The sequence below is a fragment of the Apibacter mensalis genome, from assembly GCF_001418685.1.
Classification (GTDB): domain Bacteria; phylum Bacteroidota; class Bacteroidia; order Flavobacteriales; family Weeksellaceae; genus Apibacter; species Apibacter mensalis.
The window spans coordinates 1-57,671 of the sequence record NZ_LIVM01000012.1 but is presented as its reverse complement, the minus strand read 5'-3'; the positions used below and the strand labels follow the sequence as shown (position 1 = coordinate 57,671).

General features: G+C 30.6%; 52 protein-coding genes (1 of these 52 running past the window's edge). 40 read left to right on the top strand and 12 right to left on the bottom strand.

Features of this window, described 5'->3' with window-relative positions:
* Together ASC36_RS08660 and ASC36_RS08655 are read left to right on the top strand one after the other, a co-directional pair.
* Positions 1–367, top strand: the end of a protein-coding gene (locus ASC36_RS08660; protein WP_055426104.1) for a (Fe-S)-binding protein. The gene continues 413 nt to the left of window position 1, outside the view; the window shows 367 of its 780 coding nt (coding positions 414–780); the start codon falls outside the window, past its left edge; the stop codon is at positions 365–367.
* Between the two features lie 311 nt (positions 368–678).
* On the top strand, positions 679–2,451 hold the full coding sequence (locus ASC36_RS08655; RefSeq protein WP_055426103.1) for a mechanosensitive ion channel family protein: 1,773 nt from the start codon (positions 679–681) through the stop codon (positions 2,449–2,451).
* A 49-nt stretch (positions 2,452–2,500) separates the two neighbouring features.
* Here ASC36_RS08655 and ASC36_RS08650 read toward each other — a convergent pair whose 3' ends face one another.
* The 3 genes from ASC36_RS08650 to fmt all read right to left on the bottom strand — a co-directional run bounded on the left by ASC36_RS08650 (position 2,501) and on the right by fmt (position 5,204).
* A complete protein-coding gene (locus ASC36_RS08650; RefSeq protein WP_055426102.1) occupies positions 2,501–3,217 on the bottom strand; it encodes a hypothetical protein in 717 nt (238 codons plus the stop codon).
* A gap of 206 nt (positions 3,218–3,423) precedes the next feature.
* Positions 3,424–4,233 carry an HAD family hydrolase gene (locus tag ASC36_RS08645; RefSeq protein WP_055426101.1) on the bottom strand — a complete coding sequence of 270 codons (810 nt, stop codon included), beginning with the start codon at positions 4,231–4,233 and terminating at the stop codon, positions 3,424–3,426.
* An 8-nt stretch (positions 4,234–4,241) separates the two neighbouring features.
* Entirely contained in the window at positions 4,242–5,204 is a 963-nt protein-coding gene (gene fmt, locus ASC36_RS08640; protein ID WP_055426100.1) for a methionyl-tRNA formyltransferase, read from the bottom strand.
* A 157-nt stretch (positions 5,205–5,361) separates the two neighbouring features.
* On the opposite strand from fmt, the gene rplU reads away from it, so the two are divergent.
* Both rplU and rpmA read left to right on the top strand, forming a co-directional pair.
* Positions 5,362–5,751: a 50S ribosomal protein L21 gene (gene rplU, locus ASC36_RS08635; protein ID WP_055426099.1), complete on the top strand. Its 390-nt coding sequence runs from the start codon at positions 5,362–5,364 to the stop codon at positions 5,749–5,751.
* A gap of 20 nt (positions 5,752–5,771) precedes the next feature.
* Positions 5,772–6,041: a 50S ribosomal protein L27 gene (rpmA, locus tag ASC36_RS08630; protein WP_055426098.1), complete on the top strand. Its 270-nt coding sequence runs from the start codon at positions 5,772–5,774 to the stop codon at positions 6,039–6,041.
* Positions 6,042–6,214: 173 nt separating this feature from the next.
* Here rpmA and ASC36_RS08625 read toward each other — a convergent pair whose 3' ends face one another.
* Genes ASC36_RS08625 through ASC36_RS08610 form a run of 4 tightly spaced genes read right to left on the bottom strand, consistent with a single transcriptional unit; the run spans position 6,215 to position 9,990 of the window.
* A complete protein-coding gene (locus ASC36_RS08625) occupies positions 6,215–7,174 on the bottom strand; it encodes an acyltransferase family protein (RefSeq protein WP_141656244.1) in 960 nt (319 codons plus the stop codon).
* A gap of 50 nt (positions 7,175–7,224) precedes the next feature.
* Entirely contained in the window at positions 7,225–7,995 is a 771-nt protein-coding gene (locus ASC36_RS08620) for a TatD family hydrolase (protein WP_055426096.1), read from the bottom strand.
* Between the two features lie 22 nt (positions 7,996–8,017).
* Complete coding sequence (locus tag ASC36_RS08615; RefSeq protein ID WP_073961257.1) at positions 8,018–9,013, bottom strand: GSCFA domain-containing protein; 996 nt, start codon at positions 9,011–9,013, stop codon at positions 8,018–8,020.
* A 5-nt stretch (positions 9,014–9,018) separates the two neighbouring features.
* Positions 9,019–9,990 carry a polyprenyl synthetase family protein gene (locus ASC36_RS08610; protein WP_055426094.1) on the bottom strand — a complete coding sequence of 324 codons (972 nt, stop codon included), beginning with the start codon at positions 9,988–9,990 and terminating at the stop codon, positions 9,019–9,021.
* A gap of 158 nt (positions 9,991–10,148) precedes the next feature.
* Between ASC36_RS08610 and ASC36_RS08605 the strand changes: the two genes are divergently transcribed.
* The 19 genes from ASC36_RS08605 (at position 10,149) to ribB (ending at position 35,712) form a co-directional block, all read left to right on the top strand.
* The gene (locus ASC36_RS08605; protein WP_055426093.1) at positions 10,149–11,591 is read left to right on the top strand and encodes an ATP-binding cassette domain-containing protein; all 1,443 of its coding nucleotides are present in this window, start codon (positions 10,149–10,151) and stop codon (positions 11,589–11,591) included.
* 743 nt (positions 11,592–12,334) lie between these two features.
* Positions 12,335–13,825, top strand: coding sequence for a 2-isopropylmalate synthase (locus ASC36_RS08600; RefSeq protein ID WP_055426092.1), 1,491 nt, complete (start codon positions 12,335–12,337; stop codon positions 13,823–13,825).
* Positions 13,826–13,859: 34 nt separating this feature from the next.
* Complete coding sequence (gene leuC / locus ASC36_RS08595) at positions 13,860–15,254, top strand: 3-isopropylmalate dehydratase large subunit (protein ID WP_055426111.1); 1,395 nt, start codon at positions 13,860–13,862, stop codon at positions 15,252–15,254.
* Between the two features lie 17 nt (positions 15,255–15,271).
* Positions 15,272–15,868, top strand: a complete 597-nt coding sequence (leuD, locus tag ASC36_RS08590) for a 3-isopropylmalate dehydratase small subunit (protein ID WP_055426091.1) — start codon at positions 15,272–15,274, stop codon at positions 15,866–15,868.
* A gap of 75 nt (positions 15,869–15,943) precedes the next feature.
* Positions 15,944–17,455 (top strand): alpha-isopropylmalate synthase regulatory domain-containing protein, encoded by a 1,512-nt coding sequence (locus ASC36_RS08585; protein WP_055426090.1) that lies wholly within the window; start codon positions 15,944–15,946, stop codon positions 17,453–17,455.
* 222 nt (positions 17,456–17,677) lie between these two features.
* Positions 17,678–18,748, top strand: coding sequence for a 3-isopropylmalate dehydrogenase (gene leuB / locus ASC36_RS08580; protein ID WP_055426089.1), 1,071 nt, complete (start codon positions 17,678–17,680; stop codon positions 18,746–18,748).
* 571 nt (positions 18,749–19,319) lie between these two features.
* A complete protein-coding gene (ilvD, locus tag ASC36_RS08575; protein ID WP_055426088.1) occupies positions 19,320–21,146 on the top strand; it encodes a dihydroxy-acid dehydratase in 1,827 nt (608 codons plus the stop codon).
* A gap of 29 nt (positions 21,147–21,175) precedes the next feature.
* On the top strand, positions 21,176–22,882 hold the full coding sequence (gene ilvB, locus ASC36_RS08570) for a biosynthetic-type acetolactate synthase large subunit (protein ID WP_055426087.1): 1,707 nt from the start codon (positions 21,176–21,178) through the stop codon (positions 22,880–22,882).
* A gap of 10 nt (positions 22,883–22,892) precedes the next feature.
* Positions 22,893–23,564, top strand: coding sequence for a class I SAM-dependent methyltransferase (locus ASC36_RS08565; protein WP_055426086.1), 672 nt, complete (start codon positions 22,893–22,895; stop codon positions 23,562–23,564).
* 8 nt (positions 23,565–23,572) lie between these two features.
* Positions 23,573–24,127 carry an acetolactate synthase small subunit gene (gene ilvN, locus ASC36_RS08560; RefSeq protein WP_055426085.1) on the top strand — a complete coding sequence of 185 codons (555 nt, stop codon included), beginning with the start codon at positions 23,573–23,575 and terminating at the stop codon, positions 24,125–24,127.
* A 13-nt stretch (positions 24,128–24,140) separates the two neighbouring features.
* Positions 24,141–25,187, top strand: a complete 1,047-nt coding sequence (gene ilvC, locus ASC36_RS08555; protein ID WP_055426084.1) for a ketol-acid reductoisomerase — start codon at positions 24,141–24,143, stop codon at positions 25,185–25,187.
* Positions 25,188–25,365: 178 nt separating this feature from the next.
* A complete protein-coding gene (locus tag ASC36_RS08550; RefSeq protein WP_141656243.1) occupies positions 25,366–26,991 on the top strand; it encodes a hypothetical protein in 1,626 nt (541 codons plus the stop codon).
* Positions 26,992–27,058: 67 nt separating this feature from the next.
* Positions 27,059–28,567: a glutamate--tRNA ligase gene (gltX, locus tag ASC36_RS08545; protein WP_055426082.1), complete on the top strand. Its 1,509-nt coding sequence runs from the start codon at positions 27,059–27,061 to the stop codon at positions 28,565–28,567.
* A gap of 11 nt (positions 28,568–28,578) precedes the next feature.
* Entirely contained in the window at positions 28,579–29,010 is a 432-nt protein-coding gene (rpiB, locus tag ASC36_RS08540) for a ribose 5-phosphate isomerase B (RefSeq protein ID WP_055426081.1), read from the top strand.
* Positions 29,011–29,119: 109 nt separating this feature from the next.
* Positions 29,120–29,851, top strand: a complete 732-nt coding sequence (locus ASC36_RS08535; RefSeq protein WP_055426080.1) for a Bax inhibitor-1/YccA family protein — start codon at positions 29,120–29,122, stop codon at positions 29,849–29,851.
* A gap of 151 nt (positions 29,852–30,002) precedes the next feature.
* Complete coding sequence (locus ASC36_RS08530) at positions 30,003–32,477, top strand: FtsK/SpoIIIE family DNA translocase (protein WP_055426079.1); 2,475 nt, start codon at positions 30,003–30,005, stop codon at positions 32,475–32,477.
* A gap of 17 nt (positions 32,478–32,494) precedes the next feature.
* Positions 32,495–33,118 (top strand): LolA family protein, encoded by a 624-nt coding sequence (locus tag ASC36_RS08525; RefSeq protein ID WP_055426078.1) that lies wholly within the window; start codon positions 32,495–32,497, stop codon positions 33,116–33,118.
* Between the two features lie 3 nt (positions 33,119–33,121).
* Positions 33,122–34,585 (top strand): LptF/LptG family permease, encoded by a 1,464-nt coding sequence (locus ASC36_RS08520; RefSeq protein ID WP_073961256.1) that lies wholly within the window; start codon positions 33,122–33,124, stop codon positions 34,583–34,585.
* Between the two features lie 2 nt (positions 34,586–34,587).
* Positions 34,588–35,712 carry a 3,4-dihydroxy-2-butanone-4-phosphate synthase gene (gene ribB / locus ASC36_RS08515; protein ID WP_055426110.1) on the top strand — a complete coding sequence of 375 codons (1,125 nt, stop codon included), beginning with the start codon at positions 34,588–34,590 and terminating at the stop codon, positions 35,710–35,712.
* A gap of 51 nt (positions 35,713–35,763) precedes the next feature.
* Here ribB and ASC36_RS08510 read toward each other — a convergent pair whose 3' ends face one another.
* Entirely contained in the window at positions 35,764–36,828 is a 1,065-nt protein-coding gene (locus ASC36_RS08510) for a helix-hairpin-helix domain-containing protein (protein ID WP_141656242.1), read from the bottom strand.
* A 239-nt stretch (positions 36,829–37,067) separates the two neighbouring features.
* Entirely contained in the window at positions 37,068–37,775 is a 708-nt protein-coding gene (locus ASC36_RS08505) for a histidine phosphatase family protein (protein WP_055426075.1), read from the bottom strand.
* 433 nt (positions 37,776–38,208) lie between these two features.
* On the opposite strand from ASC36_RS08505, the gene ASC36_RS08500 reads away from it, so the two are divergent.
* The 9 genes from ASC36_RS08500 (at position 38,209) to argH (ending at position 47,512) form a co-directional block, all read left to right on the top strand.
* Entirely contained in the window at positions 38,209–38,871 is a 663-nt protein-coding gene (locus ASC36_RS08500) for a GNAT family N-acetyltransferase (protein ID WP_055426074.1), read from the top strand.
* Positions 38,872–38,884: 13 nt separating this feature from the next.
* Positions 38,885–40,072: an argininosuccinate synthase gene (gene argG, locus ASC36_RS08495; protein ID WP_055426073.1), complete on the top strand. Its 1,188-nt coding sequence runs from the start codon at positions 38,885–38,887 to the stop codon at positions 40,070–40,072.
* A gap of 64 nt (positions 40,073–40,136) precedes the next feature.
* Entirely contained in the window at positions 40,137–41,117 is a 981-nt protein-coding gene (gene argC, locus ASC36_RS08490; RefSeq protein ID WP_055426072.1) for an N-acetyl-gamma-glutamyl-phosphate reductase, read from the top strand.
* Between the two features lie 193 nt (positions 41,118–41,310).
* On the top strand, positions 41,311–42,105 hold the full coding sequence (gene proC, locus ASC36_RS08485) for a pyrroline-5-carboxylate reductase (RefSeq protein WP_055426071.1): 795 nt from the start codon (positions 41,311–41,313) through the stop codon (positions 42,103–42,105).
* Positions 42,106–42,171: 66 nt separating this feature from the next.
* The gene (locus ASC36_RS08480; protein WP_055426070.1) at positions 42,172–43,299 is read left to right on the top strand and encodes an aspartate aminotransferase family protein; all 1,128 of its coding nucleotides are present in this window, start codon (positions 42,172–42,174) and stop codon (positions 43,297–43,299) included.
* Positions 43,300–43,318: 19 nt separating this feature from the next.
* Positions 43,319–44,269 (top strand): N-acetylornithine carbamoyltransferase, encoded by a 951-nt coding sequence (locus ASC36_RS08475; RefSeq protein ID WP_055426069.1) that lies wholly within the window; start codon positions 43,319–43,321, stop codon positions 44,267–44,269.
* Positions 44,270–44,334: 65 nt separating this feature from the next.
* A complete protein-coding gene (gene argB / locus ASC36_RS08470) occupies positions 44,335–45,117 on the top strand; it encodes an acetylglutamate kinase (protein WP_055426068.1) in 783 nt (260 codons plus the stop codon).
* A 7-nt stretch (positions 45,118–45,124) separates the two neighbouring features.
* On the top strand, positions 45,125–46,201 hold the full coding sequence (locus tag ASC36_RS08465; RefSeq protein ID WP_055426067.1) for a M20 family metallo-hydrolase: 1,077 nt from the start codon (positions 45,125–45,127) through the stop codon (positions 46,199–46,201).
* Positions 46,202–46,225: 24 nt separating this feature from the next.
* Positions 46,226–47,512, top strand: coding sequence for an argininosuccinate lyase (gene argH, locus ASC36_RS08460; RefSeq protein ID WP_055426066.1), 1,287 nt, complete (start codon positions 46,226–46,228; stop codon positions 47,510–47,512).
* Here the strand turns inward: argH and ASC36_RS08455 are convergent.
* Together ASC36_RS08455 and ASC36_RS08450 are read right to left on the bottom strand one after the other, a co-directional pair.
* Positions 47,509–48,498, bottom strand: coding sequence for a YeiH family protein (locus ASC36_RS08455; protein WP_055426065.1), 990 nt, complete (start codon positions 48,496–48,498; stop codon positions 47,509–47,511). The two genes, argH and ASC36_RS08455, sit on opposite strands and share 4 nt — an antisense overlap.
* Positions 48,499–48,551: 53 nt before the next feature.
* The gene (locus tag ASC36_RS08450) at positions 48,552–49,451 is read right to left on the bottom strand and encodes a LysR family transcriptional regulator (RefSeq protein ID WP_055426064.1); all 900 of its coding nucleotides are present in this window, start codon (positions 49,449–49,451) and stop codon (positions 48,552–48,554) included.
* Positions 49,452–49,645: 194 nt separating this feature from the next.
* On the opposite strand from ASC36_RS08450, the gene ASC36_RS08445 reads away from it, so the two are divergent.
* The 6 genes from ASC36_RS08445 (at position 49,646) to ASC36_RS08420 (ending at position 55,693) form a co-directional block, all read left to right on the top strand.
* Positions 49,646–50,125, top strand: a complete 480-nt coding sequence (locus ASC36_RS08445) for a BON domain-containing protein (RefSeq protein ID WP_055426063.1) — start codon at positions 49,646–49,648, stop codon at positions 50,123–50,125.
* A gap of 4 nt (positions 50,126–50,129) precedes the next feature.
* Complete coding sequence (locus ASC36_RS08440; RefSeq protein WP_055426062.1) at positions 50,130–50,549, top strand: SH3 domain-containing protein; 420 nt, start codon at positions 50,130–50,132, stop codon at positions 50,547–50,549.
* Between the two features lie 419 nt (positions 50,550–50,968).
* On the top strand, positions 50,969–52,120 hold the full coding sequence (locus tag ASC36_RS08435; RefSeq protein ID WP_055426061.1) for an ABC transporter ATP-binding protein: 1,152 nt from the start codon (positions 50,969–50,971) through the stop codon (positions 52,118–52,120).
* Positions 52,121–52,142: 22 nt separating this feature from the next.
* A complete protein-coding gene (locus tag ASC36_RS08430; RefSeq protein ID WP_055426060.1) occupies positions 52,143–53,540 on the top strand; it encodes a hypothetical protein in 1,398 nt (465 codons plus the stop codon).
* A 70-nt stretch (positions 53,541–53,610) separates the two neighbouring features.
* On the top strand, positions 53,611–55,005 hold the full coding sequence (locus tag ASC36_RS08425; protein WP_167336878.1) for a sensor histidine kinase: 1,395 nt from the start codon (positions 53,611–53,613) through the stop codon (positions 55,003–55,005).
* Complete coding sequence (locus tag ASC36_RS08420; RefSeq protein ID WP_055426058.1) at positions 54,998–55,693, top strand: tRNA1(Val) (adenine(37)-N6)-methyltransferase; 696 nt, start codon at positions 54,998–55,000, stop codon at positions 55,691–55,693. The genes ASC36_RS08425 and ASC36_RS08420 overlap by 8 nt, the downstream gene beginning before the upstream one ends.
* Here ASC36_RS08420 and ASC36_RS08415 read toward each other — a convergent pair.
* Entirely contained in the window at positions 55,688–56,050 is a 363-nt protein-coding gene (locus ASC36_RS08415) for a YraN family protein (RefSeq protein WP_055426057.1), read from the bottom strand. The two genes, ASC36_RS08420 and ASC36_RS08415, sit on opposite strands and share 6 nt — an antisense overlap.
* A gap of 77 nt (positions 56,051–56,127) precedes the next feature.
* On the opposite strand from ASC36_RS08415, the gene ASC36_RS08410 reads away from it, so the two are divergent.
* Positions 56,128–56,907 carry a hypothetical protein gene (locus tag ASC36_RS08410; RefSeq protein WP_141656241.1) on the top strand — a complete coding sequence of 260 codons (780 nt, stop codon included), beginning with the start codon at positions 56,128–56,130 and terminating at the stop codon, positions 56,905–56,907.
* Between the two features lie 404 nt (positions 56,908–57,311).
* On the top strand, positions 57,312–57,671 hold a 360-nt coding region (locus ASC36_RS08405), incomplete at its 3' end, for a hypothetical protein (RefSeq protein ID WP_141656240.1).

The following is a 57,671-nucleotide window of genomic DNA, read 5'->3' as shown; positions in this document are numbered from 1 at the left end:
TGGTATTTTTAGAGGTAAAAAAATAACTTTCCATGATCCATGCTATTTAGGAAGAGCTAATGATGAATACGAAGCACCTCGAGAATTATTAGCCCAATTGGAAGCTAATTTACTTGAAATGAAGCGCTGTAAACAAAATGGTTTATGTTGTGGTGCAGGTGGATCACAAATGTTTAAGGAAGCCGAACCCGGTAATAAAGATATATATATTGAGCGCACTGATGAAGCTTTACAGCTTAACCCCGATATAATAGCAACAGGATGTCCTTTCTGCAATACTATGCTCACAGATGGTATTCAATCAAAAAATAAAAGCTCACAAATATATGTTAAAGATTTAGCTGAGTTGTTGAACGAAAATTTATAAAATAAATTTATTCCCATCTCCTATTTATAAAATAATAGCTAAAAATTTGTATATAAACTAGTTGGATATACAACTATCTTACTTAAATAATTATTTTTTATTTTGAAATTTTATTAGTTTATTTGCTTTAAAATAAAATATTTATTTTAATAATAACTATTTATATCAAAAACCACCTGTTTTAACAACGTATTATATTGTAATATAATTATAGTCTTTAGAAATTAACTTTAGTTGATCAAATCCTTTAAATTTATCATAAATCAGTTAAAAATTAATTACGTACACATACATCCAATAAAAACCACTCAATGAGCAAAACTAACCGAAAAATATATATTGTTATAATTATATATATATATACAGCTATAAGTGCATATGCACAAAATAATAATGAATGGAATAGCATATATAAAGATACTCTTTTATCCAAAGAAAAGAAAGATTCACTAAAGATACAGGAGCTAAAAATGCAAGTTCAAGAATTAAAGTTAAGTCAAATTGCTCTTCTCAATGAAAAGAAAAATATAGGAAAAACCGATTCTTTAAAAAAAGTTTTCCAAAAAAAACAAATAGATTCCTTACGGGCTATCACTAAAGGATATCCTATAATTATTGATAAAGATACTTTATTTTATTTATATGCGCGAAGAGGCGGAGTAATGCCCGCAGACCGAGCAAGTAAGGTAAAGGAAATGATATTGGCAGAAGGAAAAAAACTAAGGCTTAAACCTGATTCCATATACATGTATGAAACCGAATATGTTACAGATATTATGTCCGGAGATAAGGTTATAATTACCTTATCAGACCAAGATGGCTTATGGCAAAATTCTACCCGACAAGAACTTGCCAAAAAATATACATCAATTATATCTAAAAAAATATCTGAATTGCACTCTAAATATGGGCTTCAACAAAAAATTAAGTCATTCTTAATATTATTTTTAGTTATTATTACTCAAACAATTGCTATCTATTTTACTCATAAATTATTTAAAAAAATCAAAAATCGTTTAAAGAAAATAATTAATGAAAAGTTCGAAGCAAATAAGTTTCTTACCAATGAACGACAGGAAGTTTTATTAGTTTCTATAATAAAAATTTTTAAATATTCGTTTATCATTATCCAATTAATCATATCTATTTTTATTATATTTTCTATTTTCCCTGAAACAGAAAGATATGTGTATCACATTTTTACTTTTATGGGAAATCTGGCTAAAGATATGGGAAATACGATCATTCATTATATTCCCAATCTAGTTAAAATAATTTTTATATACTTAATTTTCAAATACCTAATAAAAATTCTAAAATATTTTTCTGGAGAAATATCTGAAGAAAGAATTAAAATCAAAGGCTTTTATTCAGATTGGGCTCATTCAACTTTCAACATCCTAAGATTCTTACTTTATTCTTTTATGTTCATTATGATCTGGCCCTTGCTCCCTAATTCAAATTCTCCAGCTTTTCAAGGAATTTCAGTGTTCATCGGTCTAATTATATCTTTAGGTTCTACTACAGTAATAGGAAACTTAATGTCCGGATTAGTTATTACTTATATGCGCGCATTTAAAATCGGTGATCAGATTAAGCTCAACGAGACCACTGGAAATGTTATTGAAAAAACACCATTTGTAACACGGATTCGAACTTCAAAAAATGAATTGATTACCATTCCTAATTCTTTTATTCTTTCTTCTCAGACAGTTAATTATAGTGCTTCTGCAAGAAAATATGGGATTATTATATATTCAGATATTACGGTGGGTTACGATATTCCTCGAAAACAAGTTGAAGATTTACTTATTGAAGCTGCTACTAATACTGAAGGCGTATTAAAAAATCCTACTCCGTTTGTATTAGTTAAAGAATTGGAAGATTTTTATTGCTGCTATCAGATCAATGCTTATACCGATCGCGATTTAACCATGCCTAAAGTGTATTCATGTCTTCACAAAAATATTATGGATAAGTTTCATGAAGAAGGAATTGAAATTTTATCGCCTCATTTCTATGCAGAACGCGAAGGTAATGAAATTGTAATGCCTCCTCAATATAAGAATAAACCAAATGTTTAAATTATTGAATAAAATAAAAAGGCCACGTTCAGGCCTTTTATTAATGTTTTTAAAGTTTGAACTGCGAATCGTCCAATTTAGGATTTATTTCATATTTAGTAATAGTTTGAACTGCTGTCTGACCGGTTACTTGAGTTTTTATTTTAGTAGATAGCTTATATCCTTCAAAATCTTTATAATCAGCATATTCCTTTATCAATACTTCAGTACCCTTCAAAGTTTCTTCTTTAACCTTTAATCCTGTTTTTACATCAAAGTAAAAAATAGTTTTTATATTATCCTCTATAACTGTAACTTTATAAACTTCTTTACCATCTAAGTTTTTCTTTCCTTCCAGCACAGCATTATCTTGGGTAACATATAATTCAGAAAATATGCCTTTTTTCATTTTCATTTCTTTTAATTCATCTTCATTGTTTACCGGTACATTAGAAAATAACTTTTGTCCATCAAAGCCTTTTATTATAGTTTGTCCCATAATTGAGATTTTAGATATATATTTATTAGGTGCTTTATATTTAATTTCTATGTCGGCGCTCTCCGATAATTGAGGAAAAGTTATTTGTCCTTCTGAAATTAGAGAAGTAATTTGTTGTAATTTTTCCTTGCTACCGGCTACAGCGACATAATAATGATTTAAAACTGATTCCAGCGTTGGTTCTTTTTCAACAACATGGGATAAAACAGTAAAATATTTACTAGTTAAAATATCCGCTTTAGCAATAAAAGAAACGATCAGTAACAAGATAAATATTTTTCTTTTCATTTTATTTAATTATTTAAAAAATTAATAAGTGTTTATAAAATCTATGATTTACGATTTATATAATTTTATAAGGTATTTATCTGCTAATTCTAACATTGTATTAAACTTGTTCTTTATTTAAGTTCTATTTTAGAGTTTTTTTTCAATTTATAAACTAAGTCAAATCTAATTTAAAATCCATTAGGGTGGTAAACCTTTACGTTTATTTATCTCTCCCTTTGTGCTATTACTTCTTTTAAAATCTTTAATACACCATCTTCATCATTGGAATCGGTTTTGAATTTAGAAATTTCATATAATTTAGGATGAGCATTTTTCATAGCATAACTAAAATTACATTCATTCATCATTCCTATATCATTTAAGAAATCTCCAAAAGCCATAGTTTCTTCTTTAGATATCTTTAATATTTCTTGAACTTCTTTTAATGCAAATCCTTTATCAGCATTTTTAACAGAAATATCCAGCCAAAATTTACCAGATACTACTACTTGAAAATTTTCACTTAGATGTTCCACACAGGGCAAAATATTTTCTTCAGAACCAACCGTGTTGTATATAGCTATCTTTACAATCTGATCATTTATAGATTCTTGAAAGCTCGGAATAATTTTCCTCTTAGGATAGTAGGGAGCGATTTGTTTTTCGAATTCAGAAAATCCTTCTTCAATATATGCACTTTTTATACCGCATAAAAGCATCTGTGTATTGGGTAGGGGACGTATCAATTGTACTACCTCATTGATCACATGTTGATCTAATTCATGAACAAATATATGCTTTCCTTGGTATACCACATTACCTCCATTTTCAGCGATAAAATAGATTTCATCTTTAATGCTTTCAAAAACACCTAAGAGACTTTCATATTGTCTTCCACTTGCCACGACAAACTTTATATCAAGCTTTTTCAGCTTTTCATATATTGTAAAAAATTCTTTATTTAATGTATAATCTGAATGAAGCAGCGTTCCATCCATATCTGTCACAATCAGTTTAATCTTGCTATAGTCCATATATTATTTTAGTTAGCTTGTAAATTATGTTTTATTGTTAATCCATTTATAAAATCTGAAATTTCCATCCTTTTCTTTCCTTCTAATTGTATTTCACTTAAAAAATAAAATCCATCTGCTGCTGCAATTTTAAATGTTTTTTTACCTTCAATAATTACAGTTCCAACATTTAAAATATGTTTTTCAATCTTATAATGTCCCTTATATATTTTCAAAATTTTAGATTCTCCATTAATCAACAGATGTGTAAAAGCTGTAGGATAAGGACTTAAACCACGTATTAAGTTATGTATCTTTTCTAAAGGTGCATCCCACCGTATTTGGCAATCCTCTTTAAATAATTTAGGCGCATATTTATATTCTACTCCCTTTTTCAAAACTTGTTTTTGAGGTTTTAAGGTACCTTGCGACAGCCCTTCTAAAGTTTTTATTACTAACTGCTTTCCTATGGCTTTTAATTTATCATGTAAAATTCCTGCATCATCGGAATCTTTTATTTCAGTTTTAGCCTGTAGCAAAATTTCACCGGTATCAATTTTATCATCAATAAAAAATGTAGTAACACCGGATTCTTTATCTCCATTCATTATTGCAAAATTAATAGGTGAAGCACCTCTGTATTGAGGCAATAAGGAGGCATGCAAATTAAAAGTCCCCAATTTAGGTATAGACCAAATCTCTTTAGGCAGCAAACGAAAAGCAACTATAACTATTACATCCGGATTCAACTTTTGAAGCTGACTTATAAATTCAGGATCTTTCATTTTTATAGGTTGGAACAATGTCAGACATTTACTTAGAGCATATTTTTTAACGGCAGATTCAGCCATTTTTTGTCCCCTACCTGCAGGTTTATCCGGAGTGGTTACTACTCCGACTACCTCATACCCTGATTTTATAATTTCTTCTAAAGGAGCTACTGCAAATTCCGGAGTGCCCATGTAGACAATTCTTAGTGCTTTTTTATTCATGTAAAATATGCGTGTAAATTTTGTATAATACAAATGTAAACATTGTATTTTTTCTATTATACATGTTTCTCATTTTTTAACTTTTTTATATTTATATAATTAACATTTTAATTCTAAAAAAATTATTATATTTGCAAATCAAAAAAACGGAAATTTTATGTATGCAATTGTAGAGATAGCAGGGCTTCAATACAAAGTTGAGCAAGACCAAAAATTGTTCGTAAATCGTTTAAAAGCTAATATTGATGACGAAGTTACTTTTGACAAAGTATTGCTTACCGATAACGGTTCTGTAACAGTTGGCGCCCCGGTTATTAATGGAGTGACAGTAGTCGCTAAAGTTTTAGGGCATGTAAAAGGAGACAAGGTAATTGTTTTCAAAAAGAAAAGAAGAAAAGGTTACAAAGTAAAAAACGGTCACAGGCAACAATTTACTCAAATCCAAATTGTTTCAATAGGTGGTGGTGCAGAAGCTCCTAAAAAGACTACAAAGAAAGCAACTCCTAAAAAAGAAGTGGAAGTTAAAGAAGTAAAAGCAGAAGATTAATTTAATAAAGAAATTAAAGCATGGCACATAAGAAAGGAGTTGGTAGCTCCAAAAACGGTAGAGAATCACATTCCAAAAGATTAGGAGTAAAGATTTTCGGTGGTCAAGACGCCAAAGCAGGTAACATCTTGGTTAGACAAAGAGGAACAACTCATCACCCAGGCGATAATGTTGGAATGGGAAAAGATCATACTTTGTTCGCTCTTACAGATGGTGTAGTAGTTTTTAGAAAAAAACAAAATAATCGTTCCTATGTATCAATACAACCTGGAACTGAAGTTCAAGCATAGAATTTAAACGATTATGTTAAAATATGAAAATCCGGTTATACCGGATTTTTTATTTATTTTATATGACACATCCCAATATTTTTAAAATTTAATTAACAAGATCATATAAATTAATATATTAATTGAAAAACATTTAAAGAATTTCTATTCTTTTAAATACAAAGAAGTTATTACTAAATTTTTATATTCATTTTCTCTAATAATGGTAAAGGAGACATAATGTATTTTATTATCTTAAACTTATTTAAATATATACATACAATAATTATTACGGCTGAAATACCTAAATCTAATAATAAACTTGAATGAAAATTTAACAAAGGAAATATTCCAAAATAAATAACACATAATATCACATGATGTAGTAAATATATTTCTAATGTCTGTGACCCATATTTCCCAATCGTATCAGGCATTAAATTAATTACTCCAATGGATACTACTATTGCTAAAACATATGCTAAAACCCTATAAATAAATCCATAAATTCTTGTAGAACTATTTGTTATGTATGAACCTTCTCCAAAAAGAGTAACTGTAAATTCCTGGTTAATAAAGAAATAAATGAGGACAAAAGTAATGATTAGAAGACTTATTGTATAATATTTTTTTATTTCTCTAATTTTCAATATCATAAATTCCTGGCAATAGGCTCCTAACAAAAAGTAAGGAAAGAAAGTAAATATTCTAAACATTAATATATTAAATTCTAAAAAACCGACACAAAGGGGAAATATAAAAGAAACAGATAAAAGTACTGGTTTAGAGATACAGTCTTTGGTTATAAGAAATAAAAAACGCCATATCAATAATCCCAAAATGTACCACCCTTTGGGTATAATAAAAAAAGTGAACCATTCCTTTAATCCCACAAAAAGTAGAGGAACGGAATAAATAAATTGAAATATAGAAAATGTAATAATTAATGATATAAATGATCTTTTATATTTCTTCCAAGTAATATTTTTTGAGAAATATCCAGATATAAAGATAAATAAAGGCATATGAAATATATATATAAATCCAAAGATTGTATCTTTCATATGACCAACATTAAATTGTATGCAATGCCCATATACCATTAAACATATTAATCCAAATTTCAATGAATCAAAAAGCATATTTCTCTGCATAAACTTTATATTTTAATTTACCAATAATTAATCACCGTTCTATTTTATTCTTATAATTTAAAAATTTTTCTTGCATTTTCTGAAGTAATAATACCTATTTTTTCAGGCATCATCTCATAAATATCTGAAAGCTTATCTACAATAATCTTTAAGTATGAAGATTCATTCCTTTTTCCACGAAAAGGAGAGGGTGCCAGATAAGGAGCATCAGTTTCTAAAACAATATTTTCTAAAGGTATTTCTTTTAAAAATTGATCAATTTTTCCATTTTTAAAGGTAACTACTCCTCCTATTCCCAAATAAAAACCTAAATTTATGAATTCTTTTGCTTGTTCTAAATTTCCGGTAAAGCAATGAAGTATACCATATAAATCCGCATCTTTTTCGTTTCTTATAATTTCCAATACCTGATCAAATGCTTCTCTAACATGTATTACTACCGGCAACTTATATTGTTTAGCCAATTGTATTTGTTTTATAAAAGCATACTTTTGAATTTCTAAGGTAGAAGTATCCCAGAATAAATCCAATCCTATTTCCCCTACTGCTGCATATGGTTCTTCGGAAAGTTTATTTTCAACGAACGCTAACTCTTTTTCATACGAATCTAGTTTTACATCGCAAGGATGAAGCCCCATCATTAAAAATATGTTTTCAGGATATTTATTTTTTAATTCTTCCATCTTAGGATAGTATGAGGAATTTATAGAAGGAAGGTAAAACCGCTTCACTCCATTATCCATGGCTCTTTGGATTACTTCTTTCCTGTCTTGATCAAACTGTTCAGAATATATATGGGTATGACTATCTACTAATAGCATTGTTTATTTATATAATTAAATTTCAATAAGATTCATCCATTCTTTTTCTTAATTCTTGTAATTCTTCTTTAAAAGCACCCGGTGGTAAAAGAGGCTCTAAATCTTGAATATTTTTCACAATATTATATAAAAATTTTTTATAGGCAATTGTCTGTGTATTTTGAATTTTATGCTGTAATGAAGTATTTACTTTTTTTACCATCTGCATGGTGATAAATTCTTCAGATGAAATGTGAGCTTGTTTAAATTTTTCCCATATGTATTTTATGGCTATATCATTAGGATGAATTAAATCTTCTTTATAAAAACGATAATCACGTAAATCATCTATCATAAATTCATAGGATGGGAAATATTCGCAATTATCATACGATTCAACTACAGAATGAATGGCGCATAATAGCTTGGATTTACTTTTATTGTTTTCAACCATTCCATCTTTAATATGTCTGACGGGGCTTAAAGTAAAAAAAATTTTCATGTCTTTCTTACCTATATCCGTCAACATATCAATAATATTTTTTAGCGAAGTTATAATTTGATGTTCCGCTAATAATAATTTAGAAAAATGTGTATTAGGTATTTTATGGCAATTAGCTACTATTATATCAAATTGTTTTAATTTATATACAAAAGAAGTACCCAAGGTAATTATAACCATATCCGTCTCTTGAAGAAACTTATTCGCAAAATTTATATTCTGATTAATACGAGTTAAAACCCTTTCTTTGGAAATATCACTAAATGAGGAATGGTGATCCCAACTTAAGTATAATTCTTCGTATTTAAAAAGTTCTGATACTTGATATTCTTCTTGAGAAAAAATTCTCATAAGTGCATTTTCAATAGCTAAAGGATGAAATATAACTCCAAAAGGGTTATGTAATACAGAAAATTTATATTGTGATAACTTATTGGAAATTTCTGTGGCGAAACAAGAACCTATAGTAAATATTTTACTTTTGTAATCGAGCTTAATGGAATTAGGATTATATGGTAATTCTGTTCTAAATATCATCATTGCTAACTTTCCCGAACTAATAAATAATCTACCAGTTCATAAAACGTATGTTTCTTATTGGTATCAACTCTTATTTTATTTAAATAATTTTTAGCTTGATCGGAATACGCTTTAACTAATTCTAAACAAGAATCTCCTACATTTAATTCGTTGAAAACAGCTAAAACTTCATTTACTTTATTTTCATTTTCTCCAGTAATAGTATACCAATAATTTAATTTATGTTTTTGTACTTCATCCGCTTTCTGTTGGGCTAAAACATATAAAATCGTTTTTTTATTTTCAACAATATCTCCCGCATGTTTTTTACCTACAGTTTTCTGATTTCCAAATACATCCAAATAATCATCCATCAACTGAAATGCGATTCCCAGAGATCGACCAAATTCATACATATTTTTTAAATCGTCAGGTTCTGCTTCAGCTATTAATGCACCCATTTTAAAGGCACAAGCACACAAAACAGCTGTTTTTCCTGTAATCATGTTTATGTATTCTTCAAACGAGACAATTTGTTGCTTTTCAAAATTCATATCATACTGCTGTCCTTCACAAACCTCTAATGCAGTTTGTGAAAACAAGCAAAAACATTTTTTAAATAAATGGGGCTCTAAATCTTCTAACATCTGAAATGAGATAACCATTAAAGCATCTCCCGATAGAATTGCGGTATTCTCATTATATTTTACATGAACTGTCTCTTGAGCTCTTCGTAAAGTTGCTTTATCCATAATATCGTCATGCATCAGAGAAAAATTATGAAAATATTCTATCCCCAAAGCTGGTTTAATTGCTTTTTCAATATTTCCGTCAAACAATTCACAAGACATTAATAAAATTATAGGACGAAGTTGTTTACCACCCAATGTTAAAATATAATTGATGGGATCATAAAGTTGGTGAGGGGGATTAGTTAAGTTATGTTTATTTATAGCATCTCTAATAATTGACCTATAGTTATCTAAAAAATGCATTTTTTCGTATTTTCCTATAATATGTTGTTACAAAGATAAGGTTTTGTAAAATATTCTTCCTACCCTTGTAAATAAATTTATTATCAATATTTTACATTTAATATTAAATAATTAAGTTTTTTTATCATTTATAAATATTATAAAAAGATAATTTTAAAATGAATACTATTTTAGAACTAGAAAATATAATTCCACAAAAAGAATTTGCAAAATTTTCAACACCTATAAATCTAAAAATAAAATCATCACAACATTGGGCATTCATTGGTCCTAATGGGGCGGGTAAATCTTTACTTATAGAAATTTTGTTAGGTAAATACGCTATAAAAGAAGGTAAAATTATGTATAAAAAAAAATGTAACAATTTATTCAATTATGTAAAAATGGTTGCTTTTAGAAATATTCATTCCCTTTCTAAAATACAAAACAGCTACTACCAACAAAGGTGGAACATGGGCTTAGATGATCAAACCCCTAAAGTTAAAGACCTTTTATTTAAGAATACTGATTTAAGATGGATGGAATACCTCATTTCCATATTCGGAATTGAAGATTTAATTGAAAAGAATGTAGATCTTCTTTCCAGTGGAGAACTCAGAAAATTTTTAATTATACAGGCTTTATCCTATCAACCCAAAATTTTAATATTAGATAATCCTTACATTGGTTTAGATACCAACGCCAGACAAGTTTTAGATCAAATATTAATTGATCTTAAAAATTTACATAACTTGCAAATTATACTTCTTGTTTCTGAAATTGCTGATATTTCTTCTATAATTACTCACGTTTTACCAATTAAAAACAAAACACTATTTCCTAGTTTACCAACTCAAGATTTTTTATTGGATAAAAAACTACAAAATGAGTTGTTCCCTTGTATCAAATATGACAAAAAACTTATTCCACCCTCATTAAATCAACCTAAGGATATTAATTATAAGTATGCTTTACAGTTGAAAAGCATAAATATTCGTTACAATAATCGAACTATTTTAAAAAATTTATCTTGGAAAGTTCAAAAGGGTGAAAAATGGGCATTATCTGGACCTAATGGCTCAGGAAAATCAACTTTATTAAGTGTGATTGCCGCTGATAATCCTCAAGCTTATGCTAATAATATCATTCTTTTTGATAAAAAAAGGGGAACAGGAGAAAGTATTTGGGATATAAAAAAACACCTAGGTTATATATCTCCAGAAATGCATTTGTATTATCAAAAAAATGTGAGTTGTTTGGAAGTGGTTGGATCGGGTTTTTTTGATACTATAGGATTATATAGAAAATGTGATAAAGAACAAGTAAGAACTTCCATACAATGGATGAAAACATTTGGAATAGAAAATCTTAAAAACTCTTCTTTTCTTACTATATCAAATGGAGAACAACGTTTAGTCTTATTAGCACGCGTATTTGTGAAAAATCCTTCATTGATAATTTTGGATGAACCCTTACATGGTCTGGATATGAGTAATAAATTTCGTGTAATACAAATTATAGAAGAATTTTGCGACTCAAACAAATCCTTGATATATGTTACCCATCAGAAAGAAGAATTACCGACTCTAATAAATCAAGAGTTCATCCTAACGAAACAATAATAAAATTCTATTTCCAAAAATCAGAAAATGTTTCATTTATAGATAAGGTAATCAACTGTATTGGAGAACATCTCCTCTCTAATGGCAATTCGATCTTTAGGATAATATATTTGTTTAGAGAGCATAGCTTATCAGATAGTGATAAAATTATAGAGCTTAAAAATCCGTGAGACGAATTTACATGTAGTAATGTAAGCAAGGTTATCATATTAAAAAGTTAAAACCATCTAATAATAGTCAACATCAATTAAACAAAGTAAAATAATTGCTAAATATTGACACAATTAAAGAAATGTAAAAAATAGCTTGATTTTAGTTGAAAATTTTTACTTAAATATAGAAACATATATCATAAACCAAATAAGTATTAATAAAAAAGTAAAAATAAAATAAGAATTATAAATAGGTTCATCCATCTTTAATTATATAATTATATTTAAAATAATTATTTCATTTAAAATTACCCTATTTGATAGTTATGCAAAACAATATAAAGTAAAAATATTTTTTATTAAATATATTTTGGCATTTAGAAAAATTATCATAATTTAGCGCCCAATTATAAGTAATAAAACGAATGTCATTGTTTACTAACATAATTAGCATTATTTTAATTCTGGGTCAAACTCAGGGTGAGTAATGCTTGTGTTGTAAATTATACAAAATATGAAAAGCCTTTCTCACTCTAAAGAGAAAGGCTTTTTAATGTTTTTTAGTCACAAAAAAGAAAAACGATACCAAAGATGGATAAATTATTCATTTTCGACACTACATTAAGGGATGGAGAACAGGTTCCGGGGTGTCAATTAAATACAATTGAAAAAATTGAAATTGCTAAAGTATTAGAAGAATTAGGGGTAGATGTCATAGAAGCCGGTTTTCCCATTTCGAGTCCGGGAGACTTTACTTCTGTAGAAGCTATTTCCAAAACCGTAACAAAACCTACCATCTGCGCTCTTACCCGTGCTGTAGAAAAAGATATAGAAGTAGCTGCCGAAGCACTCAAATACGCCAAGAAAAAAAGAATACATACAGGAATCGGAACCTCCGATTTCCATATTAAATATAAATTTAATTCCACTCGCGAAGAAATAATAAAAAGAGCAGTTGCTGCAACGACTTACGCAAAAAAATTTGTTGAAGACGTTGAGTTTTACGCAGAAGATGCGGGAAGAACAGACAATGAATACTTAGCCCAAGTAGTCCAAGCAGTTGTTAATGCGGGAGCAACAGTTATCAATATTCCTGATACTACCGGCTATTGCCTTCCTACCGAGTACGGAGAAAAGATAAAATACTTAATCGATCATGTAGATATGAAAAATGCCATCTTATCTACACATTGTCATCAGGATTTAGGAATGGCTACCGCTAACTCACTTATGGGGGTTATAAATGGAGCCAGACAGGTTGAAGTTACTATTAACGGAATTGGAGAACGAGCAGGGAATACTTCATTGGAAGAGGTTGTTATGGCTATAAAAAGCCATAAAGAATTAGGAATTGACACAAACATTAATACTAAGAAATTATACCCCGTAAGTAAAATGGTTTCCAGTTTAATGAACATGCCTGTACAGCCCAATAAGGCTATAGTGGGCAGAAATGCTTTTGCTCATTCTTCAGGAATTCATCAAGACGGTGTATTAAAAAATCTTTCTACCTATGAAATAATAGATCCTAAAGAAGTTGGGATAGACGACAATGCCATAGTGCTTACCGCTCGTAGTGGTCGTCATGCTCTTAAAAGCCGACTAAACACATTAGGAATTAAAGTAGAAGCAAATGAGTTAGCCAATATCTATGAACGATTCTTAGAGCTTGCCGATAAAAAGAAAGATATCAATGATGATGACCTTTTAATTTTAGTAGGAAAAGAACCTAATGAAAGTAGCCGCATAAAGCTCGATTATTTGCAGGTTACCTCCGGAAAAGGAATTAAAAATACAGCAATTGTTACCCTAGACGTGGCCGGTGAAAAATTCACTTCTACCTCCTTTGGAAATGGTCCTGTAGATGCAGCTATTAATACAGTAAGGGAAATTCTAAAAAAACAAATGACTATTCATGAATTTTTAATTCAAGCCATTAACAAAGGTAGTGATAACTTAGGAAAAGTTCACATGCAGGTAGAGTACAAGGGTAAAAATTATTATGGATTTTCAGCAAACACCGATATTGTAACTGCTTCTGTTGAAGCTTATATTGATGCTATTAATAAATTCACCATTTAATACTTATACAAACCAATTAAAAAGAGAATATACCATGAAAACACTTTTTGACAAAATTTGGGATGCTCATACGGTTACTTCTATACAAGATGGGCCTACCCAATTATATATAGATAGGCATTTTTGCCATGAAGTTACGAGCCCTCAAGCCTTTAATGGATTAAGAGAAAGAGGATTAAAAGTTTTTAGACCCTCTCAAACTACATTAACTGCCGATCATAATACACCCACTTGTAATCAAGATCAACCGGTAAAAGATCCTGTATCCAAAAAACAATTGGACACCCTTTCTAAAAATGCCGAAGAATTCGGACTTACCTTATATGCACTTGGGAATGAAAGAAATGGTGTAGTTCACATCATAGGGCCAGAAAACGGCTATACACAACCGGGGATGACCATAGTTTGCGGAGACAGCCACACCTCTACACACGGTGCATTTGGAGCCATTGCATTTGGAATTGGAACCAGTGAAGTGGAAATGGTTTTAGCTACTCAATGTATCCTTCAGAGCAGACCTAAAACAATGAGAATCAACTTCACCGGGTCATTGAACGAAGGAGTAACCGCTAAAGATTTAGCACTATATATGATATCCACCCTTACAACCGGAGGAGCTACCGGCTATTTTGTTGAATATGCAGGAGAAGCAATACGAAATTTAAATATGGAACAAAGAATGACTCTTTGTAATTTAAGTATTGAAATGGGTGCACGAGGGGGGTTAATTGCCCCTGACGAAACCACGTTTGAATATCTTAAAGATAAAGACTTTGCACCTAAAGGAAATAAATGGAATGAAGCAGTTGAATACTGGAAGACTTTGAAAACAGATGAGGGAGCTCTATTTGATAAAGAATATACCTTTGATGCTACTAAGATAGAACCTATGGTTACCTACGGTACTAATCCCGGTATGGGAGTATCCATAACCGGATCTATACCTACTTTAGACGGATTGGATGAAACAGGAAAAATTTCTTTCAAAAAATCATTGGATTACATGGGCTTTAATCCTGGAGAAAAAATGGAAGGAAAACTGATTGACTATGTGTTCATAGGAAGCTGTACCAATGGGAGAATTGAAGATTTTAGAACTTTTGCAAATTTTGTTAAAGGTAAGAAAAAAGCAGAAAATGTTACTGCTTGGTTGGTTCCTGGAAGTCATCGTGTAGCCCAACAACTTATAGACGAAGGTTTATATAAAATATTAGAAGAGGCAGGATTCGAAATTCGTCAGCCCGGCTGTTCTGCTTGTCTTGCTATGAATGATGATAAAGTTCCGGCAGGTAAATATGCCGTTTCCACAACCAACAGAAACTTTGAAGGAAGACAAGGACCCGGAGCCAGAACAATTTTAGCAAGTCCATTGGTAGCCGCCGCCGCTGCAGTAACCGGAAAAATAACTGATCCTAGAAAACTAAACTAATCCTTTAAAAAAACAAAATGGAAAAATTTAAAACAATAACATCCACTTATGTTCCACTACCTATTGAGAATGTGGATACAGACCAAATAATACCGGCACGTTTCTTAAAAGCAACTAATAAAGAAGGTTTCGGAGATAATTTATTCGCTGATTGGAGATATGATAAAAATGGTAATCCTAAACCGGATTTTGTTTTGAATAATCCAACATATAGCGGAACCATATTAGTTGCGGGAAAGAATTTCGGAAGTGGTTCCAGTAGAGAGCATGCTGCCTGGGCTGTATCCGGTTATGGTTTCCGCGCTGTTGTTTCCAGCTACTTTGCTGATATTTTTAAAAACAACTCCCTCAACAACGGTCTATTGCCTGTGATAGTAAGTCCTGAGTTCTTATCGGATCTTTTTGAAAATATTCATTCAAATCCAAAAAATACTATTACTATTGATCTCGAAAAGCAAACGATCACAAATAATAAAAATGGAAAAACGGAAATCTTTGACATTAACCCTTATAAAAAAGAGTGTCTTCTACAAGGACTTGACGATATAAATTATTTATTATCTAAAAAAGATAAAATTGAAGAATATGAAAAAAACCGTATTTTTCAATACTAAGTACGATCTCATCATCTCATATTTCTAAATAATGGTCTTATTAGGTATATCACATATCAATAATAAAACAATAGTATGATAGAAATTATGGATACCACTCTCCGTGATGGAGAGCAAACTTCCGGGGTGTCATTCTCTATGCAGGAAAAACTAAGCGTTGCCCGTCTACTTATAGATATGGGAATAAATAGATTAGAAATTGCCTCTGCTAAAGTTTCTGAAGGAGAATTTTTGACAGTCCAAAAAATAGCTTCTTGGGCCGATAATGCCGGACATTTAGATAAATTGGAAATATTAGGATTTATTGACCAAGGCATTTCCTTAAATTGGATAAAAAGATCCGGATGCAAAACGATAAATTTATTAACCAAAGGATCACTAAAACACGTAACGGAGCAATTACGTAAAACATCGGAACAACATGTAGAAGATATTAAGCGCGATATTTCTCTTGCACAATCGATGGATATATCGGTTAATATATATTTGGAAGATTGGTCTAATGGCATGATCCATTCCAAAGAACATGTTTTTTTCATGATCGATCACCTTAAGGATCTCCCAATCAAACGCTTTATGCTTCCTGATACATTAGGCATACTTAATCCTAATAATACTAAACTTTTTTGCACGGAAATAGTAAAACGTTACCCAAATATACATTTTGACTTTCATGCACACAATGATTATGATTTGGCAGTAGCCAATGTAATGGCGGCAGCAGAATCAGGTATAAACGGTATTCATGTAACCATGAATGGATTAGGAGAAAGGGCTGGAAATGCTCCATTGCCCAGTGTAATCGCAGTTCTTCATGACCAGATGAAAATAAAAACATCCGTTAAAGAATATATGCTAAATAAAGTAAGCCGAGTAGTAGAGACTTATTCAGGACTAAATATTTCTTCCAATCAACCGATAATCGGTGAGCATGTTTTTACCCAAACTGCAGGAATTCATGCCGATGGCGACAATAAAAACAATCTTTATTATAATGATCTGCATCCGGATAGATTTGGTCGAGTTCGAGAATATGCCCTAGGCAAATTATCCGGAAAAGCAAATATTAAAAAAAATATTGAAGCTTTAGGAATTGAATTGGATGAAAAAGATATGATTAAGGTAACCAATCGGGTCATTGAATTAGGAGATAGAAAAGAAATAATTACTCAGGAAGACCTGCCTTTCATTATTTCGGATGTATTAAACACCCATGAAAATGAAAAGAAAGTAAAAATACTTTCATATGCTTTAGTTTTAAGTAAAGGTTTACATCCTACTGCATCCCTACGAATGGAAATTGATGGAATAATATACGAACAAACAGCTTCCGGAGATGGACAATACGATGCCTTTTCTCAAGCAATCAGTCTCATATATAAAAAATTGAATAAGGCAAAACCTATTCTTACTAACTATAAAGTAATCATTCCGCCCGGCGGACAAACGGATGCTCTTGTCCAAACGGTTATATCTTGGAAATTAAATGAGTATGAATTTAAAACCAGGGGGTTGGATGTAGACCAAACCGAAGCAGCCATAAAAGCGACCGAAAAGATGTTGAATATAATTGAAAATCTACATTGAAATTTTTATTACATCAATAAAATTCATTTTTCAACTTATTCCAAATTAATAATTTCAATTGCTTAATTTATTCTGATATGAAAAGATATTTTCAAACTATGACCGAAACAAAGTATTACATAAATGTGTTATGAAACATTTTCATTCATTAGTTGATGTGATCAATGTTATAAAAAGCATTCCTATAAAGATAGAAATATTAATATTAAGAACATATATAAAATGAAATTAAATATAGCCATATTACCCGGAGACGGGATAGGTCCTGAAATTATAACTCAAGCTTTAGAAGTTACTAAAGCCATATGCACAAAATTTAATCATGAGCTTACCTATAAAGAAGCCTTAGTAGGAGCCATAGCTATAGACAAAACCGGTAATCCATATCCACAGGAAACACATAATTTATGTATGGATTCAGACGCTGTCTTATTTGGTGCTATTGGAGATCCTAAATATGATAATAATCCTTCGGCTAAAGTTCGTCCGGAACAAGGATTATTAAAAATGAGAAAAGAGCTTGGTTTATATGCAAATCTTCGTCCTATAAATACATTTCCTTCATTAATACATAAATCCCCACTAAGACCTGATCTTGTGGAAGGTGCAGATTTTATGTGTGTAAGGGAGCTAACCGGAGGATTATATTTTGGCCGCCCGCAAGGAAGAAGTGAAGATGGTAATACCGCTTACGATACATGCGTATATACCAGAGAAGAAATTGAAAGAATTGTTAGGTTAGCTTATAAACTAGCAGGACAAAGAAATAAAAAACTAACTATAGTTGACAAAGCAAATGTACTTTGTTCATCTCGTTTATGGAGACAAGTATCTCAAGAAATTGAGAAAGAATTTCCGGATATTGAAACGGAATATATGTTTGTAGATAATGCTGCCATGCAAATTATTCAATGGCCTAAGCGTTTTGACGTTTTAGTTACTGAAAACCTTTTTGGGGATATCCTTACCGATGAGGCTTCCGTTATAACCGGATCTTTGGGAATGTTACCTTCTGCATCAATCGGTATCCATACTTCGGTTTTTGAACCTATACACGGTTCTTACCCACAAGCTGCAGGAAAAAATATAGCAAATCCACTAGCAACTATATTGTCTGCCGCATTAATGTTTGAATATGCTTTTGATTTGAAAAAAGAAGGCGCACTAATCAGAAAAGCTGTAGATGCATCCATGGAACAAAAAATTGTAACTGAAGACATTGCATTCGACGGGAAAGCTTATTCAACCTTTGAAGTTGGAAATTGGATCGTAGATTATATTAAAAATTCATAGGTTAAAAATCCATTTTTTATTAATAAAAAGGGCTTCATTGTGAGGAAGCCCTTTTACCTCTAATTTGACTTTAAAAATTTGAAAAAATACAATCAACACTTTAAGGAATTCATAAACATAAAAGTTAATTACTATTTTAAAGTTATTAAATAAAATAAATACTGTATTTTAATTAATTATCATAAAAATATCGTTAAATTTTAGCCTAAGTTTAATATACAAAAAAATTACCCGCTAATAAATCAATACAATATAAATTGTAAACTTTAATTTATATTTTTATCATTAAATTATTATTTAGTTTCATCAAATATTATTTTATTAATAAATAATATTTGGACATTACAAAAAACTATCTTAATTTTGTCCCATTATTATAAAATACATACTTATAACCAATGTCTCATCGAAACTACATATTATTACTTCTTCTTATTCTGGTCAATGTTTATTAATCAGAGAAAGGGAGATAAGTAAAATTAATTGTAGTTATTAAAAATATTCATAAGCCCTTTCTCCCTATGAAAGAAAGGGCTTAAATTTTATAAAAGAAATAAAATAAACTAAAAAAATGAAATACCAGTTAAGAAGTCACACCAGTACTCATGGTCGAAGAATGGCTGGAGCCCGTGCTCTTTGGAGAGCAAACGGTATGCAAGAAGAACAAATGGGAAAGCCTTTAATTGCGATTGTCAATTCATTTACCCAATTTGTACCCGGACATGTGCATTTACACCAAATAGGACAGTATGTAAAATCAGAAATAGAAGCTTTAGGCTGTTTTGCTGCCGAATTCAATACCATTGCCATAGATGATGGTATAGCTATGGGACATGATGGAATGCTATATTCTCTTCCTTCCAGAGACTTAATTGCCGATAGCGTTGAATACATGGTAAATGCTCATAAAGCAGATGCCATGATCTGCATAAGCAACTGCGATAAAATTACACCGGGTATGCTTATGGCATCCATGCGATTGAACATACCGACTATTTTTGTTTCAGGTGGTCCCATGGAAGCCGGAGAATTAAATAACCAACATTTAGATTTAATTGATGCCATGATTAAATCTGCGGACACTACGGTGTCAGATCAAGAAGTTAATGCGATTGAACGATCTGCCTGTCCTACCTGTGGATCCTGTTCGGGAATGTTTACTGCAAATTCCATGAATTGTTTAAACGAAGCTATTGGGTTAGCATTACCCGGGAATGGAACAGTAGTAGCCACTCATACAAATAGAAAAAAACTATTTAAGGATGCAGCTGCCATGATTGTAAGAAATGCTTATAAATATTATCAACAGGGAGATAAATCTGTTCTACCAAAAAACATAGCTACTAAACAAGCTTTTTTAAATTCTATGGCTTTAGACATAGCTATGGGCGGATCCACTAATACTATTCTTCATTTATTAGCCATTGCCAATGAAGCTCAAGTAGATTTCACTATGGATGATATCGACGCCTTATCAAGAAAAATTCCTTGTCTTTGTAAAGTAGCACCCAATACAACTAAATATCATATACAAGATGTAAATAAAGCGGGAGGAATTATGGGAATTTTAGGTGAATTGGCAAAAGCTAATTTAATTGATACTTCGACTCATCGTATAGACGGATATACTTTAAAAGAAGCTATTGATAGATACGATATTACTAAGGAAAAACCTACCCAAGAAGCACTGGATTTATACAGATCAGCTCCGGGAAATAAATTTAACTTAATAATGGGATCTCAAAATTCTGTCTACCCTACTCTAGATACCGATCGATCTGAAGGGTGCATTCGTGATTGGGATCATGCTTATACTAAAGATGGCGGTTTGGCTATTTTAAAAGGCAATATAGCCTTAAACGGATGTGTAGTTAAGACTGCAGGAGTAGATGAAAGTATATTTAAGTTTACAGGCACAGCTAAAGTATTTCAATCTCAAGATGCTGCTTGTGAGGGCATCTTATCAGGAAAAGTTCAATCCGGAGATGTAGTAATTATTACCTATGAAGGTCCAAAAGGTGGGCCCGGTATGCAGGAAATGCTCTATCCTACCTCTTATATAAAATCCAAGCATTTGGGAAAAGAATGTGCATTAATCACGGATGGAAGATTTTCAGGAGGTACGTCCGGTTTATCTATAGGGCACGTTTCTCCGGAAGCAGCTGCCGGAGGAGCCATCGGTTTAGTAGAAGATGGCGATATCATTGAGATCGATATTCCTAATCGCACCATAAACGTCAAAATATCCGATGAAGAATTAGAATTTCGCAGAGAGCAAGAAAATTCAAAAGGAAATAATGCATTTAAACCGCAAAGGGATCGGAAAATTTCCAAAGCATTAAAAGCGTACGCAAGTATGGTTAGCTCAGCTGATTTAGGTGCAGTAAGAATAATATAATTAATGAATAAACAATAAGAATAAAGACTATGAATACTAATATATCAGGAAGTGAGGCCCTAATACAATCCTTACTTAAAGAAGGAGTAGATACCATATTCGGATATCCGGGAGGCGCTATTATGCCGGTATTCGACTCTTTATACGATTATAAAGATAAAATCAATCATTTTCTTGTACGTCATGAACAGGCGGCGGCTCATGCCGCACAAGGCTATGCCCGTGCAAAAGGAAAGCCCGGAATAGTTTTGGTAACTTCAGGTCCCGGAGCCACTAATACGGTGACAGGTATTGCAGATGCTATGATTGACAGCACTCCTCTTGTGGTAATATCCGGACAAGTATTATCCGGTCTATTGGGAAGTGATGCATTTCAGGAAGCTGATGTGGTAGGAATAACCAAACCTATTAGCAAATGGACATATCAAATACGAAATGCCGAAGATATTCCTTGGGCTGTAGCCAGAGCTTTTTATATAGCTAATAATGGTCGTAAAGGTCCCGTAGTTTTAGATATAACCAAAGATGCTTTGCAAGGGCAAATCGAATATTCTCCTGCAAAAATCAATTTTATCAGAAGTTATCAACCCATCCCGGATTTAAAACAAGAGGAAATCCAAGAAGCTGCAAAATTAATCAACGAAGCTAAAAAACCATTGGCTTTAATAGGTCAAGGTGTTATTTTAAGTGGTGCTGAAGAAGAACTTCAAAAGTTTTTGGAAAAAGCACATATTCCCGGTGCCTCCACTATGTTAGGGCTTTCAGCCATACCTACTGAACATGCTTTGAACGTGGGACTGTTGGGAATGCATGGAAACGTGGCTCCAAATGTTAAAACCAATGAATGTGACGTTTTAATTGCCATAGGCATGCGATTTGATGACAGGGTAACCGGTGATTTAAAAACTTATGCTAAACAGGCAAAAATTATTCATTTTGATATTGATCCTTCAGAGATTAATAAAAATGTAAAAACCCATGTAAAAGTTTTAGGCGATGCCAAAACTACCTTAGCAGAAGTAACTAAATTACTGAAAAAAAATAATCATACAGAGTGGTTAGAAAGTTTTAGAGAATATAACGAAAAAGAATATGAAGCCGTGATTAAAAAAGAATTGTATCCTGAATCCGGCAGCTTAAAAATGGGAGAAGTAGTAAGAAAGGTTTCTGAAGCTACCAATCATGAAGGAATATTAGTAACCGATGTGGGACAAAACCAAATGATGGGCGTTCGGTATTTTAAATACAAACAAAGCCGAAGCGTTATCACATCGGGAGGACTTGGTACCATGGGATTTGGTTTACCTGCTGCCATAGGTGCCAAAATAGCTGTTCCTGATAGAACCGTTTGCTTATTCGTGGGTGATGGTGGAATACAAATGACCATTCAAGAATTGGGAACCATTATGCAATATGATATTGATATTAAAATTATTATTCTGAACAATCATTTTCTCGGAATGGTACGCCAATGGCAAGAATTGTTCTTTGATAAGAGATATTCTGAGACACTCATGAAAAATCCAAATTTTGAAGCCATAGGTGAAGCTTACCATATAAAATCTAAAACCATAAGCAAAAGAGAAGAATTGGATCAAGCAATTGAAGAAATGATTAATCACAAGGGATCTTACTTATTAGATGTTCAGGTAGAAATACAAGGTATGGTTTATCCGATGATTCCGGCAGGTTCTTGCGTAACTAACATTTTATTAGGGGAAACTAACCAAATATAAATTCTATGTTATGAAAACTATTGAAACTCTATTTAACTCTGTTGCCCGACAATACGACAAACAACGAGAAAAATTAATTCCCTGTTTTCATGATTTTTATAAAATAGCGGTCGAGAATTTAAATCCATTAACTTCCTCTCCGGAAATTTTAGATTTAGGAGCAGGAACCGGATTATTATCCGAATTTATTCTTCAAAAATATCCAAATGCTAAAATAACTTTGGTTGATCTTTCAGAAAAAATGTTAGAGATTGCAAAAAACAGGTTTAAAACCCATCCATCCATCCATATCATTTGTCAAGATTTTACCACATATACAGTTACAAAACCTTATGACGCTGTTGTATCCTCATTAGCTATTCATCATTTAGAAGATACGGATAAAATTAAACTTTATAATTCCATTTTTTCTTATCTTAAAAATCAGGGAGTATTCATAAATGCAGAACAAGTATCAGGAGAAGATGAGTATTTTTCAAAATTTTATGACACTCGTTGGAGATATCAAATTGAAAATAGCGGACTTACTCCGGATGAGATAAACGCTTCTTATGAAAGAATTAAATTAGATAAAAGAAGTCCAATACTTGCACAAGTAACTTGGCTAAAAAATGCAGGATTTAAACATGTTGATTGTCTTTATAAATATTATGACTTTGCAGTTTTATATGCTAAAAAGTAAAAATAACCATGAAAAATAAAACGTTATACACAGTAACCATATTTTCGGAGAACACAGTCGGACTTTTAGGTCAGGTAACCAGTGTTTTTACCAGAAGATTTTTAAATATTGAAACTTTATCGGTATCACCATCAGCTATTGAGGGCATACATAAATTTACCATTACGGTTCTATGCGATAAAGAAATGATTGAAAAAGTAGTTAAACAAATTGACAAATGCGTTGATGTGTTAAAATCTTATTATAATACTGACGATGAATTAATTCATCAGGAAATTGCATTGTATAAATTACCTACCCCGGAATTTTTAAAAATCGGCTCAGTTGAAAATTTAATTAGAAAATATAATGCCCAGATACTTGAAATTAACGAGATTTGTGTTGTCATTCAAAAAACAGGACATTATACTGATACACAAGCATTGTTTCAAGAATTAAGTGAAAACATTAAAGTATTGCAATTTATTCGTTCAGGAAGAATAGCTGTAAATACATCAAAAATAGAACGATTAAGTGATATGTTAAATGAATTAAAAATAAAAGAATCTTTAATAAAAAATTAAAAATATTAACAAGATGGCACAAATGAATTTTGGAGGAGTAGTTGAAAATGTAATTACTCGCGATGAGTTTCCTTTAGAAAAAGCCAGGGAAACATTAAAAGATGAAACCATTGCTGTTATTGGATATGGTGTACAAGGTCCCGGACAGGCATTAAACTTAAGAGATAACGGATTCAATGTAATCGTTGGTCAACGTAAAGGAGGAAAAACATGGGATAAGGCTATTGCGGACGGTTGGGTTCCGGGAGAATCTTTATTTGATATAGAAGAAGCTGCCTCTAAAGGAACTATTATTCAATATTTATTGTCAGATGCAGCTCAAATTGAAGTTTGGCCAAAATTAAAGCCTCATTTAACTTCAGGTAAAGCTTTATATTTTTCTCACGGTTTTGGTATTACTTTTAATGATCGTACCGGAATCGTTCCTCCCAAGGATATTGATGTAATATTAGTGGCTCCCAAAGGTTCAGGAACCAGCCTTAGACGTATGTTTTTGGAAGGTAGAGGATTAAACTCCAGTTATGCAGTTTATCAGGATGCTACCGGTAAAGCTAAAGACAGAACTATTGCTTTAGGTATAGGTGTTGGCTCCGGATATTTATTCGAAACAGACTTTAAGCGCGAGGTATATTCTGACCTTACCGGAGAAAGAGGTACTCTAATGGGTGCTATTCAAGGTATCTTATTAGCACAATACGAAGTATTACGTGAAAACGGACACACACCATCTGAAGCTTTTAACGAAACTGTAGAAGAACTTACACAATCTTTAATGCCTCTTTTTGCTGAAAAAGGTATGGATTGGATGTACGCAAACTGTTCAACAACTGCTCAAAGAGGAGCATTAGATTGGATGACTCCTTTTCATGATGCTACCAAACCTGTATTTGCAAAATTATACTCAGAAGTGGCTTGTGGAAATGAGGCTCAAAGATCGATCGACACAAACTCTAAACCAGACTATCGCGAAAAATTGGAAGAAGAACTTAAAGCTCTCCGTGAAAGTGAAATGTGGAAAGCAGGAGCAGTGGTTAGAGAATTAAGACCGGAAAATAATTAATTAGTATTATATAAAAAAGGAATATGTATCTTGCATGTTCCTTTTTATATTTATAAATTAAAATCATGTTTAAATGTTTATAAATAATAGAAAATCTACTTTTTTTAATCCATTAGCATTAATTTTTCTTTTAATTTCTCCACTTTTTTTAACATTATTTTTATCAAACCTATTTTTTTTGTTTAAAATAAGCCTCTCTGGACTTACCATATTTTTTTCATTTATAGTATCTTATTTCATACTTCTTTCTTTAACCAAAAAAAATCATCTGTATGAATGGCTTATAACCGGTATAATATACTTGTTATCATATTTTCTTAGTATATTTTTTTATGATCTCTCAGCAGATGGTCAATGGTATCACTTAGAAAGTATTATAAATTTATATAAAGGATGGAATCCTATTTACGAAATCTCAAAAACTAATGTAGCTCAAATATACGTACAATCGTATCCTAAAGGATACGAAATCATTGCTGCTTCCATCTATTCATTTACTCAAAAAATGGAATCTGGGAAACTCATCAACATGATTGTTCTTATAGCTTCTTTAGTTTATGTTTTTCAACTTCTCAAGCAAACGAAACTAAGTATTTTTAAAAAATATGTTTATACCTTTCTTATTTGTGTGAACCCTATCGTAATTACAGAAATATTTACTTATTATTTAGATGGTTTCATGTTTTCTTGTTTACTGATATTAATCTGCTCGTTTATTTCATTATTGAAAAATTATAATAAAATTGAATTAGCTATTTTTATTTTTATCTTATCTATTTTCTCATCATTAAAATTTACCTCTATTTTATTGATCTTTATCTTCGTACTATTTGCCTTAACCTTATTATGGAAAAATCACAAATTAACATTTAAATATTTATTTCCTTTCTTTATAAGCGGATTATTTATATTTCCATTAACTAATATAAATCCCTACTATACTAATATAAAAAACAATTTCCACATTTTTCATCCCGCCTTTGGAAAAGAAAAAGTAAAAAATTTATTATCTTCTCATGTGAGCGAAGAATTTTACGGTAAAAATAGAATTGAAAAAGCTTTTATATCCTATTTTTCTTACACCGGAAGTAGTAAGAAAACAATTAATTTTAAAATACCTTTTTCTATCAAGCTTTCAGAAATTAAAGTTCTTAATGAAGTGTCGATAACTTATGGAGGATTCGGACCTTTTTTTGGAGGTATAATTATTTTAACAATCCTTCTGTTTATTATTTCATTATTTATCCCGATTAAAGCACCCCCGGTTCTATATTATTTGATGTTAGGAATCATGATGAGTATTGTATCATTTCCTGATATTTGGTTTGCAAGAATGGTCCCTCAACTCTATTTATGCACAATTTTAATACTTCTTATAATGGAGTATAAATCAATAAAAAATATATATCTTAAATTCTGGACTCATTTAACATCATTAATTATATGCATCAATACATTTTTATTTATAATAATCTCTCTTGTCCTAAATTTTTATCTTAGTTTAAATATTCATTATCAGATTTCACAATTAAAAAAGTTAGAAAAAAATTCCCCTATACCTATCGATTATTTTTTTAAATCAAACTTAACAAGATTAGAAGAAAACCATATTGCATATCGAGTAACCCAAATACCTTATTCAGAAAATAATAAAAATCTTCATTTCTTTGGAGCTAAAGGAAAAAATACTACCCGATTTATAGCAGAACTTAATGAAAAAGATAAAACTAAATTATTACGATATTTAGATAACCAATATAACAAGATTTTTAATTACTATCAAACTTACAAAAAAATTAAATAAATTTAAGGTTCAATACTATATAAAATATCTTTTTTCTTTGTTACTTTTGTGTAGTAAAATATAGAAAATGTCAGAAATCAGAGTTCGATTTGCACCCAGTCCCACAGGATATTTACATATCGGAGGAGTTAGAACCGCTTTATATAATTATCTTTTTGCAAAAAAAAATAATGGTAAGTTTATATTGCGTATTGAAGATACCGATCAAAACCGTTATGTGGAAGACGCTGAAAAATATATTGTTGAATCCTTGAAATGGTGCGGATTAGAACTTGATGAAAGCCCTGAAAAAGGAGGTCCCTTTGCGCCATATAAGCAATCTGAAAGAAAACATATATATAAAAAATATATAGACAAAATACTTACAACTAATTATGCTTACCTAGCTTTTGATACTCCTGAAGAATTGGAAAAATTGCGAAAAGATTATGAGGAGCAAGGTAAAGTATTTTCGTACAATCATGAAGTTCGCAATCAATTAAATAACAGCCTTACTTTATCTTCTGAAGAAGTTCAAAAAAAATTAAATGAGGGAGTTCCTTACGTTATCCGATTTAAAATTTCACCACATCGGACTCTAGTTTTAAAAGATAGTATTCGTGGAAACTTTACAGTCGATACTTCTACTTTAGATGATAAGGTTCTGGTAAAGACTGACGGAATGCCTACCTACCATTTTGCCAATATCGTGGATGATCATATCATGGAAATTACACATGTTATCAGAGGAGAAGAATGGCTTCCCTCCTTAGCCCTACATGTATTGCTATATGAGGCATTGGGTTGGAAATCTCCGGAATTTGCCCATTTACCATTACTACTAAAACCGGAAGGAAAAGGTAAATTAAGCAAAAGAGATGGGGATAAATATGGATTTCCTGTATTTCCTCTTGCTTGGAAAAACAAAAAAGAAGGTACATCTTCTATAGGATATAGAGAAGAAGGTTATTTACCTGAAGCTTTTATAAATATGTTGGCATTATTGGGATGGTCTCCATCCGATGACAAAGAAATAGTATCTCTGAACGAAATGATTCACGAATTTGACCTTGAAAAAGTTCATAAATCCGGTGCCCGTTTCAATCCTGAAAAAGCCAAATGGTTTAACCATGAATATATTATAAAATCCAAAGCTTATGAATTACTTCCTGAATTTCAGAAAATTCTGGAAGAAAAAGGTATTAAAACAGAAAATACTAAAGATGTACGGATAATCGAATTATTAAAAGAAAGAGTTAATTTTGTAAAAGAAATATGGGAAGTAGGATCATTTTTCTGGGTAGCTCCTTCTAATTACCATGAAAAAAGCTTCAAGAAAGTTGTTAAAGAAGATACAAAAGCGTTACTATCTCAATTAATAACTAATTTGGAATCCGTATCTTTTACCGAAAAAGAATTACATGCATATATTCAAGAATATGTAGAAAAATCCGGATTGGGCTTTGGAAAAGTTATGCAACCTTTACGTTTAGCATTAGTTGGAGATCTTAAAGGACCGGACATTCCTGTTATCATGGAGATATTAGGGAAAAAAGAAAGTTTGAAACGTTTAAAAAATTTAGAATTACAAATTTAAAACAGTATGCCATGAAGATAGCATTAGCTTCAGACCATGCAGGATTTGAGTATAAAAATTATATATTTAAATATCTCACTGAAAAAGGAAATCAAATTCATGATTTTGGAACTTATTCGGGAGAAAGTGTAGACTATCCGGAATTTGTGCACCCATTAGCTATTGCTGTTGAAAATAATGAATATGATTTTGGAATATTGTTCTGCGGCAGCGGTGAAGGCGTATCCATAACAGCTAATAAACATTCCGGAATTCGTTGTGCTCTTTGTTGGCAGACAGATATTGCCCGACTGGCAAGACAGCATAATAATGCTAATGTACTTTCAATTCCCGCACGTTTTATTGCTAAAGAATTGGCTCGGGAAATAATAGATACTTTTTTATCAACCAATTTTGAAGGAGGAAGACACCAACTCCGCGTGGATAAAATCTCTAGATGGTAAAGCAAATTTTATTAATATGACAAAATTTTATTAACCATTTTTGGAATAGATATTGCCTGATTATATAGTATAAAATGTTGTATATTTGAAATTATAAATAACCAAGGAAATGAATTTTAAAGATTACGGAAACACACTTGAACAATCGTTTCAAAAAAATGCCCTAGCTAAACAACAAGCTGCATTCATATCTAAAGTATACATGTGGATGAGTTTAGCTTTATTTATAAGCGGTTTTACAGCTTATTTTACAGCTAATTCACCGGGATTATTAAACCTAATGTTTACTCCTACTGGTCCCACGTTTCTATATTACGCCTTAATTATAGGTGAATTAGGATTAGTATTTGCATTAAGTGGTGCAATCTATAAAATGACTTTAGGGTTAGCATCGGCAATCTTTCTGTTTTATTCTTTTATAAACGGAATGACTCTAGCTATGATCTTTTTAGCCTATACGATGTCTTCTATAGCTTCCACATTTTTTATCACTGCAGGAACGTTTGCTATAGTGAGCTTATATGGTTACTTTACAAAGACAGATCTTACAAAATTTGGAAGAATTTTATTTATGGCTTTATTAGGGGTACTATTAGCTATAATTGTAAATATTTTCTTAAAAAATTCAATGTTAGATTTAATTATCTCAGTTGTAGGAGTTTTAATATTTGTAGGTTTAATAGCTTATGACACTCAAACTCTTAAGAGTTTAGGAGCTCAAATAAATGCCTATGAGAGAGAAAGCTATTCTAAAACAGCTATTCAAGGAGCATTGTCTCTATATTTAGATTTTATTAATCTCTTCTTATATTTACTTAAATTTCTTGGTTCAAGAAGATAAATTTTCTTTTTAAAAAACTTTAAATATAGTTTGTAGGTGAATAAAGTTTTTATTCACCTATTTACATATAATAAAATAGCATTATTAAAACAAAATATAAATCAAATCGAAACTATAAATTTTGTAATTTTAAATATATTTATAGATAAATATGGCGAACAATGCACAAGATAATCAAGATAATAAAAAAAAGCCTCTATTAAAAACAATCCTTGGTTTAATTTTATTTAGCTTTTCCATCCTCTTATTTATTTCATTTACATCATTTTATTTCAATTGGAAAGAAGATCAAAGTCAATTAACTTACTATTTTAATAAAAATGTTACGGCACAAAATATAATAGGTAAAACCGGAGCATATTTAGGGGAGGTATTTATCTTTGACGGTGTAGGAGCTATGGCATTTTTTATTCCGTTTTTTTTGTTTATTTTATCTTATAAAATATTATTTGATAAAGAAATTATTAAAATATGGAAGCTCCTCTCCCATGGAATATTCTTTATTATTTGGACCCCTATATTTCTAGCTCTGATTTTTGGATCCAAATGGCTTCTTTCTGGTTTAATAGGGTATGAGGTATATGATTACTTAAAATCTTTACTTGGCAGTGTAGGTACAGGGATTATATTGTTATTAACAATTTCAATATATTTTATTCTTGAATTTAATTTAAGTATCGAAAATGTAAAATCTAAATTACATTCAACCACACATTCGAAACCATTTAAAAATGATGACGAAGCTATAAAAGAACCTTTTGAAGAAGATCAAATATATGAGAAAATTAAAGATCCTAAAACAGTTCAATCTGAGACAATAGTACCAAAAACTTCCTCAAAAAAAGAAATTCTAGAGGAACAATATTCTGAGATTCAACAATCCGAAACGCTACCAGATAAAGAGAACAATCCCATAAATTTATCTGACATAAATTTACAAGTGGAAGAATCTTTTGATCCTAATGGAGTTAGTCATACAACTGAATTAGAAATAGATATTCCCACCACAGAAGAGACTGTTGAAGATGACATTTCACTTACTATCGAGGAAATCAAAAAAGAGGAAATTCTGCCTGAAAATCAGGTTAATAAAAACATATATAACCAATTCGGACCTTACGATCCCAAATTAGATTTACCCAAATATAAATACCCAATACTTGATCTATTAACCAATTACAATACAAATAATAACATAACCGTAAATAGTGAAGAATTAGAAGAAAATAAAAATAAAATTGTAACTACTCTGGCAAATTATGGTATTGGAATTTCAAGTATAAAAGCCACGGTCGGACCCACAGTAACTTTATATGAGATTATTCCTGAAGCAGGAATCCGTATCTCCAAAATTAAAAATTTGGAAGATGATATAGCGCTTAGTCTTGCGGCTTTAGGAATTCGTATTATAGCCCCCATTCCCGGAAAAGGAACCATCGGTATTGAAGTTCCCAATAGCACTTCAACTATGGTTTCTATGCGATCGGTTATTGCCTCACAGAAATTTCAGAAAATCGACATGGAACTGCCCATTGTTTTTGGGAAAACCATCTCTAATGAAACTTTCGTTACAGATTTAGCTAAAATGCCTCACATGTTAATGGCCGGAGCTACAGGACAAGGTAAATCGGTAGGATTAAATGCCATTATAACTTCCTTGCTGTATAAAAAACATCCCAGTGAATTAAAATTTGTATTTGTCGACCCTAAAAAGGTTGAACTTACCTTATATAATAAGATTGAACGTCATTTTCTTGCAAAATTACCGGATACGGACGAAGCCATTATTACCGATACTACTAAAGTGATTAATACCCTGAATTCACTTTGTGTTGAGATGGATAACCGTTACAAACTCCTACAATCAGCCTATGTAAGAACCATCAAAGAATATAATCAAAAATTTAAAGAACGAAAATTAAATCCTGAGAAAGGACATCGATTCTTACCTTATATTGTTTTGGTTATAGATGAATTTGCAGATTTAATTATGACCGCAGGAAAAGAGGTGGAGCTTCCTATTGCCAGATTGGCTCAGCTGGCCCGAGCTATCGGGATTCACCTTATTATAGCAACGCAAAGACCGTCTGTAAATGTTATTACCGGAATGATAAAAGCTAATTTCCCGGCTCGCGTTGCGTTTCGCGTAACTTCAAAAATAGATTCCAGAACTATTTTAGACGGTAACGGAGCAGACCAATTAATTGGAAAAGGAGATATGTTGTTTACAACCGGTAATGAGCTGATACGCATGCAATGTGCTTTTGTTGACACTCCGGAAGTAGATAAAATTACGGAATACATCGGTTCCCAACAAGGATATCCGGATGCTTATCTATTACCTGAATTTTATGAAGAAAATTCTACAGCCGCTCAAAACAATGCTGCTGAAGCGAAAAGAGATGAGCTTTTTAATGATGCCGCTCGAGTAATTGTAACTGCTCAACAAGGATCAACTTCTCTGATTCAACGTAAATTATCATTGGGTTACAATAGAGCCGGTAGAATCATGGATCAACTCGAAGCGTTCGGTATAGTGGGTGCTTTTGAAGGAAGTAAAGCCCGTAAAGTGTTGGTTACCGACCTGGTTAGTTTGGAACAATTATTGGAAAATTTAACCCCCTAAAAACATTACCTGATAATATGAAAAAAATAGTTGCATTATTATTTATTTGTTCTTCATTTTTGTTATGGGCTCAAAAAATCGATCCGGAAGCAAAAAGACTTTTAGATACAGCCAGTGCGAAACTCAGCAAAAATTCGACATTTTATATAAAATTTAATTATTTATATTCTGTACCCGGGCAAAAAAGCGTTACAGAAATTGGTCAAGTTTATGCCGCTAAAGAAAAGTACCATCTGATTCTCCCTAGCATTACTCAAATCTACGACGGAAATAAAATTTACACTATATCTAAGGAAGACAAAGAGATTACTTCTTCTGACAAAGAAGACGGTGATAGCTTATCTCCTACCAATATCTTAAGTCTTTACAAAAGTGGGTTTAATATAACTTTTGAAGGAAATTCAACCATTAATAATGTTAAATGTTCCATTATTAAATTGGTTCCCACGGATACCAAAAAATCAAAATCAATTCTGCTTGCTCTTTCTAATAATAAGATCGTACGAGTATCTGAAAATTATAATGACGGAAGTTCATTAATTTTAATGATTATAGATTTTAAAGAAAATTTAATTGTTAATAAATCTTTACTTACATTTGATAAAAATAACTATAAAGATTATACACTAACAGAGTTATAAAAGATGATTAAAAAGCTAGATTGGTATATTATCCGTACTTTTTTTGGTCCTTTTTTATTCATATTTAGCGTTTTAATGTTTATCTTTGTGGTTCAGTTTGCCTTTAACCAAATGGATAAGTTTTTAGGTAAAGGACTGAACTTGTGGGATATATCTAAATTATTATATTATCTGGGCCTGGATGTTATTCGTCTGGTTTTACCATTAACCATATTATTGTCATCCATTATGACATTTGGTGGTTTTGGAGAACGATATGAATTAGCAGCAATGAAATCAGCCGGAATTTCACTAGCCAGAATTATGTATCCCCTTTTTAGCCTTGTAGTCTTATTAGCTGTTTGGTTATTTTATTTTTGTAACACCACACTTCCCGAAAATCAACGAAGAGCACGTAATATGCTTATTAACATTGCACAAACAAGGCCGGCCTTGAATTTTGAAGAAGGAAGGTTTATTAAAGAAATGAATCCTTTAAGTATTAAAATAGGCAAAAAAAGCGGTGAAAACGGTAGTGAATGGGACCAAGTATTTATTCATAAAAATGCCTCCTCATTTGAAGATCAACAGACCATTATAGCAGATAAAGGAAATATAATTTCTAAAGATAATCATTACTTAAAGATTGAACTATACAACGGATATATATATCAAGATAATATTAAAGGTAAAAATTTAAATGAATTAAAAAAACAACCGGGTAATTCCATTAAGTTTGACACATTAACTCAATACTATGATATTTCAGATTTAATTAAAAAATCATTAGATAAACAATCCGAAGGAGATAATTTTCGATATAAATCCGTATCCGAATTAAGTACTTACATAGACTCTATAAAAACTTCCAACACTATATATTTTAAAGAACTTGGAACTAATAGCTTAAATATATTGTTAGGGGAAACTAATCAATTAGATTCCCTAGATTATAGCCAGTATAATGAAGTTTATCCTTTTGAATGGTCTAATTTAGATGATAATGCTAAATATAATTTAGTTAAAGCCGCTATAAATCAGGTTAATGTATCTAAGAATGATTTAGGTTCCAAAAATACCGAAATGAAAGCAGTAGAAAAATTTATTGCTAAAATGATTTTATGGCAGCAAAAAAATATCATTTCATATGCTATTACCTCCGTTGTATTTTTTCTTATTGGAGCTCCATTAGGATCTATCATTAGAAAAGGGGGAGTAGGTTTGCCTGTGGTGGTAGCGATAATAATATTTATCATTTTTTATATTTTAGGGCTTTATATGGAAAATTTGGCAAAAAACCAGGTAATAAATGCATATTGGGCCTCCTGGATTCCTAATGCTATATTTTTACCTGTAGGAATTTTTCTAACGATTAAATCCATGAGAGATTCTGAATTATTTGATGTGGATAATTATTTAAAACCTTTTAAAAGATTTATTAGTAAATTTATAAAACCAAAAAATTTAGAACACAGTAGATACCAATGATTATTACAGACTTAAAAATGAACACCATATCAGAAGCTCTTGAAGAATTAAGAAAAGGAAAGGTAATTATAGTGGTGGATGATGAAGATCGCGAAAACGAGGGCGATTTTGTTGCTGCAGCTTCAACTATGACGCCTGAAACTATAAATTTTATGGCTAAATACGGAAGGGGATTAATTTGTACTCCGTTAACACAGAAAAGAGCTGAAGAATTAGATTTGGAATATATGGTAGGAAAAAATACAGATCCCAAGCAAACTGCCTTTACTGTTTCTGTAGATTTACTCGGACATGGAGTTACTACGGGTATTTCAGCTTCTGATCGATCCAAAACTATAAAAGCACTAGCAGATGAAAACATAAAACCCGGTGATTTCGCGCGTCCGGGTCATATTTTTCCTTTGGTTGCGAAAAAAGGAGGTGTTTTGAAAAGAGACGGACATACTGAGGCTGCTGTCGACCTATTACAATTAGCAGGTCTTCCTTCTACCGGTGTATTAGTTGAAATTATGAATGAAGATGGAACGATGGCACGTTTACCTCAATTAGTAGATGTTGCTAAAAAGTTTGATTTAAAAATTATAACCATTAAAGACTTAATTTCTTATCGACTTAAAAATGACTCTTTAATTGAAAAAATCGACGATGAAAAAATTAAAACCCATTACGGAGATTTACGATTTGTAACTTTTAAAGATAAGACTAATGATCAAATTCATTTTGCTTTAGTTAAAGGAGAAATTAATGAAAAAGATACTATTCCTGTAAAAGTTTGTGCAAATAATGTATACTTGGATCTTTTCAAAACTCTTGCTCAAGGTGAAGTAACGATTATAAATAGAGCTTTTAATTTTATTAATGAAGAAGGTAAAGGGGTAATTATATTTATAAACAATCCTTCCCATACAGATGTAATCGAAAATCATCTTAGCAAACTAAAAAAATACATATCGGGAGAAATAGCTGATTTTGGAATACAATTCGATGAAAGAGACTTAGGAATAGGTGCACAAATTATAAAAGACTTAGGAATTAAAAATATTAATGTTTTAACAACCAATCCAAATAAAAATTTACCGCTTAGTAGTGGATATGGAATTAAGATTATAAATGAAATTAAAATTTAATCTTCAATCTTGTCAATTACAAATAAAGAAGCTGTACGGTAGCTTCTTTATTTAATTCAAATATTGAATTATAAAATGATACTTAGGATCCGATTCAGAAATGACACGTAAAGGATCTTTTCCCTTATTTCTTGCTTCAATAATTTTATTTTTATACTTTCTTAAATAAATATGATTATATAAATCTTCTTCTAAAGACTTTTGTAAATCTATTTTTCGTATTTTAGTTGAATCTAAAACAAATGACTCAAAAATTCTTGAGACTATGTCAGAAGTTATATCATAAACATCTTTAATCTGTTCCATCGATACGAAACCACCAAGTCCTTTCCTAAAACCTAGTATTCTTTTAGTAATTATTTCATTGTCAATTACAGTATTTATATCATTGAAATACGCTGTATTTATATCCTTCTTTACATTTGCCCCCCATATAACTTTTACATTTGATCTATTTTCCACCTTATGAAATGGTAGCTTGATAAGCGGTTCCAATTCATGATATTTAATAGAAGATATAACGTAACACTTTTTAATATCTTCTTTAGATTTGAATTTACCTCCTATTGCATTCCTATATTTAATAATACTTTCAGCCTGTTTTTCTGAAAATCCGATTTTCACCCAATCTTTTGCTTCTAAAATATTGGGATCAAATGGATTCAACTGATATTTTTTATCCTTGACAGCAAATATTTTTTCAACATCAGATTTTTTTTCCGGTAATAATAAATAAGGGAAAATCTTTGCATACATCTCATCAGAAATGCCATAGCATGATTTAAGCTGTTCCTTGTAAGTAAATTTACCTCCGATCTTAGCTTTATAATTGATAATTGTATATGCTTGCTTTTTGGAAAACCCTAAATTCTGCCAATCCACTAAAGTATAATCTGTCGGATTAAAGGCTTCTATTATCTTATATTTATTATCCTTTTTCTTAGAAACGTTGTAATCAATTTCTTCAACGAATTGAAAAGGTACATGATCATTACTTTCCAAGATAGATGAAAATAATAATTCTCTATGAATAATTAATTCTACTACAAAAATAATTATGAGCAATACAAGAACTCCTATTCGTTGCTCTTTTATCATTTTAAGGCGTACATTCATAAAATTTAATATAAAAATATATTTATAAAAGACTTATTTATATAACGTTACGATTCAATATAGTAACGAAAAATAATTATATTTTTATATTAAAAAATTACATATTACATCATTTATGTTCGTAAAATAAAGATATAAGATATATGAATTCTGTTAATTATTTTAACATATTTCGTAATACGTAGGCCAAACAAACGTGCATTAAAGTATAAAATAAGAATTAGACACTCTAAAAGAATTTAGCTGTTTTTTCCTTTTTCCACATAGCTCATATCATTAATGGCTTCAATCATATATTTTTCATCTTCAAATATAAGTTTACAAACAGACGCATTTTCCAAGTCCTTGATAAATAATTTTTCACCCCCCAAATTATGAAGCATTACATTTATACTTAATCCATGAGATACGATCAATACGTTTCTATTTTCATTATACTTACTTTCAATCTCGACGATATCAGATAAAGCTTTATGCATTCTTTTTTCAACTGTATTGAAATCTTCTGCCATTTTCATAGGATCTATTATACTTAGGGTATTGACAGCTTCCTTGTATGTTATTTCTTTATTTTTGTCAAAAATATCATTAAACAAATCTTGGGCATTGGTGTAATGAAGATATAGGGCAACATCTTTAAACATTTCAGTAGCTAAGGCGGTTTCATATGATCCAAAACAAATCTCTCTCAATTCAGGTTTTTCTATTACAGAAAGTCCTTTTTGATCTGAATTCTTTAAAATAATATGGAGGGTTTCTCTGGTTCTCCTTAAATCGCTGCAAAAAGCAGAAGAAAATGTAATATCTTTCAATCCCTTGCCCAAATTTTCAACCACTTCCACTCCTTCTTTAGTCAATGGAGTATCACTCCAACCTTGAACTTTATCCATTGTATTTAAAATCGTCTTACCATGACGAACTATGTAAAATGTAATTTTAGATCCCATATAAATATATTAGCATTATAAATACAAAATTAGAGATTTTTGTTTGTAGAAACTAAGAACTAATCATTTTAGTTAAATACTATTTCAAACTTTTATTTTAATTGAACTTATCATTTAATAATAAAATATATTTTAAAAAAAATTAATTTTAACCGTATAATTTTATTAAAATTTTATTCGTATAAAAAAATAATTATTATTTTTGTTATGTTAATTTAGATTTTAAGAGGTAAAAAAATCTTTGTTATGTTATTACGCAATTTTTCATTGCAGGTTAATAAAATTATTCTTTTATCTTACCCTATTTATTTCTGTAGGCAGGTTAGGCTTTGATTTTTAATTTTTCCAAAGCCGACAGTTCCGCATTTATACAGTAATCTTATCTAATACTGTTTTTTCTATTTACCCATTTAATTAAGTTATTTATAATAAAATGAATATCAATATTGTAGTTGCTACAGAAGACCATTATCAATACGCTGAAGAAATATGTGAAACTATTTATCAATCGGCAATTGTAAGAGGTACCGGTATTGCAAAAAGAACTCCTGAATATATCCAAAACAAAATGGATCAACGACAAGCTATTTTAGCTCTCGACAATTCAAAATTCGCTGGATTCTGTTATATAGAAAAATGGCAGAATGGAGAATTTGTTGTCCATTCAGGATTAATTGTTCACCCCGACTATAGAGGGATCGGCTTAGCAAAAAAAATTAAACATTTTATTTTTAATTACACCCGTAAGAAATTTCCGGAAGCTAAAATTTTCGGTATAACTACCGGTTTAGCCGTTATGAAAATTAATTCGGAATTAGGATATAAACCGGTACCATTTTCTGAACTAACCGAGGATCAGGACTTTTGGAATGGTTGTAAAACTTGTACTAATTTTAATATTTTACAAAGTAAACAAAATAAAATGTGTCTGTGTACCGGGATGTTATTTGATCCTAAAAATAAAAAAAATAGTCTAAATAGATCCGACACAAACAGTTTCGATAAAAAAGTTATTACTCATCTTAATAAAATCAAAGAAATATTACACTTAAAATCTAAAAACGATAGTGATAATTCCCAAATTAAAACCATTTAAAAATATCTTTGTTATGAATAAAGCAGTTTTAGCATATAGTGGTGGTCTTGACACCTCTTATTCTTTGGTTAGGCTAGCCAAAGAAACTGATATGGAAATACATACAGTTATAATAAATAGTGGGGGATTTTATGATAAAGAATTAAAACAAATTGAAAAACGAGCGTATGAACTTGGTTCCAACCATCATGTGACCATTGATATTACTGAAAAATTTTATAAAAGTTGTTTACGCTATCTTATATATGGAAATATTTTAAAAAACAATACCTATCCATTGTCTGTAAGTGCTGAAAGAATATTTCAGTCACTTGCTATTGCGGAATACGCAAAAAAAATAAATGCGAAATATATCATTCATGGAAGTACCGGAGCAGGTAATGACCAAATTCGTTTTGATGTAGCCTTTGAAGTAATTACCCCAAAGTCAAAAATAATTACGCCGATTCGTGACGAAAACATCTCTCGCCAAGAAGAACTAGAATATTTACAAAAAAATGGAATAAATATGAATTGGGAAAAAGCAAAATATTCCATCAATAAAGGCATATGGGGGACTTCAATAGGTGGGGTTGAAACACTTTCCTCTGACCAGGATTTACCGGAAGAGTCTTTTCCCACTCCGCTTTCTGAAACTACTCCCTCTATTATAGAACTTGAATTTTCTAAAGGGGAACCTACCGGGTTAAACGGAGAAAAAATGAGCCCGGTCGCATTGATTAAAAAGCTTAATGATATGGGAGGAAAATATGCTATCGGAAGAGATATCCATGTGGGAGATACTATCCTCGGAATTAAAGGACGTGTAGGATTCGAAGCCCCTGCCCCTATGATAATTATTAAAGCTCATCATCTGTTAGAAAAACATACCCTTTCTCGTTGGCAACTTTTACATAAAGATTCGTTGGCAAATTGGTATGGAACCTTACTGCATGAAGCTCAGTATTTAGACCCCGTGATGCGTGACATAGAAGCCTTTCTTACTTCCTCTCAAAAACGTGTTACCGGAAAGGTTAAAATACAACTATACCCTTATTACTTCCGTATGATCGGTATAAAATCGCCCTACGATATGATGCAATCAAAAGTTGCTACCTATGGTGAAGAAAATGAAGCTTGGGACAGTAGAGATGCTCGAGGATTTATTAAAATATTCGGAAATCAATTAAAAATTCATCATAGTTTTAATGATTTAGAATAAATTACAAATTTTAGCTTGTCTTAAAATTATTATATAAAATAACAGATTAATTTTAATAATACAAATGAAAAAAATAAAAGCAAGTATTGTTGGAGGGGCAGGCTATACAGCCGGGGAATTACTGCGGATTCTCATTAATCATCCCAAAATAAAAATCACTTCCGTTTACAGTACTTCTAATGCCGGAAATCCAGTCACGAAAGTCCATGAAGACCTTCTAGGAGAATCCGACTTACTATTTTCTGATAGTATTGATCAAGATTCAGATGTTGTTTTTCTCTGTCTGGGACATGGAAAATCCAGAAATTTTTTGGAAAAAAATTTGTATTCTAAAAACACAAAAATCATTGATTTGAGTAATGATTTTAGAATTAAACCTCATCATATTTATCAAGAAAGAACATTTATATATGGTCTTCCGGAATTACAGAAAGAAAAAATAACAAACGCCAAAAATATTGCTAATCCCGGTTGTTTTGCCACTGCTATACAATTAGCATTACTTCCCCTAGCAAAAAAAAGCTTGTTAGCTCAAGATATTCATATTAATGCAGTAACCGGTTCAACCGGTGCAGGGCAATCACTTTCATCAACCACTCATTTTAGTTGGAGAAATAATAATGTTTCCTTTTATAAAGAATTTAATCATCAGCATGAAGCAGAAATTTCACAAACTATTCATCATTTAGGAAATAATCAACATCGGCTTTATTTTCTCCCAATGCGTGGTAATTTTACTCGAGGTATTCTTGCCGGTGTATACTTAAAAACTGATCTTTCTAAAGATGAAGCAATAAATCTATATAGAGAGTATTACCAAGATCATCCGTTTACTATTCTTTCCAATACTCCTCTATCCGTTAAGCAAGTAGTCAACACTAATAAATGCTTTTTAGAAATACAAAAACATAAAGACTCTTTATTAATTACTTCGGTAATTGATAATTTAACCAAAGGTGCTTCCGGTCAGGCCGTACAAAATATGAATCTTCTGTTTGGATTTAATGAATCGGAAGGTTTACATACAAAACCGATTGCATTTTAATAGAAATAGATTAATGCATAAAAAGTTTATTTTAAAATAATAAAAAAGGAAACTTAAAACACATTAACAGTTTCCAAAGTTTAATAAAAGAATACCTTTGCTTATTGTAAAGGCATCTACCTTTAAAAGACATAGTAATTTTTTGATATATAAATATTTATAATTAATACAAAAACATAATATAAAACATAATATGAAAGTAGCCATTATTGGAGCCGGAAATTTAGGGCTGGCGATTGCAAAAGGAATTATTAACAGCAATTTCGTTGAAACATTATATATCACTAAACGAAATATTACTACCGTAACTGAACTAGAAAATTCAGAAAATATATTTCTTACATCAAACAATAAAGAAGCAATTAAAAATTCAGAGATTATAATTTTTGCGGTCCAGCCCAATATATTAATAAATGTTTTACAAGAGTGCAAGCATTTATTTACTGAACACCATACTCTATTATCCGTGGTAGCCGGATTTCACATAGATAAGTTAGAAGAAATTATAGGTACTGATTTTCCAATCATTATGGCCATGCCTAATACGGCCATATCTGTTAATCAATCCATGACCTGCCTTTGTTCCAATAAAAAAGGAAAAGATCGAATAAATATTGCTTTGGATATTTTCAATCAACTAGGACATGCTATTGAAGTTCCCGAAGAGCACATGCAAGCGGCAACCATTATTTGTTCAAGTGGAATTGCCTTTTGGATGAGAATAATTCGTGCTCATATGTCAGGAGCCATTGAAATGGGGTTGGAACCCAAAGAAGCCGCCTCCATGATTATTCAAACTTGTATGGGAGCAGCTCGATTACTTAAGTCTAATAACAGTCATCCGGAACAGGAAATTGATAAGGTTACTACTCCCGGCGGATGCACTATAGCCGGAATTAATGAAATGGATCATCAAGGATTAAATTCTGCAATTATTAAAGGCCTATTAGCATCCTATACTAAAATTAACCAAATTATTAAGAGATAAACGGCTGAATGATGCTTATTAGTTATATAAAACATTATTGTAAAAATATTTATAAAGGATCCATATATGAGTTTATTTAATGTATATCCGCTCTATACCGTAACTCCCGTAAAAGCACTAGGCAGCACCATATGGGATGTTAAAGGGGATACTTACCTTGACTTTTATGGTGGGCATGGGGTTATTTCCATCGGACATTCACATCCGATTTACATCAAATATGTAACCGAACAAATAAATAATATCGGATTTTATTCCAATTCTATTATCAATCCCCTACAAGAAAAACTAGGTAATCTATTACCCCAGATTTCGGAATATCCAGATTATTCATTATTCCTCTGCAATTCAGGAGCAGAGGCAAATGAAAACGCATTAAAATTATCTTCTTTTCATACCGGAAAATCAAAAGTTTTAGCTTTTAAAAACAGTTTTCATGGTCGTACTTCTGCAGCAGTTGCCGTAACCGATAACCCTAAAATTACGGCTCCTATTAACTCTCAGCAAGAGGTAGTATTTTGTGAATTAAACGACATAGAAAATGTAAAAAAAGAAATTGCTAAAGGTGACATTGCTTCCGTTATTATTGAAACCATACAGGGAGTAGGTGGATTGGATGAAGGAAGTACAGAATTTTTCAGAGAACTGGAAAAGGTTTGCAGAGAATATCATGTGGTTTTAATTCTGGATGAAATTCAATGCGGATATGGGAGATCCGGAAAATTTTTTGCACATCAACATCATGGTATCAAAGCAGATATTATATCTATAGCTAAAGGAATGGGAAACGGCTTTCCTATTGGAGGGATTTTAATTTCTCCTGAATTTACATCTTCCTATGGATTATTAGGAACTACTTTTGGAGGTAATCATCTTGCTTGTGCCGCATCTTTAGCGGTTTTAGAAGTTTTGGTAAGTGAACATATTTTAGAGAATGTTCAAAAACAATACGAGTACTTTGTCAAAAAATTTTCCTCATTATCGCAAATACAGAAAATTAAAGGAAAAGGACTAATGTTAGGATTAGAATTTGATTTCGAAGTAGCAGAGCTCAGAAAAAAATTAATCTATGAAAAAAAGATTTTTACCGGTAATTCCAGTAATAAGAATCTTCTACGTGTACTTCCGCCATTAAATATTTCCCAAAATGAAATAGATGTGCTTTATGACAGCTTACAATTTTGTCTTAAATAACCTTATAAAATAAGAAATAATGAAAAAGTATACTTCTGTTGATGATATTTTAAACCTAAACGAATTGTTAAACCTAGCTAAAAAAATAAAAGCAAACCCTTTATCTAACAAATATTTAGGAAAAGACAAAACTATAGGACTTTTATTTTTCAATCCAAGCTTAAGGACTCGATTAAGCACACAAAAAGCAGCTCGTAATCTAGGAATGGATTGTATGGTTATGAATTTAAACACAGAAGGTTGGACTTTAGAATTTGAAGATGGAACGGTAATGGATGGCATTGCTTCCGAACATATTAAGGAAGCTGCTAAGGTAATATCACAATATTGTGATATTATAGCTATTCGATGCTTTCCAACTCTAAGAGATAAGGAAAAAGATGAGGAAGAAACAGTCATTTCTTCTTTCGTGAAATACGCCACGGTTCCGGTAATCAGTTTAGAAGGAGCTACTGAACATCCTTTACAGGCTTTGGCAGATGCTTTAACAATTGAAGAATACAAAAAAACTGAACGTCCAAAAGTAGTATTGAGCTGGGCTCCTCATCCCAAAGCTCTTCCTCAATCTGTTTCCAATTCATTTGTGAAAATAATGAAAAAAATGGAGGTAGATTTTATTATTACCCATCCTGAAGGTTACGAGCTGAATCCTGAAATCACTAAAGGCGTACCCATTGAATATAATCAGGAAAAAGCATTTAAAAATGCTGATTTTATATATGCTAAAAATTGGAGTAATTATACGAATTATGGTAAAATAATAAGTGAGGATCCTAAATGGACTATTAGTAAGAGACAAATGGAATTGACTAATCATGCCAGATTTATGCATTGTTTACCTGTACGAAGAAATATGATTGTTAATGATGATATATTGGACAGTGAAGCCTCTATAGTTATTCCTGAGGCAAATAATCGAACGTATTCTGCTCAAACCATTCTCACTAAAATTCTGGAAAGACTCATATAAATCAATTATCTGAATTTTTTAAAAAAAGGTAATACGAAAATTGCAACCAATGTAACCTGTTGAACATGGAAAATAACAAATTAACCATCATAAAAATTGGAGGAAACGTAATTGATAACCCGGAAGTTCTTACTCGGTTTTTACGGGATTTCTCAAAATTAGAAACCCAGAAAATTTTAGTCCACGGAGGGGGAAAAGTTGCCACAAGATTAGCCGGAAAATTGGGAGTGGAATCAATGATGATTGAGGGACGAAGGGTCACTAACGAAGAAATGCTGGATGTGGCAATAATGACCTATGCCGGACTATGTAATAAAAAAATTGTAGCTCAACTTCAAGGTTTACATACCTCTGCTATCGGACTAACCGGCGCCGATGGAAACTCCATCGTTTCTCAAAGAAGAGAAAATAGTGTCTATGATTATGGGTTTGTGGGCGATATAACCGAAATAAATTCCAAATGGATAAAGTTTTTACTGGATACCGATACTATTCCTGTATTTTGTGCTATTACACACGATCAAAAAGGACAGTTACTTAATACTAATGCGGACTCCATTGCTCAATCTTTGGCTGTAGGATTATCATCATTATATAAAACCACATTAATATATTGTTTTGAAAAAAAAGGAGTCTTGCAAAATGTTGAAGATGAAAACAGTGTTATCGAAACGATAAATTACACCTCCTATCAAAGTTTAAAAAAGAAAAACATTATACATTCGGGTATGATCCCAAAACTTGACAATTGTTTTGAAGCACTTAAACAGGGAGTAAAAAATATTATTATATCTAACCCTGAAATAATTAACAATCCTAATCATCCTCATACTTCTATCACCCTATAAAAGTCTTATGAAAACAATAGAACAACTAACTTCAGAAGCAATTGATCTTCTAAAAAAATTAATTGCAACGCCCTCATTTTCTGGAGAAGAACATCATACAGCTTTATTGATCGAAGCTTGGTTCAAACATAATACTATTCCCTACCAAAGAGAAAATAATAATATATGGGCATACAATAAATATGTTGATGAAAGCAAGCCCTATTTACTTCTCAATTCACATCAAGACACCGTATTTCCTAATAAAGACTATACTCATAATCCTTTCGAAGCCATCGAAAAAGAGGGTAAAATATTCGGTTTAGGTTCTAACGATGCAGGAGGCTGCTTGGTTTCACTTTTAGCAACATTTACCTATTTTTATTTACATAAGGATATGAAGTATAATTTAATTATGGTAGCTTCCGCTGAAGAAGAAAATAGTGGTGAAAAAGGGCTTAACAGTGTATTAGCTCATTTACCTCAATTGGAATGTGCTATCATAGGAGAACCCACTCTTATGCAACTTGCTATAGCAGAAAAAGGATTACTTGTTTTAGACATTATCGTAAAAGGAACAGCCGGTCATGCAGCTCATAATAATCCGGACAATTCCATTTATAACGCTTTAGAAATAATAGAATGGTTTAAAAATTATTCATTTGAAAAAATATCAAATGTATTAGGACCTATGAAAATGACTGTTTCTCAAATTGAAGCAGGTAAACAACACAATCTTGTACCAGAAGAATGTAGGTTGGTGGTTGATATACGTGTAAATGATTGTTATACAAACGAAGAAATCGTATCAATAGTTAAAAAAAACCTATCTTCTGAAAAAGTTTTAATTGTTCCCAGGTCATTAAAACTTAAATCATCTTCCATTCCTAAAAATCACCCGTTGGTTTTAGCCGGAATGGAACTGGATAGAGAAATTTATGGGTCCCCTACTCTATCAGATCAAGCAGTGTTAAATTGTCCATCTTTAAAAATGGGTCCCGGAAATTCTTTACGTTCTCATACTGCCAATGAATATATTTTTAGGGAGGAAATAGTTGAAGCGATTCCTCTATACATTGAATTATTAAACAGAACCATATTATAATAGAAATATAGTAAATTTTACAAAATGAAACTTTGGGAAAAAGGTATTCAGACTGATCAGCAAATTGACTTATTCACTGTAGGTAACGACCGAGAATTAGATTTGGTTTTAGCTAAATATGACGTTTTAGGTTCTTTAGCTCAAACTAAAATGTTGCGTAAAGTAGGACTAATTACGGAACATGAAAAACGGGATTTAATAAATGCATTAAATGAAATTCTCTCAGATATAGAAAATCATACGTTCAAAATAGAAGATGAATTTGAAGATGTCCATTCTAAAATTGAATTTTTAGTAACTAAAAAAGTGGGTGATGCCGGAAAAAAAATTCATACTGCACGGTCTCGAAATGATCAGATTTTAGTTGATATGAACTTATTTTTGAAAGATGAATTAAAAACAATTAAAGATCAAATTCGTAAACTTTTTGATCTTCTCATGGTTCTTGCCGAAAAAAATAAAAATATTCTATTACCCGGATATACTCATTTTCAAATAGCTATGCCTTCATCTTTTGGTATGTGGTTTTCCGCTTATGCTGAAAGTTTGATTGATGATGTAATTTTAATCAATGCTGCTTTAAAAATAGTCGATCAGAATCCATTAGGATCAGCAGCAGGATACGGAAGCTCTTTTCCAATAGATCGAAAATTCACTACTCAAGAGTTGGATTTTAAAACCTTAAAATTTAATTCCGTAGCCGCACAAATGAGTCGGGGTAAATCAGAAAAAAGCACCGCATATGCCCTTAGCAGCTTGGCCGGCACTTTATCCAAATTAGCTATGGATGTAACTTTATATTTATGTCAGAATTATAATTTCTTATCACTTCCCTCACACCTTACTACCGGTTCGAGCATTATGCCCCATAAAAAAAATCCGGATGTTTTTGAATTGATACGAGGAAAGTGCAATAAAATACAAGCTTTACCTTATGAATTGACTTTAATAACCAATAATCTTCCTAGTGGGTATCACAGAGATTTACAATTACTGAAAGAAGGGATTATTCCGGGAATACAAAATTGTAAGGCATGTTTAGACATGGCTCTTTATTCTCTACAAGATATTCAAGTGAATAAAAATATTCTCGAGGATCCTAAATATGATTATTTATTTACTGTAGATGCACTAAATGAACTGGTTGCTGAAGGGGTTCCCTTCCGAGATGCATATAAAATAATTGGTCAAAAGGTGGAACAGGGAACTTTTCAATCTCCTAAAAAAACAACCCATACCCATGAAGGAAGTATAAACCATCTGTGTTTAGATGAAATAAAAAAGAAAATGGATGATTATTGGAAAAATTAATGAAAGATAAATAATAGTAGTAACAAAGATACAAAAGATACACTCGTCCATAAGATCATTCCCAACAATAAAGGCTTTATACCGATTTTTTTTATACTAGAGAAACTTAATCCCGCTCCTATGAGAAACAAAGTTACTGTCAGTCCTCGTTTAGCTGCCATAACCAACCCATGATCAATTTTATTAAATATGGGAACGTGCTTGGGCACATACGTATTAAATATCATGGAAGCTATAAATATAAATATAAAGTAAGGAATTTTTATTTTCTTATTTAGTTTACCCTTATCTTCTTCTTTAAAAGTTAAAACAATCAGAATAGATAAGGGGATGATCCATAAAGCTCTTTCCAGCTTAACCATAGTCGCGATCTCTAATGCCTTTGATCCATAATGTTGTGCAGCACCTACCACAGAGCTTGTATCATGTATAGCCAGAGCAGACCAATAACCGAATTGCTCTTGTGAAAGATGTAAGGAATGTCCAATTGCAGGAAATATAAATAAGGCAATGGAATTTAAAATAAAAATAGTCGCTAAAGAAAGGCTGGTTTCTTCCTCGTCTGCATGGATCAGAGGGGCAACTGCAGCGATTGCACTTCCTCCGCAAATCGCGGTTCCTGACGATATTAATAGTGAAATTTTTTTATCAATTTTACATAACTTCCCTACCCATATTCCAATTAATAAGGTAATAAAAATAGATCCTGCGGTAAATAACAATCCTTTTTTACCAACTTGAATAGCCGTACCTAAATTCATACCCAATCCTAATCCTACTACAGATACTTGTAAAAGATAACGAGTAATTTTTTTACTGTAGTCGGGATAAGGATTACCGATAATAAAGGAAAACAATATTCCCAGCAATAAAGCTAAAGGCGTATCTATAGTAAATATAAGGCAGGTTAAACCTAAAAAAATAAATATAATTTTTTTTACATTATTAATTGTAAATAAATTTTTCTTATTTATTGCATTGTTCATCAGACAAATATCCTTTATTACAGATAGATATGCCAATGAAAAAAAGTTATTCTTTATAACAAAGAGTTATAATGCGAAGTTGCAAATTTTATGAACAAATCTGAATTTCCTTCAGGAACGCCTTGATTATAAACAAAATAAAACCATCTTTTTATATCTATTTTTTCAATATCAATTACTTGAAATTCTCCTTTTTTTATGTCCTTATTAACAGCTGCTATGGATACAAATCCTATAGTGTTTGCATGGGTTAGATAAGATTTTATACCTTCTGTACTTCCTAAATGCATAGCTATATTTAGATCTTTAAGCTGTATGTTTTCGAGCCGGAAAGCAGCTCTTATAATATCCAGGCTTCCTGATCCCAATTCCCTTAAAACTAAGGGTATTTTTTTTAGCTCATCCAATGATAAAGTCTCCTTTTTTGAAATTTCCTGTGAGGTATGAGCGATAGCTACAATCTCATCTTTTAAAAATGGGATGTATTTAAGCTGTTTGTTTTTAGGCTTACCTTCAACCATTCCTAATTCAATCTTTTTTTCGATCAGATATTTTTCGATTACTTCCGTATTTGCAGTTATAAGAGACATTTTAATTTTAGGATGCTTGGAATGAAATTGAGACATCAGTGCCGGAAGTAAATATTGGCCTAAGGTAGTACTTGCTCCTAACTGGAATGTACCGGAGAAATTTTCTTTAAGTGAATCAAAATCAAATCTTATTTGTTTATAGATATCCATGATTTTTTCTGAATGAAATAATAGAATTTTACCGGCATCTGTTAACTCTATCTTATTTCCCTTTCTAAGAAAGAGAGTAAAATCATATTCCGATTCTAACTCCTTTATGTTTTTAGTAACAGCCGGTTGTGAAATATATAATTCTTCAGCAGCTTTGGTAAAACTTAAATTTTTAGCTACTGAATAAAATATTTTTAATCTAAAATCAGACATAATTACTTACTTCTTCTTAAGAATAACTATAAATATCTTAATTATTTAATTATTGAAAAAAACAAATTTAAGCTAATATAATTTACTCATACTCTTCAATAATGTTTTTTCTGCTAAAGATTAAACTTATATGTGGAATAATTTTTGTTTTCGTTTAGTATTATATAATATATTATTAATTTAAAATAGACCTAATGAAACAAATTAAAAAAATTTTATTGGCTTTTGTAGTAATGGGTACGCTGAGCTTTTCATTAACATCATGCAAAAATGAGCCTAAAGATTCAGACTTAGTTACCAAGGCTAAATCTGTTATTCCTGAAGGAGTTACTATTGATGTAAAGAAAGGAGTAGCAACACTTTCAGGAGAATATAATGACGATGCTGCTAAACAATCTACTGAAAATGCAATTAAAGCAATTCCGGGTATCAAAGCCGTTGAAGACAATGCTTCAGTTAAAGCAGCTTTAAATGATGTAGAGGTTTCTATAGATTCTGTATTAAAGTCTAAAGTAAATGATATTTTAAAAGGATACAGTGGAGTTACAGCTGATATAAATAATGGAGTAGTAACCCTTAATGGTGTATTAAACAGAAACGAATTACCTCGACTTATGCAAGCTATTAACACTCTGCAACCTAAAAAAATAGAACAAAAATTATCACTAAAATAATAAAATGGCTTTACAAGATAAATACGCAGAATTAATCAATAAGGCTAAGAGTCTGGATACTACCAACCTTTCAATAAAAGAACAAGATAATGTTCTTTATATAGATGGAGAAGTTTCGAATGGAGAATTCAAAGATCAGTTATGGTCTGTATATAATAAAATTGATCCGGATTTCAGATCAGGTGATTTAATTTTAAATATTAATGTATCTTCCAATGCTCCTTCTTCCAAATATAAGGTGACTACTCAAAGCTCCAACTTAAACATCAGAAAAGGACCCGGTACAGATCAACCAATTTTAGGAAAAGCAGCACATCAATCTACTGTAACTTTTCTTAGCAAATACAATGATGATTGGTATTTAATACGATCTGAAGATGGAACCGAAGGTTATTGCAATACTGAATATTTAACAGCAATATAAAATTTAATAAACTTAAATATTTTTTTTAAAGGGCTTGAATTAATTTTCTTGCCCTTTTTTGATAGTGTACTTACCTTATACCTATTAATCAATTATTACTATTTTTTTATAGATATTACAGTTAAATAAATTTATTTATCAACTAAATTTAATCGATAAGCATAAATTTATCTTAAAATAATATTTATTTATTGAAATACGAAAACTTATAAAAATCAATTAGATATCGTTTTTAGGTATATATATTGAAATTTGGACATAATTATAGATTATTAGGATTGATTTTTGTTATTATTTCTTCCATCATTTTTGTTTAATTAGATTTTAATTATTCTATATATATTTATAATTTTAAATATACTATTACCAAAGGTTAATTATTAGTAGAGAAATCATGTTATTTTAATATCCACATTTAAATGAATTTATTCGAAAAACAATTTCAAGATACTATACATTTTTTACAATTTGAAGATTATGATTTAGCTTTAAAGCGAATAATTGACTTAACTCTAGATACGGAAGAATTATCTTTTTATAAGAAAACTTGCGAATTACTTAGATGGGTCGATTATAATGAATCCAATACGGACGGAAAAAAGGAAAAATATTCAGTTATATTAAATGAACTATATCAACTTCTTTCAAAAAAAGAAATTTCTAAGCCCAAAATTCTTTTAGAAGCAAACAATGTAAAAAAATCATACAGTCAATCAGCTTTTTCTTTAGGACCTATCAGCTTAAAAATTTCCGAAGGACAAATCGTAGGCTTAGTGGGTGAAAATGGAAATGGAAAAACATCTTTGCTTAGACTTTTATGCGGAGAATTGGACGCAACTGAGGGTAGTATTTCCTATATGCTAGATTATGAAGATAGATATGAGTTAAGAACTAAGCTAATCTATATCCCTCAAAGACCCAATATATGGTACGGATCAATATTAGACAATCTTCAATTTACTGCTTCCTCTTATAACATTAAAGGAGAAAAAAACGAATTAATGGTTGACTTGATTATTTCCAGAATGGGCTTACGAAATTATCGAAATATGAATTGGAAAAACCTTTCCTCCGGATATAAAATGAAATTTGAATTAGCTCGGATGTTACTTAGAAAACCTAAACTTTTACTTATTGATGAACCTTTAGCTAATTTAGATATTCTTTCTCAACAAACAGTATTGGAGGATTTCAAAGCAATAGCAAAATCTCCTTTTAGACCTTTGGGAATTGTTGTAAGCTCTCAACAATTATACGAAGTGGAGAAAAATTCCGATCAGGTAATTTTTCTTAAATATGGGGAACAAAAAAATTTAAAAAGTGAGGAGGCTAACAAAAAAGAAATAGCGGAATTAATTATTGAGTTTGAATCGGAATGGTCACAAAAACAACTTCATGCTGCTTTATCTAAAATTTCTTTAATTAAATTACAATATAATGGAAGTTCCTATATTGCTTATTTTCCTAACACTATTTTCTTAAATAATTTTCTTACCATTATTATTGACGATAATATACCGATTAAATATTTTAGAAATATATCAGATTCCACTCGTCGATTTTTTATTTAATTCCTTTTACAAATTCGTTATCATGTTTAGAAAAATACAAAAACGTTTATTAGAAAATTACCCTGTTTTATGGAATACCAAATTCGTTCCTATGGGTATAACTGTCCTAATTTTTAATATTTTTTTCTTTATTAATGGATTTTTTTCCGGATCTGTTAATTTTCATGATACGGATTACCATTATAATGTTACTACTGTTTTCTATCTTATCTCCGCTTTAGCCAGCTTATTGATTCTAATTATTTGGTTACTATTTTATTTCAAAAACAATGGTTTAAAATCCTTTTATCCTAAAAAATCAAATGCCTTATATATTGAATGGCTACTAACTTTTATTTTACTTATAGGCAATCAATTATACCCTTATAGTTATTCTCAGGGTATTCAACTTAAAGAAAAAACCTATGCTTCAAAAAAACAAACTTATGATGCTAAAAAAATATTGAATAAAATTCAAATCTTATTACCCGATTCGTATTATTATTACCAATCTACCCCTATAAAGAATACTATTGATTCTTTAGAAAATGATCCTGATTCAACCCCCATGAATTTATCTCTTTTAAACTTTAATACATATTATTTTGATCAAAATAAAGTGGAAGTTGAACAGGTTAAAAATTGGTTGATAACTGAACAAAAAGATAGTATAAGAAATTTAATACGCAAATATTTAAATCTTCAGAAAAAACATAATCTCTCTTCCAATCTAACTGTAAACAGTTGGATGAAATTAGTTTATAATCCACCAAATTATTTTGTACCACAATCTAATTATATTAGTAAAACAAAAACCTATTACGATGATAACATCAAGCATTATGTTGAATTTCAAAATCTCGATTTTGCATATCAAAAAATATACGATGCTTATAACAATGGCAATTTCTCAAATAAGTTTATTTTAGTCATATTATATATTGCATTAAATCTATCCATATTACTGTTTTCCTATCGTACAACGAGTGGAAAGGCTTGGTTAATAGCATTAGTAGTTTTAGGATTACTTACCTTTGTTAATGGAATTTTTTCTGTTGTATTTCAATTATTTTTCATAGATAATCATTTCTCACATATTATTTGTTTAATAAATATATATTGGTCCTTCGTGTTTTTATTTATGTGTGTATATATTTTAATCAAACTCTATAAAAAACATGCAAAGAATAATTCAGCCATAATGATAAATTTAATTTTATGGATGTTACCTAATATGCCCATACTTTATTTTATTTCGTTTATGTTATCCATGAATGAAAGTATATATGGTGAAGATCAAAATACTTATATTAGTTCAATGTATCATTACTTTTATGATCATTTTACCGTATTTTTCTGGATTAATCTTATATTTGTAATTATCATTTTATTCTTTATAGCGAAAATAATAAAAAAATGGAGAGCTTTACCTGAAGAATAGACAAGATTAACCCTATTTTTTATTTTAAATGTATAAAAGATTCCCATTATCCTTGCGAATTTTTTTAGTGATGATCCTGGTCGTGGTCAGCACTATATTTGCGATGGGATTGATAACTTTTTACCAATATATCAGAATTGCAGAAGAATATAACAATAAAAGGCTTGAAAGAAAAGAACAATTAATTATAGAAACTTTTGATTATCTCATTTCCAACCGGAATACAAAACCGGAAGAATTTAAAAATAAAATAGGTAATAAAATATATGAGATTTCAGATATCAATAATATCGACATAAATTTTTACTCTCTGGATGGAAAATATATTTTAGGAAATAAATTACCTAATCCTAAAACCGAATTTGTTCCTAAAGAAATTTTAAAAAATCTTAATGTAAATAACGATCGTATAGAAGTTATCAATAAGCTTCCTAATTCAGATGAAAGTTTTACCTCTGTATATAGATATATATATAATAATGATTATCAACCCATTACTATTATAAATTTCCCCTTTTTACATGATGAAGCATTTCTAAGAAAAGATTTTTATTCTTTATTGTACAGATATTTGGTCATCATGCTTATAGTATTAATTGTAAGTGGTATTTTTTCCTGGTTCTTTTCACTTACTTTAACCAGAAAAATCAAGGAAATTGCTTATCGGCTTAGAGATACCGGTGCACTCACGCATAATAGACCTATTCTATATAATTACATAGATGAAGTTAGCCCGTTGGTTAAAGCCTATAATATTATGCTAAGTAAATTTAGAGAGCAAACAGATGCACTTGTGAAAAAAGAAAAGGATAATGCTTGGCAGGAAATGGCTAGACAGGTGGCTCATGAAATTAAAAATCCGCTTACCCCCATGCGGCTTGAAATTCAAAGCTTTCAAATGAGATTTAATCCCAATGATCCGCAAATTCATGAAAAGTTAGATTCGTTAACTCGATCATTAATACAGCAAATTGATACTATAGCATCGATTGCAGGTGCCTTTTCTGATTTTGCAAAAATGCCTGTAAAAAAAGATGAAAAATTAAATGTTATTGAAGTTGCAAAAATTTCTTTAGAAATATTTCCTTCCCAACAAATTTCGCTTGATACGATTGATGAATTGGTCATTCTAAATATTGATCCTAACTTATTGAACCGTATATTAACTAATTTAATAAAAAATGCTTTTCAATCCATACCGGAAGGAAGAACTCCCCATATTATAGTAAAAATCAGACAAGACATACGGATGGTTTACTTTTCTGTTATTGATAACGGAAATGGAATTCCGGAAGAAATACAGACAAAAATTTTTACTCCTCAATTTTCTACTAAAACCAGTGGCAGTGGTTTAGGTTTAGCAATTATAAAAAAGCTTATCGAAGAATACAATGGGTCTATTACCTTTCATTCTGTAGAAGGTGAAGGGACTATTTTTAAATTTGAAATCCCTAAAAGTGAATAATATTTTTAAGTTTAAAAAATTCAATATACTTCAAAACAATTCCGTATTTAAAGTCGGCACGGATAGTGTATTATTAGGTTGCTTTGCTGAAATACAAGAAGCTGTCAATATTCTTGATATTGGTACAGGTACAGGAATTCTTTCACTTATGTGTGCTCAAAGAAACCCTAATTCTCAGATCACAGCCATTGATTCTGAAATCAATGCTTATTCTCTGGCACTGGAAAATTTTAAAAATTCTCCTTTCTCGCATAAGATTACTTGTATCCATTCAGATTTAAACAGTTTCGTTTGTGACACCAAATTCGATTACATTATATGTAATCCTCCTTATTTTAAAATTTATGAAAAACTACACCGTAAACATCCTGTAGCCCGACAACAAATAAAACTTAATTACAATCTTTTAATTAAAAAATCAGAATTATTATTGTCCGAAAAAGGGAAAATCGGATACATTTTTCCTATTGAAAATGAGCAAGAAATTATTGAAATGAGTAATCATTATAACTTATTTCCCAAACATATTATATATATTTTAGGAATAAAAAACGGAAAAATCAAAAGAGTATTTCTAGAACTTAGTAGAGAAGAAAATAAAACTACAATAGAAAACTTTGTTATTGAAAAAAGAAGTCGTGTATGGACTGATGAATACAAAAATTTAACTTCAGACTTCTATTTATAATACTACCGAAAATGCATCCTTTATATGCTCAATTTTCCAGCTATAATCTTTTTTTATTATGGAAATGATATCAAACCTCACATCGACATCCAAATCTTTGCAAAGTACATATTCATTGGCTGCTTTAATTAAAAGTTTTCTTTTTGACCAAGTTACTGCCTCAATTGGATCTATGATAGTTGTATAGTTTCTGGCCTTGACTTCTACTACTATCAATTCAGAATCATTTTTAGCAATAATATCAATTTCCGCCTTTTGAAATTTCCAATTTTTATCCAATATTTCATATCCTATATCTAATAGATAATGAAATGCTTTGTTTTCTGCTTCTTTTCCAAAATCATTATGATAAGCCACATTATGTTTTTTATTATATTAATTAAAATTATATTTATATGAAATACAAATATATTATATTTGAAAAAAAATTGTGTATGAAGAATACGACTTTATTATTTTTTAGTTTTTTCTGTTTCTTCATTTTTTTCTCATGCGGAGATGAGAATCTTAAATCTTATCCCGATCTTGAATTTGATAATCATAAAGGCTTATTACCTTCTGAATACATACAATCTAAAATAGATAAGAATACGGGTAATAAAATAATCATTACAACTTCAATGCAATACGATAATCTTAATAGATTGATACGTGTCAAGTCTTCTATTTCAGATTCTATAACTGATACTCAAATTATCACTTATAATGAAAGTAATGGTAAAGTATATACCGTTACTACCGAAAGTACAAATGGAACCTATTTATACACTTATGAATATACTAACCCGGGTATCATATTGGAACATAGAAGTTTTAAAACGAATGCTCCTTCCGGATATAACGAGATAGAGCCCTATACAAGAACTTTAACAGTTTCAGGCAATAAACTGATAAAAATAGATGATCCAAAGGAATCAAAAATTAGCCTTTGCAAATATGACCAAAATGGAAATCTAATTCAATTGGATACTAACCAATATAATTATGATATTTTAAAAGGAATAATGAGTAACGTAAAAACTCCTAATTGGTTATTTGCAGCATTTGAAGGAAATTTCCCATTTACTTATAATTTAGTTAATAATATTATCGTAGATTATAAGGGAATTACTTATAAGTATGAATATGATAAAAAATTGCATCCTGAATATCCTATAAAGATTATTATGAATAATAGAGAAGAAATATTTATCAAATATACAGTTGCGAAGTAACTAAATTTCGAATTTTTTTAATAATCTATTAAAAACACAACTAAAAATTTATTAATGAAAAAATCTTAAAAATTATAAATCTTTATTCTCTAATTTTTTGCATTAGCTAACACTAAAAATGAATATATAATTACTTATGAGCTACATTTATAATGTAGCTTTTTATATTTTAAGCCTACTTGCACAAACATTCTTATTTAAAGAGTAACCTAATATTTAAATTTTTAAAATAAAACAGATTCATACAATAATAAATTCATAGTTTTCATAAATCCCCCTAACATTAAGAAGTGTATTTAAATATTACACATTTTTTCTTATTATAGAATAAATTAATTATATTTACCCCTATATATTAAATAAAATAAATTTTAATTTTATAATTTAACCTAAATAAAAAGCCCATGAACCCTTTGGATAAAAAGAATTCGGAGAGTCTTAATAATGCGAAAGATTTAGAAGAAAATTCAGCCGATTCCTTGGGAACTTCCCATACGCTTGATCCCTTAAAAAAAAATATAACCAACTTCAGTGAGATATCCCCTAAATATGCAGATATACCCGATGATTTGCTGTTTAAATCTTCAAATAATTTCACACTTACGCCTCCCGAGGTTTTGGAAAAACAAATCAAAGATGCCGCTTCCCAATTTTATGCCAAATATGGGGGAGATTGGGCCTCTCAACTTAAAAATTCTCATATTGTTTATGCAGCTATTTCTATTGACGGAAATGAAGTGTTAAACGACAGTCATTTCGCCCTT

Coding starts and splice junctions, on each gene's coding strand:
- ASC36_RS08510 (WP_141656242.1), bottom strand. CDS start 36,828: ATGAATGTACGCCTTAAAATGATAAAAGAGCAACGAATAGGAGTTCTT.
- ASC36_RS08565 (WP_055426086.1), top strand. CDS start 22,893: ATGAAAACTATTGAAACTCTATTTAACTCTGTTGCCCGACAATACGAC.
- ASC36_RS08605 (WP_055426093.1), top strand. CDS start 10,149: ATGAATACTATTTTAGAACTAGAAAATATAATTCCACAAAAAGAATTT.
- ASC36_RS08520 (WP_073961256.1), top strand. CDS start 33,122: ATGATTAAAAAGCTAGATTGGTATATTATCCGTACTTTTTTTGGTCCT.
- ASC36_RS08475 (WP_055426069.1), top strand. CDS start 43,319: ATGAAAAAGTATACTTCTGTTGATGATATTTTAAACCTAAACGAATTG.
- ASC36_RS08530 (WP_055426079.1), top strand. CDS start 30,003: ATGGCGAACAATGCACAAGATAATCAAGATAATAAAAAAAAGCCTCTA.
- ASC36_RS08620 (WP_055426096.1), bottom strand. CDS start 7,995: ATGCTATTAGTAGATAGTCATACCCATATATATTCTGAACAGTTTGAT.
- ASC36_RS08645 (WP_055426101.1), bottom strand. CDS start 4,233: ATGGACTATAGCAAGATTAAACTGATTGTGACAGATATGGATGGAACG.
- rpmA (WP_055426098.1), top strand. CDS start 5,772: ATGGCACATAAGAAAGGAGTTGGTAGCTCCAAAAACGGTAGAGAATCA.
- leuB (WP_055426089.1), top strand. CDS start 17,678: ATGAAATTAAATATAGCCATATTACCCGGAGACGGGATAGGTCCTGAA.
- ASC36_RS08430 (WP_055426060.1), top strand. CDS start 52,143: ATGTTTAGAAAAATACAAAAACGTTTATTAGAAAATTACCCTGTTTTA.
- argH (WP_055426066.1), top strand. CDS start 46,226: ATGAAACTTTGGGAAAAAGGTATTCAGACTGATCAGCAAATTGACTTA.
- ASC36_RS08655 (WP_055426103.1), top strand. CDS start 679: ATGAGCAAAACTAACCGAAAAATATATATTGTTATAATTATATATATA.
- argC (WP_055426072.1), top strand. CDS start 40,137: ATGAAAAAAATAAAAGCAAGTATTGTTGGAGGGGCAGGCTATACAGCC.
- ASC36_RS08610 (WP_055426094.1), bottom strand. CDS start 9,990: ATGCATTTTTTAGATAACTATAGGTCAATTATTAGAGATGCTATAAAT.
- fmt (WP_055426100.1), bottom strand. CDS start 5,204: ATGAATAAAAAAGCACTAAGAATTGTCTACATGGGCACTCCGGAATTT.
- ASC36_RS08535 (WP_055426080.1), top strand. CDS start 29,120: ATGAATTTTAAAGATTACGGAAACACACTTGAACAATCGTTTCAAAAA.
- ASC36_RS08435 (WP_055426061.1), top strand. CDS start 50,969: ATGAATTTATTCGAAAAACAATTTCAAGATACTATACATTTTTTACAA.
- ASC36_RS08585 (WP_055426090.1), top strand. CDS start 15,944: ATGATAGAAATTATGGATACCACTCTCCGTGATGGAGAGCAAACTTCC.
- ASC36_RS08440 (WP_055426062.1), top strand. CDS start 50,130: ATGGCTTTACAAGATAAATACGCAGAATTAATCAATAAGGCTAAGAGT.
- ASC36_RS08425 (WP_167336878.1), top strand. CDS start 53,611: ATGATCCTGGTCGTGGTCAGCACTATATTTGCGATGGGATTGATAACT.
- proC (WP_055426071.1), top strand. CDS start 41,311: ATGAAAGTAGCCATTATTGGAGCCGGAAATTTAGGGCTGGCGATTGCA.
- ASC36_RS08615 (WP_073961257.1), bottom strand. CDS start 9,013: ATGATATTTAGAACAGAATTACCATATAATCCTAATTCCATTAAGCTC.
- ilvB (WP_055426087.1), top strand. CDS start 21,176: ATGAATACTAATATATCAGGAAGTGAGGCCCTAATACAATCCTTACTT.
- ASC36_RS08465 (WP_055426067.1), top strand. CDS start 45,125: ATGAAAACAATAGAACAACTAACTTCAGAAGCAATTGATCTTCTAAAA.
- ilvD (WP_055426088.1), top strand. CDS start 19,320: ATGAAATACCAGTTAAGAAGTCACACCAGTACTCATGGTCGAAGAATG.
- ilvN (WP_055426085.1), top strand. CDS start 23,573: ATGAAAAATAAAACGTTATACACAGTAACCATATTTTCGGAGAACACA.
- ASC36_RS08455 (WP_055426065.1), bottom strand. CDS start 48,498: ATGAACAATGCAATAAATAAGAAAAATTTATTTACAATTAATAATGTA.
- ASC36_RS08650 (WP_055426102.1), bottom strand. CDS start 3,217: ATGAAAAGAAAAATATTTATCTTGTTACTGATCGTTTCTTTTATTGCT.
- ASC36_RS08600 (WP_055426092.1), top strand. CDS start 12,335: ATGGATAAATTATTCATTTTCGACACTACATTAAGGGATGGAGAACAG.
- leuC (WP_055426111.1), top strand. CDS start 13,860: ATGAAAACACTTTTTGACAAAATTTGGGATGCTCATACGGTTACTTCT.
- ASC36_RS08410 (WP_141656241.1), top strand. CDS start 56,128: ATGAAGAATACGACTTTATTATTTTTTAGTTTTTTCTGTTTCTTCATT.
- rplU (WP_055426099.1), top strand. CDS start 5,362: ATGTATGCAATTGTAGAGATAGCAGGGCTTCAATACAAAGTTGAGCAA.
- leuD (WP_055426091.1), top strand. CDS start 15,272: ATGGAAAAATTTAAAACAATAACATCCACTTATGTTCCACTACCTATT.
- argB (WP_055426068.1), top strand. CDS start 44,335: ATGGAAAATAACAAATTAACCATCATAAAAATTGGAGGAAACGTAATT.
- ASC36_RS08450 (WP_055426064.1), bottom strand. CDS start 49,451: ATGTCTGATTTTAGATTAAAAATATTTTATTCAGTAGCTAAAAATTTA.
- ASC36_RS08500 (WP_055426074.1), top strand. CDS start 38,209: ATGAATATCAATATTGTAGTTGCTACAGAAGACCATTATCAATACGCT.
- gltX (WP_055426082.1), top strand. CDS start 27,059: ATGTCAGAAATCAGAGTTCGATTTGCACCCAGTCCCACAGGATATTTA.
- ASC36_RS08480 (WP_055426070.1), top strand. CDS start 42,172: ATGAGTTTATTTAATGTATATCCGCTCTATACCGTAACTCCCGTAAAA.
- ASC36_RS08625 (WP_141656244.1), bottom strand. CDS start 7,174: ATGCAGAGAAATATGCTTTTTGATTCATTGAAATTTGGATTAATATGT.
- argG (WP_055426073.1), top strand. CDS start 38,885: ATGAATAAAGCAGTTTTAGCATATAGTGGTGGTCTTGACACCTCTTAT.
- ilvC (WP_055426084.1), top strand. CDS start 24,141: ATGGCACAAATGAATTTTGGAGGAGTAGTTGAAAATGTAATTACTCGC.
- ASC36_RS08445 (WP_055426063.1), top strand. CDS start 49,646: ATGAAACAAATTAAAAAAATTTTATTGGCTTTTGTAGTAATGGGTACG.
- rpiB (WP_055426081.1), top strand. CDS start 28,579: ATGAAGATAGCATTAGCTTCAGACCATGCAGGATTTGAGTATAAAAAT.
- ASC36_RS08505 (WP_055426075.1), bottom strand. CDS start 37,775: ATGGGATCTAAAATTACATTTTACATAGTTCGTCATGGTAAGACGATT.
- ASC36_RS08525 (WP_055426078.1), top strand. CDS start 32,495: ATGAAAAAAATAGTTGCATTATTATTTATTTGTTCTTCATTTTTGTTA.